Source organism: Neobacillus piezotolerans (assembly GCF_003362805.1).
Taxonomy (GTDB): domain Bacteria; phylum Bacillota; class Bacilli; order Bacillales; family Cytobacillaceae; genus Bacillus_D; species Bacillus_D piezotolerans.
Genome location: NZ_QNQT01000018.1, coordinates 1 through 54,357 on the forward strand (window position 1 = coordinate 1; position 54,357 = coordinate 54,357).

56 protein-coding genes, 1 tRNA gene and 1 pseudogene are annotated in these 54,357 nt (G+C 47.1%); 2 read left to right on the forward strand and 56 right to left on the reverse strand.

All coding sequences use genetic code 11. The annotated features are described in order from the left end of the window. Positions 1-438: 438 nt before the first annotated feature. The 19 genes from lysS to spoIIE form a co-directional block, all read right to left on the reverse strand. Positions 439-1,923, reverse strand: coding sequence for a lysine--tRNA ligase (gene lysS, locus DRW41_RS21445; protein ID WP_115454053.1), 1,485 nt, complete (start codon positions 1,921-1,923; stop codon positions 439-441). Between the two features lie 254 nt (positions 1,924-2,177). Further along, positions 2,178-3,176, reverse strand: a complete 999-nt coding sequence (gene dusB, locus DRW41_RS21450) for a tRNA dihydrouridine synthase DusB (protein WP_115454054.1) — start codon at positions 3,174-3,176, stop codon at positions 2,178-2,180. 32 nt (positions 3,177-3,208) lie between these two features. Beyond that, entirely contained in the window at positions 3,209-3,418 is a 210-nt protein-coding gene (locus DRW41_RS21455) for a helix-turn-helix domain-containing protein (protein ID WP_115454055.1), read from the reverse strand. After that, complete coding sequence (folK, locus tag DRW41_RS21460; RefSeq protein WP_115454056.1) at positions 3,370-3,897, reverse strand: 2-amino-4-hydroxy-6-hydroxymethyldihydropteridine diphosphokinase; 528 nt, start codon at positions 3,895-3,897, stop codon at positions 3,370-3,372. Before folK ends, DRW41_RS21455 begins: the two co-directional genes overlap by 49 nt. After that, positions 3,898-4,257, reverse strand: coding sequence for a dihydroneopterin aldolase (gene folB, locus DRW41_RS21465; RefSeq protein ID WP_115454057.1), 360 nt, complete (start codon positions 4,255-4,257; stop codon positions 3,898-3,900). It lies immediately after the preceding gene. After that, positions 4,250-5,092 (reverse strand): dihydropteroate synthase, encoded by an 843-nt coding sequence (gene folP / locus DRW41_RS21470; protein ID WP_115454058.1) that lies wholly within the window; start codon positions 5,090-5,092, stop codon positions 4,250-4,252. The genes folB and folP overlap by 8 nt, the downstream gene beginning before the upstream one ends. Next, positions 5,089-5,964 carry an aminodeoxychorismate lyase gene (gene pabC / locus DRW41_RS21475; protein WP_115454059.1) on the reverse strand — a complete coding sequence of 292 codons (876 nt, stop codon included), beginning with the start codon at positions 5,962-5,964 and terminating at the stop codon, positions 5,089-5,091. Before pabC ends, folP begins: the two co-directional genes overlap by 4 nt. Next, entirely contained in the window at positions 5,964-6,551 is a 588-nt protein-coding gene (gene pabA, locus DRW41_RS21480; protein WP_115454060.1) for an aminodeoxychorismate/anthranilate synthase component II, read from the reverse strand. Before pabA ends, pabC begins: the two co-directional genes overlap by 1 nt. Beyond that, positions 6,548-7,972 (reverse strand): anthranilate synthase component I family protein, encoded by a 1,425-nt coding sequence (locus DRW41_RS21485; RefSeq protein WP_115454061.1) that lies wholly within the window; start codon positions 7,970-7,972, stop codon positions 6,548-6,550. Before DRW41_RS21485 ends, pabA begins: the two co-directional genes overlap by 4 nt. An 89-nt stretch (positions 7,973-8,061) precedes the next feature. Next, positions 8,062-8,988, reverse strand: a complete 927-nt coding sequence (cysK, locus tag DRW41_RS21490; protein WP_115454062.1) for a cysteine synthase A — start codon at positions 8,986-8,988, stop codon at positions 8,062-8,064. Positions 8,989-9,195: 207 nt separating this feature from the next. Beyond that, positions 9,196-10,080, reverse strand: a complete 885-nt coding sequence (locus DRW41_RS21495) for a peptidyl-prolyl cis-trans isomerase (protein ID WP_115454063.1) — start codon at positions 10,078-10,080, stop codon at positions 9,196-9,198. Positions 10,081-10,103: 23 nt separating this feature from the next. Continuing rightward, on the reverse strand, positions 10,104-10,982 hold the full coding sequence (hslO, locus tag DRW41_RS21500) for an Hsp33 family molecular chaperone HslO (protein ID WP_115454064.1): 879 nt from the start codon (positions 10,980-10,982) through the stop codon (positions 10,104-10,106). A 101-nt stretch (positions 10,983-11,083) separates the two neighbouring features. Continuing rightward, positions 11,084-11,872 (reverse strand): type III pantothenate kinase, encoded by a 789-nt coding sequence (locus tag DRW41_RS21505; RefSeq protein ID WP_115454065.1) that lies wholly within the window; start codon positions 11,870-11,872, stop codon positions 11,084-11,086. Between the two features lie 222 nt (positions 11,873-12,094). After that, positions 12,095-14,077, reverse strand: coding sequence for an ATP-dependent zinc metalloprotease FtsH (gene ftsH, locus DRW41_RS21510; protein WP_115454066.1), 1,983 nt, complete (start codon positions 14,075-14,077; stop codon positions 12,095-12,097). Positions 14,078-14,185: 108 nt separating this feature from the next. Further along, positions 14,186-14,731 carry a hypoxanthine phosphoribosyltransferase gene (gene hpt, locus DRW41_RS21515; protein WP_115454067.1) on the reverse strand — a complete coding sequence of 182 codons (546 nt, stop codon included), beginning with the start codon at positions 14,729-14,731 and terminating at the stop codon, positions 14,186-14,188. Position 14,732: 1 nt separating this feature from the next. After that, positions 14,733-16,142 (reverse strand): tRNA lysidine(34) synthetase TilS, encoded by a 1,410-nt coding sequence (gene tilS, locus DRW41_RS21520; RefSeq protein ID WP_115454068.1) that lies wholly within the window; start codon positions 16,140-16,142, stop codon positions 14,733-14,735. 137 nt (positions 16,143-16,279) lie between these two features. Next, positions 16,280-17,248, reverse strand: a complete 969-nt coding sequence (gene prkT, locus DRW41_RS21525; RefSeq protein WP_439330895.1) for a serine/threonine protein kinase PrkT — start codon at positions 17,246-17,248, stop codon at positions 16,280-16,282. Then, entirely contained in the window at positions 17,220-17,957 is a 738-nt protein-coding gene (locus DRW41_RS21530) for a VWA domain-containing protein (protein ID WP_115454070.1), read from the reverse strand. Before DRW41_RS21530 ends, prkT begins: the two co-directional genes overlap by 29 nt. 67 nt (positions 17,958-18,024) lie before the next feature. Further along, positions 18,025-20,532: a stage II sporulation protein E gene (gene spoIIE / locus DRW41_RS21535; protein ID WP_245959522.1), complete on the reverse strand. Its 2,508-nt coding sequence runs from the start codon at positions 20,530-20,532 to the stop codon at positions 18,025-18,027. Between the two features lie 183 nt (positions 20,533-20,715). Between spoIIE and DRW41_RS21540 the strand changes: the two genes are divergently transcribed. Beyond that, positions 20,716-20,789: transfer RNA gene (locus tag DRW41_RS21540), tRNA-Met, on the forward strand. Positions 20,790-21,092: 303 nt separating this feature from the next. Here DRW41_RS21540 and DRW41_RS21545 read toward each other — a convergent pair. The 27 genes and pseudogenes from DRW41_RS21545 to metG form a co-directional block, all read right to left on the reverse strand. After that, positions 21,093-21,512: a S1 domain-containing RNA-binding protein gene (locus DRW41_RS21545; protein WP_053368687.1), complete on the reverse strand. Its 420-nt coding sequence runs from the start codon at positions 21,510-21,512 to the stop codon at positions 21,093-21,095. Positions 21,513-21,607: 95 nt separating this feature from the next. Further along, positions 21,608-21,997, reverse strand: a complete 390-nt coding sequence (locus DRW41_RS21550; RefSeq protein ID WP_115454071.1) for an FtsB family cell division protein — start codon at positions 21,995-21,997, stop codon at positions 21,608-21,610. A gap of 14 nt (positions 21,998-22,011) precedes the next feature. Continuing rightward, positions 22,012-22,644, reverse strand: a complete 633-nt coding sequence (yabQ, locus tag DRW41_RS21555; protein ID WP_115454072.1) for a spore cortex biosynthesis protein YabQ — start codon at positions 22,642-22,644, stop codon at positions 22,012-22,014. Further along, positions 22,641-22,946, reverse strand: a complete 306-nt coding sequence (yabP, locus tag DRW41_RS21560) for a sporulation protein YabP (RefSeq protein ID WP_115454073.1) — start codon at positions 22,944-22,946, stop codon at positions 22,641-22,643. Before yabP ends, yabQ begins: the two co-directional genes overlap by 4 nt. 76 nt (positions 22,947-23,022) lie before the next feature. Then, positions 23,023-23,289, reverse strand: coding sequence for an RNA-binding S4 domain-containing protein (locus DRW41_RS21565; protein ID WP_115454074.1), 267 nt, complete (start codon positions 23,287-23,289; stop codon positions 23,023-23,025). A 26-nt stretch (positions 23,290-23,315) separates the two neighbouring features. Further along, a complete protein-coding gene (gene yabN, locus DRW41_RS21570) occupies positions 23,316-24,785 on the reverse strand; it encodes a bifunctional methyltransferase/pyrophosphohydrolase YabN (RefSeq protein WP_115454075.1) in 1,470 nt (489 codons plus the stop codon). Between the two features lie 11 nt (positions 24,786-24,796). Next, positions 24,797-26,407: a putative polysaccharide biosynthesis protein gene (locus DRW41_RS21575; protein WP_245959523.1), complete on the reverse strand. Its 1,611-nt coding sequence runs from the start codon at positions 26,405-26,407 to the stop codon at positions 24,797-24,799. Positions 26,408-26,510: 103 nt separating this feature from the next. Next, complete coding sequence (gene spoVT / locus DRW41_RS21580; protein ID WP_115454077.1) at positions 26,511-27,047, reverse strand: stage V sporulation protein T; 537 nt, start codon at positions 27,045-27,047, stop codon at positions 26,511-26,513. A 256-nt stretch (positions 27,048-27,303) separates the two neighbouring features. Continuing rightward, positions 27,304-30,834, reverse strand: a complete 3,531-nt coding sequence (mfd, locus tag DRW41_RS21585) for a transcription-repair coupling factor (protein WP_115454104.1) — start codon at positions 30,832-30,834, stop codon at positions 27,304-27,306. Positions 30,835-30,951: 117 nt separating this feature from the next. Beyond that, on the reverse strand, positions 30,952-31,182 hold the full coding sequence (gene fin, locus DRW41_RS21590) for an anti-sigma-F factor Fin (protein WP_115454078.1): 231 nt from the start codon (positions 31,180-31,182) through the stop codon (positions 30,952-30,954). 102 nt (positions 31,183-31,284) lie between these two features. Continuing rightward, a complete protein-coding gene (pth, locus tag DRW41_RS21595) occupies positions 31,285-31,845 on the reverse strand; it encodes an aminoacyl-tRNA hydrolase (RefSeq protein ID WP_115454079.1) in 561 nt (186 codons plus the stop codon). Positions 31,846-31,911: 66 nt separating this feature from the next. Continuing rightward, positions 31,912-32,547: a 50S ribosomal protein L25/general stress protein Ctc gene (locus DRW41_RS21600; RefSeq protein WP_115454080.1), complete on the reverse strand. Its 636-nt coding sequence runs from the start codon at positions 32,545-32,547 to the stop codon at positions 31,912-31,914. A gap of 151 nt (positions 32,548-32,698) precedes the next feature. Then, positions 32,699-33,655, reverse strand: a complete 957-nt coding sequence (locus DRW41_RS21605; protein ID WP_115454081.1) for a ribose-phosphate diphosphokinase — start codon at positions 33,653-33,655, stop codon at positions 32,699-32,701. A 16-nt stretch (positions 33,656-33,671) separates the two neighbouring features. Continuing rightward, complete coding sequence (glmU, locus tag DRW41_RS21610; protein ID WP_115454082.1) at positions 33,672-35,045, reverse strand: bifunctional UDP-N-acetylglucosamine diphosphorylase/glucosamine-1-phosphate N-acetyltransferase GlmU; 1,374 nt, start codon at positions 35,043-35,045, stop codon at positions 33,672-33,674. A 361-nt stretch (positions 35,046-35,406) separates the two neighbouring features. Beyond that, positions 35,407-35,697, reverse strand: a complete 291-nt coding sequence (spoVG, locus tag DRW41_RS21615; RefSeq protein ID WP_042453823.1) for a septation regulator SpoVG — start codon at positions 35,695-35,697, stop codon at positions 35,407-35,409. Positions 35,698-35,858: 161 nt separating this feature from the next. Next, entirely contained in the window at positions 35,859-36,233 is a 375-nt protein-coding gene (locus DRW41_RS21620; protein ID WP_115454083.1) for a RidA family protein, read from the reverse strand. Between the two features lie 2 nt (positions 36,234-36,235). Further along, positions 36,236-37,069 (reverse strand): pur operon repressor, encoded by an 834-nt coding sequence (gene purR / locus DRW41_RS21625; protein WP_115454084.1) that lies wholly within the window; start codon positions 37,067-37,069, stop codon positions 36,236-36,238. A gap of 53 nt (positions 37,070-37,122) precedes the next feature. Beyond that, complete coding sequence (ispE, locus tag DRW41_RS21630; RefSeq protein ID WP_115454085.1) at positions 37,123-37,989, reverse strand: 4-(cytidine 5'-diphospho)-2-C-methyl-D-erythritol kinase; 867 nt, start codon at positions 37,987-37,989, stop codon at positions 37,123-37,125. Between the two features lie 243 nt (positions 37,990-38,232). After that, the gene (locus tag DRW41_RS21635) at positions 38,233-38,436 is read right to left on the reverse strand and encodes a hypothetical protein (protein WP_115454086.1); all 204 of its coding nucleotides are present in this window, start codon (positions 38,434-38,436) and stop codon (positions 38,233-38,235) included. After that, entirely contained in the window at positions 38,433-38,615 is a 183-nt protein-coding gene (locus tag DRW41_RS21640) for a small, acid-soluble spore protein, alpha/beta type (RefSeq protein ID WP_115454087.1), read from the reverse strand. Before DRW41_RS21640 ends, DRW41_RS21635 begins: the two co-directional genes overlap by 4 nt. Before the next feature lie 156 nt (positions 38,616-38,771). Further along, the gene (veg, locus tag DRW41_RS21645; RefSeq protein WP_115454088.1) at positions 38,772-39,035 is read right to left on the reverse strand and encodes a biofilm formation stimulator Veg; all 264 of its coding nucleotides are present in this window, start codon (positions 39,033-39,035) and stop codon (positions 38,772-38,774) included. A gap of 210 nt (positions 39,036-39,245) precedes the next feature. Beyond that, positions 39,246-40,133 (reverse strand): sporulation peptidase YabG, encoded by an 888-nt coding sequence (gene yabG, locus DRW41_RS21650; protein ID WP_115454089.1) that lies wholly within the window; start codon positions 40,131-40,133, stop codon positions 39,246-39,248. 89 nt (positions 40,134-40,222) lie between these two features. Further along, on the reverse strand, positions 40,223-41,101 hold the full coding sequence (gene rsmA, locus DRW41_RS21655) for a 16S rRNA (adenine(1518)-N(6)/adenine(1519)-N(6))-dimethyltransferase RsmA (protein WP_115454090.1): 879 nt from the start codon (positions 41,099-41,101) through the stop codon (positions 40,223-40,225). Continuing rightward, entirely contained in the window at positions 41,094-41,654 is a 561-nt protein-coding gene (gene rnmV, locus DRW41_RS21660; RefSeq protein ID WP_115454091.1) for a ribonuclease M5, read from the reverse strand. Before rnmV ends, rsmA begins: the two co-directional genes overlap by 8 nt. A gap of 175 nt (positions 41,655-41,829) precedes the next feature. After that, complete coding sequence (locus tag DRW41_RS21665; protein WP_115454092.1) at positions 41,830-43,017, reverse strand: G5 and 3D domain-containing protein; 1,188 nt, start codon at positions 43,015-43,017, stop codon at positions 41,830-41,832. 236 nt (positions 43,018-43,253) lie between these two features. Next, complete coding sequence (locus tag DRW41_RS21670; protein ID WP_115454093.1) at positions 43,254-44,021, reverse strand: TatD family hydrolase; 768 nt, start codon at positions 44,019-44,021, stop codon at positions 43,254-43,256. Positions 44,022-44,119: 98 nt separating this feature from the next. Beyond that, positions 44,120-46,031, reverse strand: a pseudogene (gene metG, locus DRW41_RS21675) (methionine--tRNA ligase). A 499-nt stretch (positions 46,032-46,530) separates the two neighbouring features. Between metG and abrB the strand changes: the two are divergent. Beyond that, positions 46,531-46,809 carry a transition state genes transcriptional regulator AbrB gene (abrB, locus tag DRW41_RS21680; RefSeq protein WP_115454094.1) on the forward strand — a complete coding sequence of 93 codons (279 nt, stop codon included), beginning with the start codon at positions 46,531-46,533 and terminating at the stop codon, positions 46,807-46,809. Positions 46,810-46,866: 57 nt separating this feature from the next. Here the strand turns inward: abrB and rsmI are convergent, their stop codons facing one another. The 10 genes from rsmI to DRW41_RS21730 form a co-directional block, all read right to left on the reverse strand. After that, positions 46,867-47,739, reverse strand: a complete 873-nt coding sequence (gene rsmI, locus DRW41_RS21685; RefSeq protein WP_115454095.1) for a 16S rRNA (cytidine(1402)-2'-O)-methyltransferase — start codon at positions 47,737-47,739, stop codon at positions 46,867-46,869. Next, positions 47,717-48,004 carry a GIY-YIG nuclease family protein gene (locus DRW41_RS21690; protein WP_115454096.1) on the reverse strand — a complete coding sequence of 96 codons (288 nt, stop codon included), beginning with the start codon at positions 48,002-48,004 and terminating at the stop codon, positions 47,717-47,719. The genes rsmI and DRW41_RS21690 overlap by 23 nt, the downstream gene beginning before the upstream one ends. Then, positions 47,991-48,734, reverse strand: a complete 744-nt coding sequence (locus DRW41_RS21695; protein WP_115454097.1) for a tRNA1(Val) (adenine(37)-N6)-methyltransferase — start codon at positions 48,732-48,734, stop codon at positions 47,991-47,993. The genes DRW41_RS21690 and DRW41_RS21695 overlap by 14 nt, the downstream gene beginning before the upstream one ends. 49 nt (positions 48,735-48,783) lie before the next feature. Beyond that, positions 48,784-49,146, reverse strand: a complete 363-nt coding sequence (gene yabA, locus DRW41_RS21700; RefSeq protein WP_115454098.1) for a DNA replication initiation control protein YabA — start codon at positions 49,144-49,146, stop codon at positions 48,784-48,786. 13 nt (positions 49,147-49,159) lie between these two features. Next, positions 49,160-49,987 (reverse strand): PSP1 domain-containing protein, encoded by an 828-nt coding sequence (locus tag DRW41_RS21705; protein ID WP_115454099.1) that lies wholly within the window; start codon positions 49,985-49,987, stop codon positions 49,160-49,162. After that, complete coding sequence (holB, locus tag DRW41_RS21710; protein WP_115454105.1) at positions 49,980-50,987, reverse strand: DNA polymerase III subunit delta'; 1,008 nt, start codon at positions 50,985-50,987, stop codon at positions 49,980-49,982. Before holB ends, DRW41_RS21705 begins: the two co-directional genes overlap by 8 nt. A gap of 142 nt (positions 50,988-51,129) precedes the next feature. Then, the gene (gene darA / locus DRW41_RS21715) at positions 51,130-51,459 is read right to left on the reverse strand and encodes a cyclic di-AMP receptor DarA (RefSeq protein WP_053368657.1); all 330 of its coding nucleotides are present in this window, start codon (positions 51,457-51,459) and stop codon (positions 51,130-51,132) included. A 113-nt stretch (positions 51,460-51,572) separates the two neighbouring features. Continuing rightward, positions 51,573-52,208, reverse strand: coding sequence for a dTMP kinase (gene tmk, locus DRW41_RS21720; protein WP_115454100.1), 636 nt, complete (start codon positions 52,206-52,208; stop codon positions 51,573-51,575). A 22-nt stretch (positions 52,209-52,230) separates the two neighbouring features. Continuing rightward, entirely contained in the window at positions 52,231-53,658 is a 1,428-nt protein-coding gene (locus DRW41_RS21725) for an aminotransferase class I/II-fold pyridoxal phosphate-dependent enzyme (RefSeq protein ID WP_115454101.1), read from the reverse strand. Positions 53,659-53,753: 95 nt separating this feature from the next. After that, positions 53,754-53,972 (reverse strand): sigma factor G inhibitor Gin, encoded by a 219-nt coding sequence (locus tag DRW41_RS21730; RefSeq protein WP_115454102.1) that lies wholly within the window; start codon positions 53,970-53,972, stop codon positions 53,754-53,756. Positions 53,973-54,357 lie beyond the last annotated feature (385 nt).

Below are 54,357 nucleotides of genomic sequence, written 5' to 3' on the forward strand. Positions count from 1 at the left end.
TGTTTGTTGACGCTTGTTTGTTTAGTTTTCAAAGAGCAATTATTAACGCCGCCTCTCAAAGGCGACTTTATTATTCTACCAGGTTGTTAACCTGAAGTCAACAAGTTTTTTTAATTTCTTTCTTGTTGGCTTGTTGCCGTCGCAGCAACATTTACAAATATAACACCTTTAATTATACCTTGCAACAGTTTTTTTCTTTATTCACTTAAGATTAATATCCCAAATTTGTATCTTTCCCCCACTCGGTTAAAATTCCTTTTGCCCGAAGCATGTATATATAAGCCTCGGTCCAGGCATACGGCAAAATAAAAACGCCAGCTCCGGTAAAGGCAGCTGGCGTTTCGGCTTTCTATCTTATTATAACCCCGCCACCGGAATAATAACATTCGGTTAGCACTACGAAGCGAGCGGCTGTGACTTTCAGCGGATTTGTCCGTATTATTTATGCCTCATTAGCGGGAACAGCAGAACGTCACGGATCGATGGGGAATTGGTCAGCAGCATGACAATCCTGTCAATCCCAATTCCGAGCCCACCTGTTGGCGGCATTCCATATTCAAGGGCCTCGATGAAATCCTCATCCATTTCATGCGCTTCATCATTCCCTTGTTCACGCTCTTTCAGCTGCGCTTCAAAGCGTTCCCTTTGGTCAATCGGGTCGTTCAGTTCCGTAAAGGCATTGGCATGCTCACGGGCTACGATGAATAATTCAAAACGGTCTGTAAACCGCGGATCTTCCTCGTTCTTTTTCGCAAGTGGGGAAATTTCCACAGGGTGCCCATAAATGAAAGTAGGCTGAATAAGCTTTTCTTCAACTTTTTGCTCAAAGAATTCATTGACGATATGCCCGTACAGCATATGCTCGGTAATTTCGACCCCGTGCTCCTTCGCGAGTGCCCGAGCTTCTTCTACACTCATTTCTTTCCAGAAGTCGGCCCCTGTGTGTTCTTTAATGGCGTCGACCATATGAAGCCTCTTCCATTCCGGTTCAAGATTGACCTCATAATCACCATACTTGACGAGGGTGGTTCCCAAAACTTCGCGGGCGACATGGGCAATCAGATTTTCAGTGAGTTTCATGATGTCTTTATAGTCCGCATATGCTTCATAAAGTTCAATCATTGTAAATTCCGGGTTATGCCTGGTTGAGACCCCTTCATTCCTGAAAACGCGGCCGATTTCATATACTTTTTCCAAACCTCCGACAATTAGCCGCTTCAAATGGAGCTCAATGGCTATCCGCATGAACAATTCCATATCAAGCGCGTTGTGGTGGGTGATGAACGGGCGGGCGGATGCTCCTCCGGCAATTGAATGCATCATTGGAGTTTCGACCTCTAGGTAGCCCTTTTCATCAAGATAACGGCGCATCGATTGGAGGATTAGGCTTCGCATCACAAAGGTAGCTTTGCTTTCATCACTCATGATCAGGTCAAGGTAACGCTGGCGATAGCGCTGCTCAACATCTTTTAGGCCATGGAACTTATCAGGCAGCGGACGCAGGGCCTTTGTCAGGAATGTATATTCAGTAACTTTTATGGATAGCTCGCCTACCTGTGTTTTGAAGAGCGTGCCTGTAACCCCGATGATGTCGCCCAGGTCAGTTGAATTGAACAGATCATACTGGCTGTCGCCGACTTCATCCTTCCGGACATAAATCTGGATTTGGCCGGTTAAATCTTTTAAATGCGCGAAACCGGCTTTTCCTTTTCCGCGTTTCGTCATAACACGGCCTGCAAGGGAAACGGAAACCTCTTTCGTTTCAAGCTCTTCCTTGTCGAGGCCGCCGTATTGTTCAATAAGCGACTTCGCTGTTGCATTGCGATCGAATTTTTTGCCGAATGGGTCTATCCCTTTCTGGCGCATTTCATTCATTTTTTCCCTTCTGACCAGCAGCTGGTCATTTAATTCCTCTTGGCTCATCTGTTTTCAGCTCCCTATTTATATAGTGCGGTATGTGCCCGCGCTAGTTTTTAACATTTAAGTACTTTTATGCAGTTTAGACAATTTCGCATAAAAAGAGACATTAGTACCATTGTACACAAACTTTCTGCAAGGGACATAATAAAAATAACAAAAATACAACAAAGACTGCCAGATTTTTTACTGGCAGCCTTTCCTTATTGGATGGACGGAGCGCTTTTGTCGGCTTTCCGGCATTAATCTTGCATTTCTAATTATCCGACGGTTGCCTGGCTTTCCATTTCCTCCGCTTCGGCAACGAGGCCGTTCAATACTACAACAAGGTCCTCCCTTGTATTGCATTCGTTGATGGCAGTGCGGGCCCTCGCATTTCCCTTGATCCCCTTTAAATACCATGCGGCGTGCTTACGCATTTCGCGGACAGCGACGTTTTCGTTCTTTAGGGCAATCAGGCGGTCAAGGTGCAGGATGCACACATCCATTTTTTCGCGAACGGATGGTTCTCCCATAAGTTCGCCTGTTTCAAGGTACTTAACGGTCCGATAAATCATCCAAGGATTCCCGAGAGCTGCGCGGCCAATCATCACGCCATCGACGCCGGTCTCTTCAAGCATCCTCTTGGCATCCTGAGGGGTCTCAACATCCCCATTGCCAATGATAGGGATGTTAACCGACTGCTTCACTTCACGGATGATATCCCAGTTCGCTTTGCCTTCGTACATTTGGACACGTGTGCGCCCATGGAGGGCAATGGCCTTGCCGCCGGCACGTTCGACCGCGCGGGCGTTCTTCACCGCAAAAATATGCTGGTCATCCCAACCTATCCTTATTTTGACGGTAACCGGCTTTTCCACGGCATCCACCACAGCGGAAACCATCTCATATATTTTGTCGGGATCCAGAAGCCATTTCGCCCCTGCGTCACATTTTGTGATTTTAGGGACCGGGCATCCCATATTTATATCGATAATATCGGCATTAGTATTTTTGTCAACGAATCTCGCGGCCTCGACCAGCGTGTCTTTTTCGCCTCCGAAAATCTGAAGGCTGAGCGGCTTTTCGCGCTCATCTATATAGAGCATGTTCATTGTCTTCTCGTTCTTGAAAAGAATGCCCTTGTCACTGACCATTTCAGCGCAGACAAGGCCCGCCCCAAATTCCTTTACAGTGAGCCGGAAAGCCGAGTTGCAAACACCGGCCATTGGCGCCAGTACAACTGGATTCTTCATAATAATATCGCCAATTTTCAACATTTTAACGGCCTCCCTTTCTAAAACATGTATGTTTACTCCTCAGGCGGAGCAATATCTTCTATGCTGACACGCAGCACTTGCGAGGCTTTCCTCAGAATATCGGCGGGCGGCATCCGGTTTCCTCTTTCGATTTCGCCAAGTACGGAGACTGACACTCCAAGCTCTTTCGAAAAGCTATCCTGGGTGTATCCTTTTAATTTTCTGAAAGCACGAATCCGTCTTCCCCATTTATCCGCTTCCATATCCGTACTCCTTTTTTATCAGGCAAACGATCCACCAAAACTCCAAGAGGTTCGCTTTTGCCTGGAAGATGAATATTTCCGGCAACTTCATACAAAGGCACAAGCACAAACGCACGTTCCGCCATCCGGGGATGGGGAATATAAAGCTTCTCTGTTTCAATATTTTCTTGGTTAAAGAGAAGAATGTCAAGGTCTATTGTCCGCGGCCCCCATCTCAGCTCCCTTTTTCTCCCAAGTGAATGTTCAGCCTTTTGGCATACATCAAGCAGTTCGTACGGGGACAAATCAGTTGTCAATTCGACCACCATATTTAAAAACATGTCCTGGTCTTCATAACCAACTGGATCCGTTTCGTACACGGAGGAACAATTTACCATATTTATGGATGGGTGGCTATCCAGTAAACGGACCGCGGCCAGAAGGTTCTGTAAGCGGTCGCCAATATTTGAACCCAGCGATAGGAATGCTTTGTGAACCATTTACCTTCTCCTTGTAATCTCCGCCGCTACCGACTCGTAATGGCCGGGAATCGGGGGATCGGGCTTAATGACCTTGACCGTTGCTTCCTCAATGAGCGAAAACTCCTGAAGAATCCTTGAGGCAATCCTTTCGGCAACCGCCTCTATTAATTTATACGGCTTGCCTTCGACGACCTCTTTGGAAACCCGGTAAAGGTCGGCATAGTTAACAGACGATTCAAGATTATCCGTTTCTCCCGCGTCCCTTAAATCGAGGGAAACCGCAAGATCTACGATAAATCGCTGGCCCAATTTTGTTTCCTCAGGGAATACGCCATGATACCCATAGAATTCCATTTTATTTACGTGAATTTTATCCATCCGCTCTCCCCCTTCCCATCAGAGCATCCATCATTTTCGCCATCCTTGCCATTTCCTTTACATCATGAATGCGAATTATTTGGCAGCCCTTTTGGATTCCATAGCAAACTGTCGCGCCCGTTCCTTCCATTCTTTCTTCAGGCGGCAAATCAAGTATAGTGCCAATGAATCTCTTGCGTGATGTCCCGAGTAAGACCGGGTAGCCCAAGGCGACGAGTGTATCGAGGTTTTGCATCATTTCGATATTTTCCTTGAGATCCTTGGCAAAACCAATCCCTGGATCAAGAATGATTTGTGAATCCTTTACTCCCGCCTCTTTTGCAATCCGTATGCTTTCGTAAAGGTCTGAAAACACATCCCGTGTGAAGATTTCATAATCGCGGTTGTCCCGGTTATGCATAAGGATGATTGGAGCGTTAAATTCTGCTGCGGCTTTTGCGATATCCGGCTCAGCCTTTGCCCCCCAAATATCGTTTACGATATGGGCGCCTGCCATCAACGACTGCCTTGCGACCTCTGCTTTGTATGTATCCACCGATATCGGCACATCAAGTTCCTTTCTCAACGCCTCAATAACCGGGATGACCCTTTCCAGTTCTTCCTCAAGGGAAACCGGTTCGTGGCCAGGTCGGGTTGATTCGCCTCCGATGTCAATGATGTCGGCCCCGTACTCTACCATTTCACGGGCATGAGCAACCGCGCGGTCGGCCGCATTGAATTTTCCCCCATCCGAGAATGAGTCCGGGGTCACATTCAATATCCCCATTACAATTGTCTTTTTGCCATAATCAAGTACATGGTTTCCGCAAATGATCTTTCCATTTCCATTACTCATTTTTCATCCTCCGTTCCGATTTCTCTCATGGTGTAAAATGATTCGCGGCAGGCGGCATACCTGCCGTGCAAATAACGGGCTAGATGCCCATTCATACCTTCAAATTTAGCATCCCCAATCCTTGGGCAGGCGACAATTTCCTGGATTGAGTTCGTAAAAAATACTTCATCCGCCAAAAGAAGCTCATCGAGAGGGTAAAACCCTTCGCGTACTTCGATTCCGGATTTCATGGCCAATTCCATGACAAACCCGCGGGTAACCCCGGACAGTATCCCCGTTTCCAACGAGGGAGTAAAGAGGATGCCTCCCTTGGCCCAGAATATATTGGAGACGATTCCTTCCGCAATATAGCCTTCCCTTGTCAGGAAAATCCCTTCCATCCCTGGTGAGTTGCGGATTTCCCGCCAAGCGAGTAGATTATTCAAATAATGATGCGATTTTAGCCGTTCGCGCCCCTCGGGTGTATTCCTGTTGAGTGACAGGATTTTTCCGCCCTTTTCCTGCAATCGGCCAGCCGGAGGGAGCGGCTTGGAAAAAACAAGCACTTCCGGTGATTCATAAGGTTCGGAGCGAAGGCCGATTTCGCCAATCCCGGCCGATACATTAAAACGGATATAGGCATCGGAATAGCCATTCGCCGATAGGAGTTCCTTTACCGCGCCTTCCGCTTCATCCCGGGTTACTTTTTTGCCGATCTCTAGCAATTCAAGCCCCGCATTCAACCTTTCAATATGGTCGTCCAGCAAAAAGCAATGGCCTCCGTAGACCCTGAAGGTTTCAAATAGTCCCACTCCATACAGAAAGCCATGGTCAAATGGGCTAATTACCGCTTCTTCTTTTTTGACAAGAATGCCGTTATGCCATATGTACATTACTGTTTCCCCGCCTTAATAGTATGGGCGGCGACGAAATTAGCGAGCAGCTGTTTCCCAGGGCCTGTCATAATGGACTCAGGATGGAATTGGACTCCTTCAATTGCCATCGTTTTATGGCGAAGAGCCATGATTTCCCCTTCTTCCGTCCAAGCCGAAATCTCGAGGCATCCGGGAAACGTTTCTCTTTTAACAATTAGGGAATGGTAGCGGGTTGCCTGAAACGGATTGGGAATTCCTTCAAAAATCGTCTTCCCATCATGGTGGATGGGCGATGTTTTTCCATGCATTAGCCGTTCCGCGCGGACAACGTCTCCGCCGAACACCTGGGCGATTGCCTGATGGCCAAGGCAAACGCCAAAGATGGGAATTTTGCCGGCAAAATAGGAAATTGCCTCAAGGCTTATCCCGGCTTCAGTCGGGCTGCAAGGCCCCGGTGAAATCATCAGGATTGACGGACTGGCCTTTTCGATATCTTCCAAGGTAACTTCATCATTCCGCTTTACTGACAATTCTTCTCCAAGCTCGCCCAAATACTGGACAAGATTAAAGGTAAAGGAATCATAGTTATCAATCATATAGATCATTTGCTGTCACCCGTTTCCGCAAGCTCTTTCGCTTTCCATAGCGCCCTTGCTTTTTTCAAAGACTCTTTATATTCATATTTCGGATTTGAGTCGATGACGATCCCGGCTCCCGCCTGGACATGGGCCTGTCCGTCTTTTACAAGCATCGTCCGGATCATGATGTTAAGCTCGAGGTCCCCGTTAAAGCCAATCCAACCAAGCGAACCGGTGTATGGGCCGCGCCGTGACGGTTCAAGCTCTTCGATAATCTCCATCGTCCTAACCTTTGGCGCCCCAGTAATTGTACCGCCAGGGAAAACCGCGTCAATTAAATCGAAGCCATCTTTATCACGGGTGATTTTCCCCCGGACATTCGAAACAATATGCATGACATGCGAGTATTTTTCAATGACCATGAATTCATTCACTTCCACCGATCCATAGGCACTGACCCTGCCGATGTCATTCCGTTCCAGGTCAACGAGCATCACATGCTCGGCGCGTTCCTTTTCACTTTCTATCAATTCATTGGCCAAACGCTGGTCCTCTTCTTCATTCTCTCCTCTGGATCTTGTACCGGCAATCGGGCGTGTGCTGATTTCGTCCCCCAGCTTTTTGACAAGAAGCTCAGGCGATCCGCTTACAAGCTGAAACTCGGGAGTATGGAAATATCCCATATACGGGGATGGATTCACTTCGCGAAGCTTTTCGTACACCTGCAGCGCAGGAATGCCGATTGGCTTCGTCTGTCTGACAGAAAGGTTTACCTGGAATACATCACCCGCCGAGATGTATTCCCTAACCCTTTCGACCGCCTCCATAAAATCCGTTTCTCCAATGGATACTTCCCTTTCCTCGACGGCACCGGTATCCGTCTGTTTCTCTCGACCGGCACCGGCCCCATTCCACCTTGCTTCCCATTCCTCAATTCGTTCCGCGAGCCCTTCAGTGTTTTCCTCGTCATAAAGGAAGTACATACTTAGAGTATTTTCATGCAAATCAAGGACAAACCATTCTTTATGAAGCAGGAAATAGACATCCGGGACGTTAAGCTCATCCTTTGCCAGATTCGGAAGTTTTTCAATGTACCTTGCATAATCATAGCTTATGTACCCGATTGCTCCGCCTGTGGCAAGGGGAGCCGTCGACTCCGCCTTAAGATTGAAACTAGCCATATAGGATTTCAGCCCATGAAGCGGGTTTCCTTCAACCACAGCAGCGGGTTTTCCTTCTTCAATGATCTCAAGGCTATTCCAGCCATTTGACTTGGCAATTGCGTAGGGATGAAAGGCCGCTATGCTGTAGCGCCCGCCCCGGCCGCTTTCCAAAAGGACATGATGGCTGGCTTCACTTGAAATTTGTTTATATTGCTGAAAAAACTTATCCGCGGACAAGTTGATTTTTTTGATATGGACGTCTTTCCCCAAATAACTCACTCCCATTTTCCCGTATCTTCTACATCATACAAGAAGTGAGCCAATGAAAAAAGCATGAGCCGCAAAGTTGCGCCCATGCTTAAAAATCGAATGTTCTACTCTTCAAATTGGAAAAGAGGAGTGCTTAAGTAACGTTCGCCGTTGCTTGGGATAATTGCCAGGACTTTTTTGCCTTTTCCAAGTTCTTTCGCAACCTTCAGCGCCGCGTAAATAGCCGCGCCGGATGAAATCCCTCCGAGAATGCCTTCTTCCTTCGCCGCGCGGCGGGCATAATCGAATGCCTGCTCGTTTTCAACCTTGATGATTTCATCATAAATGTTTGTGTCAAGGATATCCGGTACGAATCCCGCGCCGATTCCCTGGATTTTATGCGGGCCAGGTTTTCCGCCAGATAGGACAGGTGAATCGGATGGCTCTACCGCATAGATTTTAATGTCCGGGTAGGCCTCGCGAAGCACCTCGCCCGCGCCGGTAATCGTTCCGCCTGTTCCAATCCCCGAAATAAACCCATCAAGTTGGCCGCCCATTTGCTCGACGATTTCCTTTCCGGTTGTCCTTCTGTGGACTTCAGGGTTTGCTTCGTTTTTGAACTGCTGCGGCATGAAATAGCCATTTTCCTTTGCAAGCTCCTCGGCCTTGCGGATTGCTCCGCCCATTCCTTCAGGCCCTGGGGTCAAGACAAGTTCCGCTCCATAAGCGCGGAGCAAGTTGCGGCGCTCCATGCTCATTGTTTCGGGCATTACGAGGATGGCCTTATAACCTTTTGCGGCCGCAATCATCGCCAGGCCAATGCCTGTATTGCCGCTTGTTGGTTCGATTATAGTATCCCCTTGCTTTAAATCGCCTTTCTCTTCAGCGGCTTCAATCATCGCCAAAGCAATCCTGTCCTTTACGCTGCTTCCCGGATTCATGTATTCCAGCTTTAAATAAACTTCTGCGCTGTTCTCCTCCACAAGCCGGTTCAGCTTAACAATCGGTGTGTTGCCCACTAGTTCGGCAATCGAGTTTGCGACACTTGCCATTCGTCCCACTCCTTATTCCGAGTATTTTTATTGGTTTTATATAGAATGTAACAATTCGCCTGGAAACTGTCAATATTTTAGTTTCCCCAAATCCAAGGGCAAAAAACAGAAAAAAGGCTTCGCATAGCCAATGTATGCAAAGCCTTCCCAATTTTGAAGAATATTTTTAAAATAAGGCTCCTGGAATCGGGTCAATAGCACACACGCCTATTTTCCAAAAAACCAGTCCACTCCCGCTTCATCCCAAAGCGCCGCCGCGGAAGGAGGCGTTCCAAGCTGGGCAAGTGCTATCTGCCTCCGGATTTCATGCTTTACTTCTTTATACGAATATTTCTTTTCAGCTATTTTTTCATGAAGCTTTATAATCGCATAACCTTCGCCGATTTTAATCGGCTTGCTCCAATGGCCGATTTTAAGCTTTTGCGCAGTTTGGGTATATTCATCGGGATAGCGTTCATCCCCCGCCTGGATAAAGCCGATGTCTCCGCCTTCCCCGGCAGTGAATTCATCTTCGGACCTTTCCCTGGCAAGCGTTTCGAATCCCGAACCGCCTTCAAGTTCCTTAATGGCCTGGTCCGCTTCGTCTTTCGTTTTGATTACAATATGGGATAGGCGGTAAGCTGCAGGGACATCATAAAGAGTTTTGTTTTTTTCAAAATAGCTTTTCATCTCGGATTCGGATACAACCGCATCCTTTGTTAAAATTTCTTCAAGTAAAAGCGAGAGTTCGATTTGCTTTCTCCATCTCTCCAAATCTTCACCCTTGCTTGAAGACGACCCGCCATAAGCAGTCTGGAACATCCTAAGCTCCCTTTCCACATCTGCTTTTGGGACGGTAATTTTGTATTTCTTGGCCATTTGGCTGACGACTTCCCTGTCAACTAAATCCCTCAGCGTATCTTTGCCGTAGCGCGCTTCCAACTCATTCAGCCATTCTTCCCTCGAAATGGTGTCCTTCCCGACTTTCGCGACCGTTTCACTATCTTTATGGAAACCGGAAGCCGTTTCAGACCTGGACAAAAAATAGAAGAAAGTTAGGGCATTCAGGACAACTAAAGCAGCAATCACCAACCATAATTCCCTTGTTTTCATTTTCCCTCTCCCGATATAGAGCCTTACTTCGCTTCTCTCTTCAGCGCTTCAAGCTCTTCTTTTGAAAAATGATATTTTTCATTGCAAAAATGGCAATGGGCTTCCGCCATTCCATCCTCTTCGATCATGTCTGAAATTTCGGACTGCCCGAGCGATACGATAGCGTCCGAGAATCGTTCTTTGGAGCAAGTGCATTCAAAGCGGACTGGCATCTTTTCGAGGATCGAAAGCTCGTCCTTTCCAAACAACTCTATAAGAATTTCTTCCGGAGTCAATCCTTGCTGGATCATTTTTGAAATTGGTGTAATCGTTTTGAGGCGCTCCTCTATCCGGGAAATTGTTTCATCACTCGTTCCCGGCATAAGCTGAAAAATAAAACCGCCAGCTGCCAATATTGTGTTGTCCGGGTTGACAAGTACGCCTACCCCCACAGAGGAAGGAACCTGTTCAGATGAAGCAAAGTAATAGGTGAAATCCTCGCCTAACTCTCCCGATACAATAGGAACCGATCCGCTGAAAAAATCCCTCAACCCAAGGTCCTTCACGATCGTAAGGGTGCCGTCTGTACCAACCGCCCGCCTGACATCAAGCTTGCCCTGTTCATTTAGGTCAAAATGGGTTTGCGGGTTGCTCACATAGCCCCTAACCGTCCCTTTTGCATTGCTGTCGACAAGGATGTTCCCGATAGGGCCTCCACCCTGTATTTTAATCGTCAGTTTATCTTCGCCCTTCAGCATGGCGCCCATCATCAAACCTGCTGTCATCGCCCGGCCAAGCGCCGCTGACGCTGTCGGCCATGTATAATGCCTGCGTTGTGCTTCCGCCACCGTTTCTGTGCTTCTGACGGCGTATGCCCTGATTTGGCCGCCATAGGCCAGTGCTTTTACTAGATAGTCATTCATACTTTTGCTCCTTTCTCGCTGGTCGTTCTCGAAGCTGTCGGACAAAGCCCGCAAGCTCAAAAGGACTCGTCAGGCAACACTTCAGCCTGGTAAGCCCTCCTTTATGATTCATGCCTGTTTAGTGTATCCATATTACGCTTATAGATTAAATGCAGCCCTTTTAAGGTCAAAAATGGATCAACGATGTCAATGATTTTTGATTCCTCGGCAATCAAATTGGAGAGGCCTCCCGTTGCAATGACCGTCGGCATCTTGGAACTATTGGCCATCATCCGTTTCACTATGCCTTCAACCTGGCCGACATACCCATACACAATCCCAGCCTGCATGGCAGCAACGGTATTTTTGCCTATAATTCCTTCCGGCCTCGCTATTTCAATCCGCGGAAGTTTTGCGGCCCGTGAATAGAGTGCTTCAGTCGAAATGCCGACGCCGGGAGCAATCGCCCCGCCCATATACTGTTTATGCTCGTTTACGTAGCAATAGGTTGTAGCGGTGCCGAAATCGACAATGATTAGCGGGCTCCCATATTCATGGATGGCTGCGACCGCATTCACAATCCTGTCAGCCCCCACTTCCCTCGGATTTTCATATTTTATGTCAAGGCCCGTCTTTATGCCAGGGCCGACAATCAAAGGTTTAAGCCTGAAATACTTCGAGCACATTCTTTCAAGCGAAAACATAATTGGCGGAACGACAGAGGATATAATAATTCCTTCAATATCGCCAAAAGAAAGGTCCGAATGGTCAAATAGGGACTTAATCAGCATTCCGTATTCGTCTTCAGACCTATTCCGGTTTGTTTCAATCCGCCAATGGTGGAGAAGTTCCTCCCCCTTATATACCCCTAAAACGATATTTGTATTTCCCACATCAAATACGAAGATCAATTGACTCACCACTCCATGGAATTTAACCAGGACCGAAAAGCCCCTTTATCGTAAAGCGGCCTCACTGCCCAAGTTTGCAGGTTTACTGAAAACATCATATCACAAACCATTTCGGGATAGAAAAGGCCAAGCGCCCCATTTCGCATAAAAAATCCGGTTTTGTTTTTTGGTTAAACAAGAAGGGCGCCGCTGAAATGAGCGGCGCCCTGCAGGTGGCTTAAGTTATTTTTCCTCATCCCTATTTTCTTCAGGCTTGAGAATGGTTGTTTTTGGAGTCCCTGAATTGCCTTCGTCTTCCTTTTTGCCTGAAATGTTGATAATCACATCATCAAGTGTGTTCTTGATTTCGGCGGGAGTCGAGTTGGCGGGAACTTTTCCGTCCGGAAGCCTTCCGTGGTCAACCAAGTGCTTGATGCCTTCAGCATCGAGTGTTTCCACTTCAAGAAGCGTATTGGCAATCAAGTCGAGCTTGTCACGGTTTTCCGTCAGGATCGTCTTCGCGCGTTCATAGGACTGTTTAATGAAGTTCTGGATTTCCATATCAATCTCATAGGCGATCTTGTCGGAATAGTTTTGTTCATTGTGTAGATCGCGCCCAAGGAATACCTGTCCGCCCTGAGGCTGTCCGAACTGCAGCGGTCCGAGCTTGTCGCTCATGCCGTATTCGGTAACCATTTTCCTTGCGATTCCGGTTGCCCTTTGGAAGTCGTTATGCGCTCCGGTGCTCACTTCGCCAAACACGATTTCTTCGGCGACGCGTCCTCCGAGAAGGCCGGTAATTTTATCAAGAAGCTCCGGCTTTGTCATGAAATAGCGGTCTTCCTTAGGAAGCATGACTGCATATCCGCCAGCCTGGCCGCGCGGGACAATCGTTACCTTGTGGACCATTTCAGCTTCATCCAGCATGATGCCGATGACTGTGTGGCCAGCTTCGTGGAAAGCGACAATCCTGCGTTCTTTTTCGGATATGACACGGCTTTTCTTGGCCGGTCCCGCAATGACGCGGTCCGTTGCTTCGTCAATATCGATCATATCAATTTTCTTTTTATTTTGGCGGGCCGCGACTAGCGCCGCCTCATTCAGTAAGTTCTCAAGATCCGCGCCGGAGAATCCCGGAGTACGCATCGCAATGCTTTTTAGATTGACAGACTCATCAAGCGGTTTATTCCGCGCATGGACTTTAAGAACCGCTTCCCTGCCCCTTACATCCGGACGGTCAACTGTGATCTGGCGGTCAAAACGGCCAGGACGCAGAAGTGCTGGGTCGAGGATATCTGGGCGGTTGGTCGCCGCGATGATAATAATTCCTTCATTTGCCCCGAAGCCGTCCATTTCTACAAGGAGCTGGTTCAGGGTCTGCTCGCGCTCATCATGGCCGCCGCCAAGTCCGGCGCCGCGCTGGCGTCCGACCGCATCAATCTCATCGATAAAGATGATGCACGGAGCATTTTTCTTTGCAGTTTCAAACAAATCACGGACACGGGACGCACCCACGCCGACAAACATCTCAACGAAATCGGAACCGCTGATCGAGAAGAACGGCACGCCTGCTTCCCCGGCTACCGCACGGGCCAGCAGCGTTTTACCGGTTCCCGGAGGGCCGACAAGCAGGACGCCCTTTGGAATCCTCGCGCCAAGCTCGGAAAACTTGCGGGGATCCTTCAGGAATTCAACTACTTCAACCAATTCCTGCTTTTCTTCATCCGCTCCCGCTACGTCCTTGAAGCGGACTTTTTTCTTGTCATCGTTATAAAGCCTCGCCTTGCTTTTCCCAAAGTTCATGACACGGCTTCCGCCGCCCTGCGCTTGGTTTAGCAAGAAGAAGAAAAGAATGAAAATGATTACAAACGGGATAATGGATGTAAAGAAAGTGACCCAGCCGCTTGTTTCTTTCGCAGGCATCGCCTCGATCTTCATATTGGGAACCGCTTCGTCAATACGGCTCAGCATCCGTTCGCTGTTCGGGACATATGTCAGGAAGAATTTGTCCTTGTCTGCATTTTTAAGCTGGCCGCGAACCTCATAAACGCCACGCTCCGGCTGCAGGGTGACCGACTTTATTTCACCTTTTTCTAAATGGGAAATAAACTGGTCGTACGATATATGATCCGTTGGTTCATTGTTCCCGTTAAAAAAGCTAACGACGCCAATGATAACCAAAAATATCAATAAATAAAAGATGGTGTTGCGGAATATCCGATTCATCCCTTACCTCCTCCCACGGTGGAAAACAGTATATAAAATAGTAGCATATTCATGATGCCGCTTCAACCAAAGTGCTTGAAGCATGCACGATTCACTTAAAAGTTTTGCCTATTCCGCCTTATTGTACACTTCCGGCTTCAAAACCCCTATATATGGAAGGTTTCGGTACTTTTCCGCATAGTCCAGCCCATACCCGACAACAAAGGCATCCGGAACTTTGAACCCCACGTATTCAGCGTTAATATCAACCTTTCTTCCAGACGGCTTATCAAGCAGGGTGACAATTTTAATGGATTTCGCTTTCCTGTAGCGGAACAGTTCAACAAGATAGCTGAGTGTCAGGCCGCTGTCAATGATATCTTCGATGATCAACAGGTGCCTTCCCTCCACGGATGTATCCAGGTCCTTCAGGATTTTCACTTCACCGGAAGAAACCGTCGAATTCCCGTAGCTGGAAACATCCATAAAATCCATTTCAAGATAGCAATCCATCTTTTTAAGGAGATCGCCCATAAAAGGCATCGCCCCTTTTAAAACTCCGATTGCCAGCGGGAATTTATCCTGATAATCTTCCGTCAGACGGGCTCCCAGTTCCTTGACTTTCTCCTGGATATCGTCTTCAGAAATCAGGATTTTTTCAATATCGTTTCTCATTTTACATGTGCCCCCCAGATGTAGGTTTCTTATTATATAAAAGCTTCAGATAGCCATCCCGGGGGTTCCCCGCGGAATCCAGGGCGGATTTCTTCAGCCCGGGCAGCCAGACGATTCGGCCGGCGCTATCCATTATGACAGGCCATGTTTCCCGTTCGGAAACCGGTACCTTGTTATCAATGAAGATGTCCTTCAGCTTCCTTGTGCCTTCCATTCCCTTCAGCGTCATCCTGTCTCCATTTTCCTTTGTCCTTATGATAAGCGGGAATGATACTTCGGATACGGGCAAATATGAGCATCCCGGCCCGGCACCTTGTTCAGCGTCCAACGCCAGCTCAATTGAGACTACCGCGCCAGTGGGCAGCACCGCTTTCCCAGGATGGTCCATTTCAATCCTGAATGCCATCTTCTCAAGACGCCCAAAATGGATAATACACTCAGAGTAGGAACGGGTGACGTTTAATCCGCCGGGGAAATTCAGCTTTCCGGATGGATGAGGACGGTTCAGCAGGGAAATCACTTGATCAATATGTACGGCAGCCAGAGAATCATGCTTTCCTTCATAAAGATAGTTTAATATTAGTTGAATACCTCTTCTTTGTAAAGGCATTGGCATCCCAAGAAAAGCCAGTATATCCAGTACTACTTTCCCTCTTTCCCTGCTTTTAATTACTGTAACCATCCGGCTGGCAGCCAATTCCTCCAAATACGCTTCATCGCTCTCAATCTCCTCACTAAAACGCTGAAAATGTTCGTGCGCATGGGGATTTTCCTTTTTTAAAAAAGGAAGGAGTGTCTTCCGGAAGCGGTTCCTGCTATAAACATCTTTTTGATTGCTTGGGTCGATGCGGTACTCGATGCCTTTTCTGCGGCAATAATCGAGGATTTCTTCCCTGGACGATCCGAGAAACGGGCGGATGATCAATCCGTTTTGGAAGGGCCTCATAAACGGAATGCCAGCCCTCCCTCTCCCCGTAGTGCCCCGATTCAGGCGCATCAGGATTGTTTCCATCTGGTCATCGCCGTGGTGGGCCAGGGCAAGAAAGGTATATCGGCGCTTCTCCATCTGTTCCCGAAAGAAACCGTACCTTGCATCCCTGGCGGCTTCCTGGCTGTTTTTTCCGGTAAGGCTGATTAATTCAGGGACATTCACCCTTGCCATCTCAAAAGGTATTCCGCGCCCCTCGCAATAGTTTTTCACAAAAAGAGCGTCTCCAAGCGATTCATCCCCGCGGAACATATGATCGACATGGGCCGCGGCAAGTTCCATCCCCAAACTATTTTTTCTCTCCCATAAATAATGGAGTAAAGCCATCGAGTCGGGGCCGCCTGAAACGCCAACAAGGATGCTGGCGCCTTTCAAGGAAACCGATTTCCTCTTTAAAATTGCCTCAGTTTTTTCCTCAAGCATGTTAATTCTTCCTTAAAATGAATGATTAGGCCCGCCCTAAAGGCGGCAAGCTTTGTTTTATACGATTAAAACGAATAAAGGTTTCACTTATTACAACTTCGTCACAATTTTTGCTTGTGAAAATAGGAACAAAACAATCAAGACAATTGTACAACAATATAGACAAGATAAAGAAGTGCCATGAATGAAATTACATAAAACGTTTCTCTTTTCCCACTATTTTTTTTATTTTTACCAGGGGAATGGCGCTTTAACGGCTGAGTGGACGAAGGTGCCTTTGAAGCAGAAACCGTGCTTTCCGGCTTTGGGGGAGCGATACATCCGAGCAGTTCGTTTCTCATTTCCCTGGCGGAGGCATATTTGCCCAGGAGCGCGCTTGACAAGACATGCTCATAGGGTAGGAGTTCCTCCTTATTACGGACAGCCGTTAACAATTGCCCAATTCCCCCCTCCGCTTTCCGGAAATTCCCCTTATGTGCGGCAGCGACCATAACCATCGCAACAGCAAATAGGTCATAGGATGGTTCGGCTTTTCTTGATCCCAGGCCCCAATAACCCCGATCATAAAATTCGGTATATTCTTTGATGGCCCTGCCAATTTTTGTAGTCCCTCCTACGTCAATGCAGCGTATTCTCGGCGGGGGGCCTGTGACAATCAGGTTTTCCGGCTTCAAATCCCCGAACACCCATCCGCTTTTATGTAGAAGGTCCAAGTCATTTAATAGCTGGAGCAATAGGACATGCATCCATTCCCTTCCTTTATAAGAAAGGAATTGCTGAAGTCCCGGCCCTTTTATGTATTCCATTACATAAAAACTGAACCTGCCTTCCGGGGAAATCCAATCATCAACATCAAGCAGCAAAGGCCCAAGGGCATGGCCCCGGGCCTTGGCGAAAGACTGTAGGACATTGACCTCCGAAGTAATCGAGACCCCATTGCCGCTGATTTTCAAAGCGGCTTCCGTGTTGCCTTTTTTAACAAGATAAACGACTCCATTCGCGCCATTGCCCAATTCTTTCACAAGGACATATTCATTCCTGTGCCACTTCCCTGCTATGACTGCCCCGGGCCTGAATCTACATGGACTCTTCGAAGAAGGATTCATCATTTTCAGCCAAAAGTCTCCTTAACGCGCTTTTTTCATTGAACATACGGATTGCCTCCCGGATGGCAGGGCCTGTCGGGGTAATCCCACCGGCTGCCAGCATCGGGAAGATGGAGCTAATTGATTCCAGCCTTGGCGTCCAATTAAGGATAACGTCGGTTTCTCCTCGTTTCCCGGGAAATACTAACACGGAAAATTGATTTTTCCCTGAACGGGCATTCAAACTTAGCGAAAGGTCGAGCAAGGCTTCCTTGACTGTCGGTAACTTATGTTTCATGCTCGCGCTCACATCGACAAGAACCAGCACCTCTAAATCAACAGACTCTCCAAGCTCATCGACAACTTCAAGGACTTCTCCCCTTTGTTCCGGAGGGAGGTCTTCGAGTGTTTTCGAACTTCCGAAAATTTGCCTTAATTCCTGATTTACCACTCCCTGCAGGGTTTGCGTCATTGCTTTCCTCGTTACCATTTGGACCGTTTGCGACAATTGCTCGGAAAAGACCACCTGGCTCACACCGCCTCCGGACAGGGCAATCCCCTCGATTTCCTTCATCCCCTGTCCATCAATTGTATCCTTCTCAATCACGCCGATGACATTGACCGTGACGCCTTGTTCCTTTGCGAGGGCCGCCATTGCGATTGGATCTTCCCCCTGATTGGAACACCCATCGGTAATTACTAAAAGCTGCCTGATTGTCCCTGTATTCATCCCATCTCCTCCAATCGTTAAATGTTACCATTTTCGACGCAATAGGAGGTATTTATACCAACTCCCCTTAGGCCTGCTTCTTTTTGATTCCGTGAACAGGAATTGAGGCCCACTTGGGGGTGTTGTGCTTTATTTTTGCGACAGCCACAGTCATATCGTCCTCGATTTTGTTCGACCTGGAGCGGATGACTTCTTCCATTATCAAATCTGCCACTTCCTGCGGATCCTCAGTCTCAAGTTCATTGATTTTGCGTTTCATCCACATTTCATAATTCCCAACATGCTTTGGCCCTTCGAAAACGCCGTCACTCATCATGATTAATAAATCGCCTGCCTTAAGCTGCTCGCTCACGACATCGACATCGAAGTCCTGTACGATTCCCATCGGAAGATTGTTAGCCTGTATTTTCATTACCTTTCTCCCGCGTTTTATGAAACTTGGGGTTGAACCGATTTTCAGGAATTTTGCCGAAGCATTTTGCAAGTCAATGACAGCAAGGTCGAGTGTTGAAAATATTTCATCCGTTGTCCTTAAGGCGAGGACGGAGTTTACTGATTTAATGGCCACCTTTTCTTCAATGCCAGACTGGAGGATTTGCTGAAGGAGTTTGAGCGTTTCCCGGCTTTCGACCTGGGCTCGCTCGCCATTCCCCATTCCATCGCTGATAGCGACGGCGTATTTCCCGCTTCCAAGTTCCATTGTCGAAAAACTGTCCCCGGAAACCAATCCGCCACCTTTGGCGGCATATGCCACGCCTGTTTCCACGATGAATGTTTTCGCTGACCGAAAAGTAGCCTGGCAAGTACTATGTGGAAAGGCGCCGCATTCCTCCGAATTGACAATAATGGTTTCGCCGAGTATGTCGGACAGCATCGGGGCAATCAGTTTTTCACACTCACCATGCCCATTGCAATAGGGGATTGCCATATCGATATCCACATTCCCTGGTTCAAGGCTATAAATCTCCACATGTTCAATTTGCAGGCCGAAATCCTGGATCGCCTCCATAATCTGCTCCTCCTGTTTATGGAGGTTTTCACGTTCGCGCTGGATTTCCTTCGCGAAATCACCCATCACTTCCGAAACCCCGAGAAGCTGGTCAGCGACGAGGCGCCTGCTTTCCTTTACTTGTTTTTTCAGCTTTTGGTTTGCCTGGTAAACAGCGAGTTCCTGATGGATTGCTTCGGTTACCTTCTTCGGCCTGGAGCAGAGTTTTTCCCATTCACGGGCCAGCTTTGGCGGAATCGTTGCCTTTGACTGGTCCATTTGAAGCATAATTTCTTCCATATAGCCATATGTTGTAGTAAAGTTCCTTGTCCAGCAATGCTCCTTTTTAAAACAAGTCTGGCAAGTCTTTTCAGCAACATTGCTTAAAAAGAAATCCAATTCCTTTTCTTCTTCGCCCAAATCGTCTTCATGGTGGGAAAAGCTTTTCGAAAGCGCTTCAAACACATTTGAAAACTGTGCTACCCGTTTTGCGGTGACATCCCGCATTTTCCTCATATATTTTTGCTGTTCTGCTGTGTGTTCCGGGGTCCCCGGTATGTACTTTGCAATTCTTGCGGTTAAAGATGTGGGGGTCAGGAAAAAAAGCAGGATTGCGGCCGAGGTTTCCAGCATGGTGGACTCGAGGCTAATGCCGGTTTCGCCATACATCCCAATTAAAAGGGTTGCTACAAGAAGCCCAAGCGAAACGCCAGCCTTCTTCCCTTCTTTCAGCAAACCGCCGAGTACGCCTGAAAATGCCAAAAGGCTCATATGGGAAAAACTCGAAACATTCGCCAGGCTGAAAATAAGGCCTGTGACAACTCCGACGGTTGAGCCAACCGCCGCACCCGCGATAAGGGAAAACAGGAGGACCAAATATCTGGACATCACATGTTCAATCGACAAACCATAAACGATCCATCCGATTGTTCCGGTCATAATGGAGGCAAGGAGGATAATCAAAGAGACAATTTCTTCTGTTTTAAGAGGCTGTTTCCGTTTATTGGCTGTGACCAATGGCACGCTCTGCATAAAAATCAATGAAAGGACGAAGGCAAGGATTCCTTCTATACCGGCCATTACCAAATCGTAAACTGAAAGGGTCTCCGCTTGTATAAAGCGTTCAGCAATCCTTCCGGCAAACAGCAAACCGCCGATATAATAAGGGATTGCCCTGGCCTGGTTCCCCACCCATTTCCTGGTGGGCCTGTAGACCGCCAAAAACAGGAAAACCATGGCGAAAGTCGATGCCGCATGTCCCACCGAGATGGTTACAGCACCGGCGACAAGGCCAAAAAGCGCCAGCGGGGCCCGTTCCATTTTTATAAAATATACCGCGGCGAAAAAGGGGAGGCTAAAAGGCGCCAACTTTGCCAGTATCAAAGCGCGTCCTAGCAAAAAACCGACAAGGACAAGGAAATACCCCTTTTTCAAAATCAGCTTTTCCGCCTTGGACCGCAGTTTTCCAAACGCCTCCGCCAAACCCCATTTAGGACGGATGCCGGATCCTGTTACATGGTCCATTACTGTTTGTTCTGCCCTTTCCAATAAAACACACTCCCCCGTCGTCTGGTTATTGTGCTTCATTATAAAGGGACAAGCATCCAAACATTGTCAAAATCTAGATGGTCAACCATGGAATTCTTCGACGCATTTCACACCGGCCGCCACGGTTGGGCAAAAGCTGCCAGACAAATCCATCAGTCAATTTCAAAAAATGTATTGACACTCTATTTCAAACTATGTATCATATAATTTGTGCTTTAAAATGGCGGTGTAGCTCAGCTGGCTAGAGCGTACGGTTCATACCCGTAAGGTCGGGGGTTCGATCCCCTCCGCCGCTATACATCTTTTCCAAACAATAATTTGTTTGGCAGCAAAGGCCTTCCCTTTTGGGGAAGGCCTTTTTATTTTCGGGAATAGGATGATTCCCGCATTTCGATTCTACATCAGATAGTATGCTTTTTTCTTAATGTTGTTGTTCTCCGCTCCTCGACAACCTACAGAGTTTAAAGGAATAAACCAGCACTTATGATGAAAATCCCGCTTGATTTATAGAGGCACATGCAGGACCGGAGACAACAAAACAGGCAGAACCCATCGGGCCTGCCTGGTATAATAAATATCGGTTGATAAGCAGCAACAAGTCAGCCTCTTCTGGCCCCTCTACCACCACGTTTTGATTCGGTGTTCCGTTTCAGGGAAGATAAGCGGTCTTCGCTATCTTTGAGGAATTTGGCCATTTTCGATTCAAAATTCTCCGGCCTTGCATTCCGGTCATTTGCCCTTCCTTGGCGAGGACGAGGCGTGTAAGACCTTTGCGGTTCAGGACGGTCCTTGGCTTTTTTTATGGAGAGGCCAATCTTCCCATCCTTTTCAACATTGATGACTTTTACCTCAACCATATCGCCAACCTTCAAGTGATCATTGATATCCTTGACGTAATTATCAGCGACCTCACTGATATGGACTAATCCTGTTGAACCTTCCGGCAGCTCGACGAACGCTCCGAAATTAGTGATCCCTGTTACCTTTCCTTGTAACTTGCTGCCTACTTCGATTGACATAAAAAGAAACTTCCTCCTTAAAAATATAAAAAAAATCAGTCTTGCTATATATTATACCTAAGTTTTAAAATAAGTGTCAACAAGAGTGCCCTGCATCATTTTTCCTTCTTCTTGTTACCTTCCGGTATGTTGAAGATTATCTCACCCTTGTCGGAGAGAAAGTATTCCTTCCTTGCCAGCTTTGCGATATAGTCATCATCATTGAGCTTAATGATTTCCTCGTTCAGGATATCCCGTTCCCGTTCAAGCCCGGCAAGCTTCTGCTCAAGCTTTTCTTTTTCCGCCTTTTTCTCATCCAAAGCTGCCGCGCGCGAATAGATGGAAGAAACAGTAAAGTAAATTAAAAGGGCCGCCAATAAGGCAAATGCAGCGAGCCTCCTCGCCAATGCCTTACGTTTCCTGGAAGCCGCTTCTTCCGAATAATATTGAGATTCAGCATAGCTATTGCGAATCCTGGCCACGTTTCGATTCTTCGATGCTTCCAAAGGCTCTCTCCCCCTTAGTCCTCTTTTTTATTCCACCTGATTACCCGTTTATAAACATCCCGTGCTTTTAAAAGAATTCCTGTCCCACTATTATATAACTTCTTTGCTGGTATTTTAATCCCTTTCGGCAAAAGTTTCCACAAGAATGTAAATATTTTTTCCAGCGGGAGCAAAATTAACATCCGGATGAGAAAATAGACGATTCTTAACAGGAGGCGGAGCAGTGATAGGATTGCTTTCATGAGGATCAAAACCAAAGCGATTGCAAATTGGATAAGGCCGGTGACCGGCTTGAAAATAAGAAGCCGGACCGTTTTTGCTAAAAAGCGTCCGGCCGTTACCGCGGCGTTTATTACCCGGTCAAGAATCCACAAATAGGCCCCTTTCAACAAGGCTTGGTACGCGGCAAAACCACAGAGCAGGGCGAGAAAAATATAGAACCTGATTTCTCCCTTATTGACGTGGAAAAGGACATAAAAAACAATGAGCGCCTGGACAACCCAAAAAAGGATATCATTTACAAAGGTGATCCAGCTTTTTCGATTCTTGCGGTTCAAAAAACGGTGGTACGTATCCAGCATTGCCCCGAATGCCGCCCCGGCCGAAACCATCGCCGCCATTGTTAAAAACTGTACCGAGAGGGTCATCGGAATAACTTGCTAAAGAATCCTTTAGCTTTGTCTCCATGCTGTTCATCAAGATATACAAGTTCAAACACCTTTCCTTTAATGGAAACGACTCCTTTATCGACATCAAGGTTCTTCATCTGCAGATTCTGTCCTTTTATCGACAAAAAGCCCATCGCCGTTTCCAAAAGGAATTCCTCGTTGTCGAAGCTTTCCACCTGTTTGACTCCAGTAATATCAAGCAGCTTTCGCCCTCTCATGATGACATCATGATCAGGCGCCGCCCCTTTGTTTGTTGCGTTTTGATCATAATATTGATTCATTGTTCATCCCCCGAATCACATTGTACATGCTATTTTTGTACATACTATGATTTTTCGGGATTAAATAGAACAAGCCTCACCCTTCGGATTGCGCCTTTTCTTCCTTCAAGATCGTATACATTTCCGCCGCTTCATCCTTGCGGGATGTTTCCTGTATCCGGTCCACCCTTGCCGTTACAATTCGCTGGCCAAAACGGATTGTCAATTCATCCCCTACTTTAACAGTTGTGCTCGCCTTTGCCTGGGTGCCGTTCACCAGAATCCTACCCTGGTCAGATACTTCCTTGGCAAGCGTCCTTCTCTTAATAATTCGGGAAACTTTCAGGTATTTATCAAGCCTCATGATTCTTCCCCCTATCCATTCATGTTCTAAAGCCCGTTTTTCTTGGCGTCATCCCAATACCGGTCAAGCTCCTCAAGGGAGTGGTCTTCGATTGCCCGGCCGCTTTCCTTTACCATCTCTTCAATGAAACGGAAACGGCGGACGAATTTATCATTCGTTTCTGTAAGTGCTTCTTCCGGATGGATGCCGAGGAACCTTGCTACATTTACAAAAGCAAACAATAGATCGCCGAATTCCTTTTTTGCAAGCGCCAGTCCTGCTTCATTTTTTAATTCAGCCTCGAACTCCTGTAATTCTTCCTTAACCTTCTCGAAAGCAGGGCCGATTTCCTGCCAGTCAAATCCGGCTTTTGCCGCCTTTTTTTGCAATTCAAATGCCCTTATAAGAGCTGGGAATGATTTTGGTATCCCGTCCAGGAGGGAATCCTTCCTTACACCCTTCTTTTCCTGCGCCTTAATCTCCTGCCAGTTTGCGACAACCTCTTCCGCTGTATCCGCGGATCGGGATCCGAACACATGCGGATGCCTTCTGACCATTTTGCTTGAAATCGATTCGATAACATCATTGACAGTAAAATATCCGTCATCCTCGCCAATTTGCGCATGCAGCATAACCTGTAGAAGGACATCGCCAAGTTCCTCGATCAGATGGTCAATGTCCCCGCTGTCAATCGCTTCAATAACTTCATATGTTTCTTCAAGCAAATATTTTTTCAAAGACGCATGAGTTTGTTCCTTATCCCATGGGCAGCCGTTCGGGCCCCTTAAAACCGCGATAATCTCCCTCAGTTTGGAAAAATCCCGCATAAGGAGTTCCTCTTCCTTTACTGGTGGGACATACAAGGTAACTAGATTATGTATTTCTGTTTTATGGTCCAGTTCATAAAGAGGCAGTTTTTCTATTTTTTCTTCGGAACTTCCAGCCGCAGTTACGATATAAACCTCATATTCATCCGGCAGGCGCTCCATTAGGGTAAGCTTCACATCCGATGCGATCAACCGGTCATAAACCTGGCTGATGAACATATGCTGGCCCAACTGTAGTTGATTGGCCTTAAGGGCTGTGGCGTCAAGAAGCTGGAAGCCTTCCACAGGATCTATCCTTAAAGCAAGGAACAACGCATCGAGAAAGCTTTGCCCCCCTCCGAACGTAATCTCAATCCCCGCTTGCTTCTCCTGTTCTTCAAGAAGGAGCTGGACTGTCCGTTCCGCAACGAGCGGATGGCCTGGCACGGCGTATACAACCGGCCCTAGTGACGCCTGGGCTAGCAGTGTATCCCGAATTTCTTCGTAGACCGCTTCAAATGAATCATGTTTTTCATAGATGGAATCAAAGGAGGTATAGGAGAATCCCTCGTTCTCAAGCTCCCGTACGACAGGATGTTCCTTGGTCCTTAGGAAGACCCTTCCCCTCTGCTTTAATTTTTTGTAAACTCCAAGCGGCATGGCATCCAAGTCAGCTGAGCCGAGGCCAATGATTTCAATTTCTTTTTTCATACTTTCTGCTCCTATCTTTTATGCAGCATTAATAGTAGTTTGCTTCCGAACGGAAACAGCGCGAGATCTTCCGCCCGGAAAACCCCGCTCCTGACGATCGCCCATGCGTAAATGAATGCTCCAAATACACTGGACCCAACCGCCTGTATGGCCGCGGCAGACCGCTCGCCGCCCATCCCGTATAAAAAGTCAGTGCCAGCGAGGAAAAACTTTAAAAATATCAGCATTGCGGCGAGGGCAATGCCCGTTTTCTTAAAAAACCCCCAAATGAAAACCCTCCCGCCCATGCTGCTTTTTAACAGAAGGACAGCCGCAATGGCAATCCCACACAACGTAATCACCGTTGCCCATGCCGCCCCAAGTGTCCCGAATTTAGGAACCAAGGCTAGGTTTAGGAAGTACTTTAACGGAAAACCCAAAACGATTGCCGCTGCTGGCTTTAGCAAGACCCCACGGCCCTGCAGTATCGACGCCGCGGCTGAGATGAGGGAAGCAAAAAAGATGGCAAGGCTCAATACCGTTAGCACCGCGGTGCCTTTCGCATTTTCAAAAAGCATGATATTGGCGGGCCTTGCAATCATCCAAAGCCCTGCGGCCGCGCCTGCCCCCATCACGGCGGTTACCTGCATCGCAAGCCTTATCTTTTGGGCCAGGAAGGCTTTGTCACGCGTTAGCCTGCTGCTCGCGATAAGGGGAACAACAGATAACGAAATAGCCGAGGCCGCCGCGAGGCCAAGTTGAATAAGGGGCTGTCCGCGGTCGAAAACACCCTTCATTTCTTTCGCCGTTTCGGGGGCAGTGCCATTGCCGACAAGGAGGGAATACAAGTTTAATGCATCGCCCAGTTGAATGAAAACCATAAGCAGGCTTGTCGTGCAGATGGCGAGGCCCTGCAGTCCCAATATGTTGCCCGCATGTTTTATTTCTTTTAGGCGGGGCGTCTTAAGCCTGCCCGAAACCGCGCCTAGCAGATCCTGATTCCTTTTCCGGAAAAACAACGCCAGTAAACACAGTGAAAAAATTCCCCCTGTAATGGACCCAAGCATGGCTCCGGCCCCGACATAATACAAGGAGAAGCCCTGGCTGGTGAACAGGACTGCAACCGCAAGAATGGTCGCTACCCGGATCACCTGCTCGCCAATTTGGGAAGCAGCCGTAGGAACCATGTCTCCCTTACCTTGAAAATATCCCCTCAGAACAGAGATTGGCGGGAACAAGACAAATACAACCGAAATGACCTTGATTAGTAAAGACAGGCCGGGGTCTCCCATCAAATTTGCTATAAATTCCGAACCTAAATAAAGCACCCCGAAGCAAAACAACCCGAAGAGCTGGAGGATGATATACGATGCCGCAAGAAGCCGGCCGCCCCGCTCTCCCCGCTCAGCATAAAGCTTTGACAGGACGACCGGGAAACCAGTCGTGGCCAGGGCCATTGCAATTCCGTAAAACGGGTATACTTGCTGATAAATATAGAAGCCGATATCCCCGGCAATATTTTGGAATGGGATTCGGTAACCAGCACTTAATAATTTTGTTGCCATAGCGGCAGCCGCCAGGATGAAGGCTCCCTTGAAAAGATTTTTAGCCTGCTTTACCGGCTCCATCGCAGTCTCCTTCATAAAAGAATTCGACAACTATTATAGCATACGCCCTCCCCGTTGTTACGAAACACCAAATTAAAAAAGAAAGGCTGTGCCCGTATCGGGCCAGCCCTTTCCTACTTTATTGTTCCATTTGCCTTGCAAGGAAGCCAGCCGCCGTTTCAACCGCCTTTTGCTCCACTTCCCCAAGTGTACCTTCTTTAGCAAAAATGATGACTGCTCCAATTGGATCACCATTTGCGATAATTGGCCCAATTGTGTAGGAAGAAACCGATTCCTCATTGCCATCGACCAGTTCAATCGAACCTTGCTGGGTGACAAGGACTGAAGAACGGTCTTCCATTGTCTTTTCAACCAATTCCCCAATGTTCTTATTCAGGAAATCCTTTTTGGATCCGCCCGCCACCGCGATGTATGTGTCACGGTCACAAATTAATACTGGATTTCCAAGGCTGTCATAAAGCGCTTCACCATATTCCTTGGCAAAATCACTCAACTCGCTAATAGGTGAATACTTTTTCAGGATTACTTCTCCATCACGGTCGACGAAAATTTCCAATGGATCCCCTTCCCGAATGCGGAGGGTTCTGCGGATTTCCTTTGGAATTACAACACGACCCAAATCATCGATTCGACGAACTATACCTGTTGCTTTCATCCAATGTTGCCTCACTTTCATCTGATGATTGAAATTGGTGATACTTTTTTCCTATTGGTGATAGCATCACCAAGTTTGAACTTAGTATCCTTCATATGGAAAGTTCTATTCATTGGCGAATAGGATTTTATTAGTGTTAATAAAACTTCCAGAATAGGATAAAGATGCCAATAAATTTTTCCGGCTACATTATGAAATACCCAAGTTAATACGTGCTGAAACCTGAATTCCGATTAATTAAGCCTTATTTAAAGGGTTATTTCTTCCCTTTTTTATTCCTGGCGTCGTCCAAACCCCTGGCAATTTCATAGATGGCATGCAGCCACCTCGAAGTTTCCTCACCTCGTATATTCAGGGTAATCCAGAACTTCTTTCCATCCATTCCGAATCCTGCGCGCCTCCCGTAAGGAAACGTAACAGACACGATGGCATCCCCAGGTATTTCCGAGCTTCCTTTCTCATTTAAAAGGATGGTGATTGTATCCTTTACCTGCTTTATGGATTCCACCCCAGCATTCAAGGCATGGATTTTTATTTCAGCAACATTGAACAGGTAGCTAACCTCATCCGGATACTCGCCAAATCGGTCCTTCAATTCTTCTTCAAGCTCATTCAGATCTTCAATTCCATCGATTCCTCTGAACCGTTTGTACATTTCGATCTTCTGGTGGCCATCCCCTATATAGGCATCCGGTATATAGGCATCTATTTCCAGGTCAATTTCGACAGTCGGCCTTTCTACTTCGCTTTGCTTTCCTTGCCTCTCTTCAATTGCTTCCTTCAGCATTTGCGAATAAAGATCGAATCCCACGGAATCGATAAAGCCGTGCTGCTGCGCGCCCAGAAGGTTGCCAGCACCCCTGATTGAAAGATCGCGCATCGCAATTTTAAAACCTGACCCAAGTTCAGTAAACTCCTTAATCGCATGAAGCCGCTTTTCGGCTACTTCCGTAAGGACCTTGTCCTTCCGGTAGGTAAAATAAGCATACGCAATCCTGTTCGATCGGCCAACACGTCCCCTAAGCTGGTAAAGCTGCGACAGGCCCATCCTGTCGGCATCGTGGACAATCAAGGTATTGACGTTTGGAATATCGACGCCTGTTTCAATAATGGTCGTGCTGACAAGGACATCGAATTCGCCCGCAAGGAAGCTGATCATTACGGACTCCAGCTCGTTTTCCGTCATTTGGCCGTGGGCATACGTTACCCGGGCATCCGGTACAAGCATGGAAATTTCCTCGGCCTTCCGTTCAATATCTTCGACCCGGTTATACAGGAAGTAAACCTGCCCATCCCTCGCCAATTCACGTTCAATGGCTTCTTTTACAAGCATCCCATTGTATTCCATCACATAGGTTTGAATTGGGAACCTGTTTTCCGGCGGAGTTTCGATAACCGACAAATCACGGACGCCAAGCATAGACATATGGAGTGTCCTTGGAATCGGCGTTGCGGTCAATGTTAACACATCAACATTGGTTTTTAGCTGCTTGATTTTTTCTTTATGAGTGACACCGAACCGTTGTTCTTCATCAATAATCAATAAGCCAATGTCCCGGTAAACGACATCTTTTGATAAGAGTCTGTGCGTGCCGACGACTATGTCGACGGTCCCCGCTTTCAGCCCTTTAATCGTTTCCGTTTGTTGCTTCCTGGAGCGGAAACGGCTCAAAAGGCCAATATTAATCGGATAATCCTGGAACCTTTCCCTGATTGTTTCATAATGCTGCTGGGCGAGAATTGTCGTTGGGACAAGGAAAGCGACTTGTTTTCCATCGGCAATCGCCTTGAAGGCAGCCCGGATGGCAACCTCTGTCTTCCCATATCCCACATCACCGCAAAGCAGGCGATCCATCGGCCGCGGCTTTTCCATATCCCGCTTGATTTCATGGATGGAACGCAGCTGATCCTCTGTTTCCTGGTAAGGGAAGGTAGAATCGAATTCCCTCTGCATATCGCCGTCGGGGCTAAAGGCATAACCGACGGCCGCCTCCCTCTCGGCATAAAGCTTAATTAAATCATCCGCAATATCCTGGACAGATGATTGAACTTTTTTCTTTACGCGTTTCCAGTCGCTGCCCCCAAGCTTATAGATCTTTGGTTCTTTTCCTTCCGAGCCAACATACTTCTGGACAAGGTCAATCTGGTCAACGGGAACGTAGAGCTTGTCTGTCCCCTGATAGCGGATATGGAGATAGTCTTTATGGAGCCCGTTAATGACAAGCGTCTCGATGCCAAGGTATTTCCCAATACCGTGATTGACATGGACGACGTAGTCGCCGATTTTCAATTCAGAGTAACTTTTGATCCGCTCCGCGTTTGACAACTTTTGGCGCTGGCGGGATTTTCTCGGGCGCTTGCTGAAAAGCTCTTCTTCAGTAATCACCGCGATTTTCTGCAAAGGGAGCTCAAATCCCCCCTGAAGGCTTCCATGCATGATTAGGACGCTGCCAGGGATTAGATCGGCATCCCCGCTTGCCATTCCTGCTTCGATGCCATAGTCCTCGAGTACTCTCTGAAGCTTTCCAACCCGCTCGGAATCCGCGCCAAGGAATAAGACCGTGTAGCCCCCCTTCCTCCAACGCTCCATCTCCGACTTTAGGAGATGCATTTGGCCATGGAAATTTTGCATCTGCCTTGAGGAAATATTAATGATATTCTGCGGGCTTGTATTGGCGACATGGCGAAGAAACAGGGATAGGTAAAGGACCGGGAAAGCTTTTCTTTGGAAAAGGTCTTGAATATGGTGGGATAAGGATAGTCCTTGAATAATTTTCCCTTCGCTTAACAGCGATGTATACCACTCAGCCTCTTCCCTGTCGAGCGAATCGTTCATTTCCTGGACCCTGCTGATTTCATCGATTACAATCAATCCATTTTCAGGGAGGTAATCTAGTAAACTAGCTGGATGTTCATAGGCAATCGAGGCATACTTGAATAGCTGGTCAGGACGCTGGCCATTATTAAGCTGCTCCAATTCAAAGGAGATGTTCTGCGACATCTGAAGCTTGGCTTTATCATCCTTGACGGCCTTCAGGCTTTTTGCCAATCCTTCCTGTAGCTTCTGGGAAATCCGTAAAAAGTCCGCTTTATCAAGCGGCAATTCTGTCGCAGGGCCAATCAATGCTTCCGTCACTTTGTCCCTTGAACGCTGGTCTTCAAGAGAGAAGGTCCTAATTGATTCTACTTCTGTATCAAATAGCTCTATTCGGATTGGGTTGGTTTCCGTAAGCGGAAATATATCGATAATTCCGCCCCTCACACTGAATTCACCCGGCGTCGAAACCATATCGGATCTGACATAGCCCATTTTTACAAAGGCCTCGAGAGCATTGTCTATATCAAGTTCATGATCCCTGCTTACCCTGAACTGATATTCCGCCCACACTTCCTTAGGGGGAAGGATTTTCCTCAACCCGGCTGCCGGGACAATTAAAATGCCTTTACCGCCTCGGCTCCAGTCATTAAGCACTTCAATCCTTTGAGCCCTTAACTCGGGGCTTGCGATGCTCATTTCCGCGGCGATCAATTCATTGGCGGGGAATAAGTATACTTCCCGTTCCAATAAAAGGCTGGAAATGTCATCATAAAGCTTTTGGGCCTGAAGGAGGTTATGGGTGACGAGAAGGATTGGCCTTTCCGTCTGCCTGTAAATCGCCGCCGCGAGGACGGTCCGGGATGAGCCGGATAAACCTGCGACCAGCTGTTCCTTTAAGCCGCCATCCACTCCGCTAATAAGCGATTGTATGTCTTCCTGCTGAAGAAACAGCTCTTTTAATCCTTCCATTCCATTCCCTCCTTCCTTAGCTCCTCTGGATGCTTTTCCTTGTTCTCCAAAACTCATTTATTTTACTCCTATCATATAGAAACAGAAAAATGCTTTGGAACTTACTCCAAAGCCTGATTAATGAATCAAGTAATCATATTGATGTAGACTCGGGTCTTTTTCAAGTGATTCCTGGCAATCCTCACATATGGACTTTATTTGTATATCACCATTTTGCTGATATGAAACCATCGCGGCCCTTTCCCGCCCGTTAAGCGCATGAAGACCGAGCATCACAGAGTCCGCCGACGTCCGGTCAATCGAACCGAGCGCTGTGCCGCAATGGCGGCAAATATAATGGATCGACAATCAATTCCCTCCTAACATAAGCCGTATCCATAGTATGGACGGCGCGGGAAAAGATTATTCATTTCCTCCATTTTATTGCCTTTCCTCCATGGCAATGCCTGCCTACTGGTTATATTCGTTCATAACTTGCAAAAAGGGCTTTTCAAACCATGCTTCACAGGCGGCAGCGCTTTTCTCGACGGCTTCCGCCATCAGCGGTTCCTCTTCCTTCCTGAACCGTCCCAGGACATAGTCGGGCACAGCCATGCCGGCTGGCGGCCTGCTAATCCCAATCCTGATCCTGTTGAAGTCGGCCGTTCCAAGATGGGCGATCGTTGATTTGATGCCATTATGGCCGCCCGGGCTCCCTTTTTGGCGGAGGCGGATTTTTCCGGCAGGGAGGTCAAGATCATCATAAATCACAAGGACGTCCTCTGTGTCGATTTTATAAAAATCCATGGCCGCACGGATGGATTCGCCTGACAGATTCATATATGTAAGGGGCATCAGGAGCATTACCTTTTCACCTTTATAGTGGCCAATCCCGAAAATGCCTTTGTGTTTGAATTGGTCCAGTGGAATGCCCAGCCGGCCGGCAAGCCTCTCAATCACTTCAAAACCGATGTTATGCCTCGTGCCCTCATACTGCCTTCCGGGATTCCCCAAACCGACAATCAACTTCACAACTGATTCCCCCGTTCCAAAATCATAAAAGACGTAACCTTAATTGCTAAGGCTACGTCTGGCAACCTATTCTTCCGAAGCTTCGGTCTCCCGTCCTTCTTCATTTTCCGGTACTCCGCCATCCTGCTGTTCGCCGCTATCAATTTCCTCTTCAACTTTTGGCGGAAGGATGGAAGCGACAACTTCATCTTCTTCGTGGTTAATAAGGTACTTTCCATCAGTGTTCAAATCAGCGATTGTAATTGTCTCCCCAACCTGCAGATTTGTAATATCCACTTCGATTGATGGAGGGATATTCGCCGGAGTGCTTGTAATGGATACGGTAAACAATGGCTGCTGCAAAATGCCTCCATCCTTTACCCCCGGGGCGTCCCCGACAAGTGCGACGTTCACATCCACATTGATTTTGGATGACTTGTCAACCGCCAGGAAGTCGGCATGGGTAATTTCATTGTTGATGACATCCTTTTGGTATTCCGTCAGGACGACATCCTGCTTTTGTCCCTCTACATCCAGCGAAATGATTCCGTTCCTGCCAACCTGCTTGATGGTTTTGGCAAATTCAGCCGCGCTTACGTAAACTGGCACACTTTCAACCTTTGACCCGTAAACCACAGCCGGGATATTGCCCTCCCTCCGTAATTTCCTGACTGATACCTTTTTCTCTCCGCCGCGGTTCTTTGCCTGTAAAACTGTACTCATGAATTTATCCCCTTCCATTTCTCATTTGGTTCTCTCTAAAAAAGTGCCCCAAAAAAGGTCGGTCTAAACGCATTCAGTTCATCTAATAGGTGAAAACCTGCTAAAACGCGAGGAAAAGGCCCTGCCCGAAACGGGGGACCCTCTCAACAGATTAATCAAACAATGTGCTTACTGATTGCTCCTCATGCACCCTGATGATTGCTTCACCGATAAGCGGGGCTACTGACAGAGTTGTAATCTTAGGAATCTTCTTTTCGTCCTTAAGCTCAATTGTATTCGTAACAACCAATTCCTTGATTTTCGAATTTTGGATCCGTTCAATTGCCGGGCCGGAAAGGACCGGATGTGTGCAACACGCATATACATCCGCGGCGCCATTTTCAATGAGCGCGTTCGCGGCAAGGGTAATGGTGCCGGCCGTATCAATAATATCATCAATCAAAATCGCTACTTTGCCTTCAATATGTCCGACTATATTCATTACTTCGGCAACATTCGGGCGCGGGCGGCGCTTGTCAATAATCGCGATTGGCGCTTTTAGGCGTTCAGCCATCTTCCTGGCGCGGGTAACACCACCATGGTCAGGGGACACAATGACGATATCGCCATTCAGGTCCCTGTTCCTGAAATGCTCAGACAAGATTGGCACACCCATCAAATGATCGATCGGGATATCGAAAAATCCCTGGATTTGAGGCGCATGCAAATCAAATGTAATAACGCGGGTAGCGCCAGCCGTTTCAAGCAGGTTTGCTACAAGCTTTGCTGTAATCGGCTCACGGGCGCGCGCTTTCCTGTCCTGGCGCGCATAACCATAGTAAGGCATAACAATATTGATTGTCTTCGCAGACGCCCGTTTCAAAGCATCGATCATGATAAGCAATTCCATAATATTTTCATTCACTGGAGCGCTCGTCGATTGAATGACATACACATCGCAGCCGCGGATGCTCTCTTCGATATTAATCTGGATTTCGCCGTCACTGAAACGGGTAACGGAACATTTTCCGAGTTCGACACCGATTACTTTCGCAATCTCATCGGCCAGCGGGAAGTTTGAGTTTAGGCTGAACACCTTTAAATTCGGATCTAGGTATTGATTTGACATGATGGCCTCCAATTGATTATTTCCTTATATTAAGTTTTTGGACATAGTTTTCTTTGTTTACCTGCCGCGCCCTTGCCAGGGACAATGCATCCGGAGGCACATTTTCCGTAATGGTGGAACCCGCTGCGACATAGGCCCCTTTTCCGATTGTCACCGGGGCTACCAGGTTGGAATTGCAGCCGATAAATACCCCATCCTCTATTTTTGTCAAAAACTTGTTTTTGCCATCATAGTTGACGGTAATGGAGCCGCAGCCGATATTTACATCCCGGCCAACCTCCGCATCCCCGATATAGCTTAAGTGGGACGCCTTGCTGGAATCGCCGATCACGGCCTTCTTTATTTCTACGAAATTCCCAATTTTCACGTCATTGCCAAGAGCTGAATCCGGCCGGATATGGGCGAACGGACCGATATTGACATTTGAACCAATCGAACTTTTAAAGGCTGCCGACTGGCGGATAACCGTTTTGTTCCCAATTTCACATGAATCTATTTCAGTATTCGGCCCGATTATGCATTCCTCGCCGATAACCGTTGTTCCGCTAAGAATGGTTCCCGGGTAAATGAGGGTGTCCCGGCCGATTTCAATATCAACGCCGATGTAAGTATTGGCTGGATCAATGAGTGTGACCCCGTTCCTCATATGAATCTCATTAATGCGCTCCCTCATAAGCCGCTCAGCTTCGGAAAGGGCGACCCGATCGTTAACCCCAAGCGTTTCATCAGGATTTTCCGCCAGGTACGCGGTGACTGTTTCACCCTGCCCCTTGAGGATTTCAATGACGTCCGGCAAATAGTATTCTCCTTGAGAGTTTTCATTTGAAACGCTCTGGAGTGCTTCAAACAGGGCTTTATTGTCAAAGCAATACGTTCCGGTATTTATCTCCGTTATGGCGCGTTCTTCCTCGCTCGCATCTTTATGCTCAACAATTTTTTCGACATGCCCGCTCGTATTCCGAACAACACGGCCGTATCCAGCGGGATTATCCATATCGGCGGTCAGGACGGTAGCCTTGGCGGAATGTTCGGTGTGATGCCTGAACAATTCCTCCATCGTTTCTGCCCGGATGAGCGGCGTGTCACCGCACACAACCAGGGTTGTCCCTTCCCGGCCTTCCAATAGCGAAGCCGCCTGCATGACTGCGTGGGCTGTGCCTAACTGCTGGTCCTGAAGCGCATATTTACATTTTTCCCCGAGCATTTCTTTTACCTGCTCAGCCCCATGGCCGACAACAGCCACTATTTCTTCAACGGAAAGATTTGATATCTGGTCAACCACATGTTCTACCATTGGCTTACCGCATACAGGGTGAAGTACTTTATAAAGTTTCGATTTCATACGTGTCCCCTGGCCGGCAGCCAGAATGACAGCAAAACGGTTCGACATGGCCATGCCTCCAATATTCTTTTATATAAAACAGAATTACGTTTCGATCTTCCAGGCACCCGCCGCGCAACAACATGCTACTAGCCCGCGCGATTGCGCATTTTCTTTTTGAATAGAGGGGGATTTTCCAGGAAATCCTTTAGAAGGCATCCCCATCCCAGGCTAAGGCAGGATGAAAAAACACCCTGCCGGCGGCTGCACTTTATCCAATTTAAAATATTAACGTAAATGGGCGCCCATTTCAAGAATACTGGAGGAATGTATAAAATTGACACAAGATGTGGATTCCGGGGGACAACAGGGGCTTGGACAAAACGAAAAAAGAGCCTGACTTTCGAAGTAGGCCCTCGTTGCGGTATTCTTAGGAAGCTCCGGCTTCTTCAAATTCTACTTCTAATTCTCCAAGACGGTGGTACTCGGCCAGAACTGCTTCCTGAATCTTCCCGCGGGTTCCGGAATTGATCGGATGGGCAATATCACGGAATTCCCCGTCCGGAGTCCGCTTGCTTGGCATTGCCACGAACAAGCCATTGTTGCCATCGATCACACGGATATCATGGACGACAAATTCATTGTCGAGCGTTATTGATGCAATCGCTCTCATTCGCCCTTCTGTGTTTACCCGCCGCAATCTTACGTCTGTCACTTCCATTTGTTCACACCCTTTTCCCTTGAAAAATAAATTCCTACTACCATATTCGCCAGATGTTGTTCAATTCCTTCTTTATTTTAAGATTTTTTTGAAAAATAAGGGCAAATTAGTGAACTTTTGATAAAAGTGGGAATTTTTGTATATAAAGGTGCCTGGATTGTTTATTTTACAAGGGCGACAACTTCAATTTCAACAAGCGCGTCCTTTGGAAGCCTCGCTACCTCGACCGTTGACCTGGCTGGTTTATGTACAGGAAAATAATCCGCGTATACTTCATTCAAAGCCGCGAAATCATCCATGTTTTTTATAAAGACAGTTGTTTTCACGACAGTTTCAAAAGACGCCCCCGCGGCCGATAATACAGCCTCCAGATTTTGAAAAACCTGCCTTGCCTGGGCTACGATATCGCCTTCCACCATCGTCCCTTCAGGCGTTAGGGGAATTTGGCCAGAGCTGTAAAACATATTATTGACGATGATGCCTTGCGAATAAGGGCCAATTGCCGCGGGCGCTTTTTGTGTTTGGACACTTTCCATTTTTACTCCTCCATCCCATTTCTGTTAAAATAATTTCCTTCCTTTACTTTAATCCTTTTTTCCCTTACATCCACATCGGCGAGCTGGACAAGCGAAATATATTCATCGACGAGCCTTTCCTCGATTTTCTCCGATTCAACAAGCACCGCGATACCCGCAACCGACGCATTGAACTCTTCAAGTAGGCTGACCATCCCGACCACCGTTCCGCCGGCCTTCATGAAGTCATCGACAATCAGAACCTTTGATCCTTCCGCAAGACTGCGCTTTGAAAGGAGCATCGTTTGGATCCGTTTTGCCGATCCGGATACATAGTTGATACTGACTGTCGGGCCTTCCGTAACTTTGCTGTCGCGCCTTACAATGACAACTGGCACGTTCAGCTGGGTAGCGACCGCGTATGCAAGAGGAATGCCCTTCGTTGCAACCGTCATAACAACATCAATTTTAGCAGATGCATAGGCTGAAGCGATAATTTTCCCCGCGGTCTCGACAATCGACGGATTTCCAAGAATATCCGCCAAATACAAGTACCCGCCTGGAAGCAGGCGGTCAGGCGTGGCGATCAATTCACAAAGCTCTTTAATATAATGCTTCGCGTGGCTATCACTGATTTTAACCAGGAATTTAACTCCCCCGGCAGCCCCCGGCACTGTTTGGAGGGTTCCCACCCCCCTTTCTTCAAATGTTTCTTTAATAATGGCCAAATCCTCGCTTATCGATGATTTAGCCGAGGAATACCGTTCCGCGAAAAAGGTAAGCGGTACCAGTTCGCGGGGCCGTTCAAGCAGGTAATGAGTCATGTCTATTAGGCGTTCACTGCGGCGAAATTTCATGGAAACCTCCAAATACCGAATGTTTTACTTTAATGTAACATAAATGTACGGATTTATTCAAGGTGGCGCTCACCCAGCATCCTCACCGCGAAAACCTGTCCACAAAAGCCCCGCAGACCATTATAAATCCTGTTCAGCCGGGAGTCGTGCCTCACCAGGCCAAATACCGTTGGCCCACTCCCGCTCATTAGGACGGCATCCGCCCCGAATCGCTTCATTTGATCTTTGATTTGTGCAACATTCGGGTAATGCTTCAGCGTAACTTCTTCCAGGACATTGCCGACATTCCCGCAAACCCCCTCGTAATCCTTTTCCCGGATTGCCTGGATCATCGCTTTTGTATCGGGATGGACAATCCCTGAAAGGTCGAGTTTCTTATAAACATCCGCTGTCGAAACCCCTATATGCGGTTTAGCCAGAATCACCCAGCATGTCGGAGGGGCGGGAAGTTCTTCAATCCGTTCTCCCCTGCCGGTCGCAAGCGCAGTTCCCCCGTAAACACAAAATGAAACATCCGAGCCGATTTCCGCGCCCAGAACGGCCAGTTCATCGAGGGATAACCCAAGTCCCCATAATTTATTCAGACCTCTTAGGGCGGCCGCCGCATCACTGCTTCCGCCCGCAAGCCCGGCCGCGACGGGAATCACTTTTTCAATTGAAATTGTAACGCCTTCTTTTACATCAAAACGATCCTTTAAAAGCTTAGCTGCCTGATAGGCAAGATTCCGTTCATCATCCGGGACATACCGGCTTTGGGATTGAATCCGTATTTGGCCATCCTCCGATTGCGACAGTTCGAGACGGTCGGCAAGGTCGATAGTCGTCATAATCATTTCTACTTCATGATAGCCATCCGGCCGTTTGTGCAATACATCAAGCGACAGGTTAATCTTTGCTGGGGCTTTGACTAAAAGCTTCACTGAGGTCCACCTACTTTTAAATGTTCCAGCTGGCGCGCCACCCGGCCACTCCCCGGATAAATTGACGCATCTTTTTTCATTGCCGGGATGCACAAGCAATCCCTTTTAGGCCATGACTGGACAATTCCCATCTGTTTTTGTCCTATTTTACCACAAAAACAATCCGATAAGACCTCTGTTTCCCGAACTACAGGTAAAAATGTAATTAGGCCGGGATAATCCCGGCCTGCCGCGCTGCAAGTGTTATTTTATACGAATGGCCCGCTGGCCCGGTTTCACGCCGGCCGTTTTTGAATACCAGAGTGTTCCCGGCTCTTCCAGATGTTCTTCTTTTTTCAGCAAGCTGCCGGCTTCTTCCGTTCCCGAAGTGAGCCGGCCAAGCTTTTTATACATAAGCCCGCCTGCCATAAGCAGGTTTCCCAGCCTGTTAAGACGCAGAGGCTTCATCCTCGGCCGCCCTGGAGAAGCTGCTGCTCCGCCAGTTCGATTGCGCGCTTTACCATGTTGCCAGCGTCACGCGCCCTTATGCCGCCCCAGCCTTCTTTTTCAACGACATCATAGAAACCTAGGTCCTTTGCAAGTTCTTCTTTAAAACGGTCAGACATTACACCACGTCTTCTTGCCATTATAAAACCCCTTCCGGCAGCCGCGGCATTCTTAGTATGCTGGCTAACCAGCCATTTCATCATTCCTTATCTTGTCAGAAAAGCGCAAGCGCCCGTTTAGCGTATAAAAAGCAAAAACAGCGGCATGAATCGCCGCTGTCCTGCAAAAAATTGTATCTAGCTTAGTGCCGCCTGTCCTGCTGTTTCTTCATAAAAGGTGATTTCGACTGTTTCTGTCAGTACATCCGCATAGCTGTAAGAAACACGTTCAAATGCATTTTCTTCCTGATCCAGTTCAATAACAAATACTGATGGGTATGTCTCCGCCAGGACGCCAGACCGTTCAATCGTCTTTCTGCGGCCTCCGTTGGCTTTAAGCAAGAGCCTTTTACCCAAATTTGAATCCAGAGCCTTTTTAATATCGGCAAGTGTTTTTGGCATTCGGTCCACCTCACTGTGTAAAGTATAACACGCTGACATAAAATTGTCAAAGAAAAAACATAAATTATATCAGTCCCAGAAAAAGATTGTCAATATTTTTTGTTCTTCTTTTTTCTATAAATTTCAACAAGCGTTAGTTTTACCTATCGACAGCTTTTTATGTAATGGGAAGTTTTACAAACAAAAGAAAAATAAGCCTCTTATTAAGGCTTATTCCCCCTCCTGCGCGTATTCCGGACGGTAGGGCATTCCGGTCCTTAAAACGCCCTTTGTTTCTATTCCTCCCAGCCCCTTCTCACCCGTAAGCGTGTTCCTTAAAACATCCCATACGTGGATCCGCTCCATGAACGGGGTGAAGCTGATTTTCGCAACGATATAAACCGGATCAAGAGCATGGATATTAATCCGTGAAGGCGAGCTGGCAAAATTCGCCCCGGCGGTTATGAGCGATTCAAAATGTGACTGGCACGCCCCGGCAAATATTACGAGCTGGTCGAGGCTGGGAACCTTCCTCCTCGCCTCCTTGACAGTCTCGACAAATTGTTTGGAGTGGCGATATGCATTGAGGTCGCTCTTTTTCCCTTTTGCCTTCGAATAGGCGTCATGACCGGTTACGACCAGGATATCGGGCCGGTAATAATCAAGGAACCCGCTAATCCGTTCAGGCATCTCCTTCTCGCTGCAATGGATTCCAAATACGGGAATCCCAATCTTTTCATAAAGCGCCAGGCATTTTTTTAAATACGTTTGATCCCCGTCAAGATGCAGCACCTTGCCGGGAATTTGAAAATAGTTCGTTAGATTGGCATAACCGCCTGTCGCCTGATATTCCTGCCTTTGCTTCAGCAAGGTTACATCCTGGCGGAAAAGCTCGAGGGATTGTTCCTCCTTGGAACGGTATTCATTTGTTAGCTTTTGCATTTCGGCCATGCCCATGACTATTAAATCCTCGATGGGGGCGTCTGCCGCCAGCCGAATATATTCCCCATAAAGATAAGCAACCTGCCGGCCATCCTTCTCCACGATATCAATTACCCTGAAAAGGATGTCACAGTTATACGAACGCCTGCCGACGATATCCATTTTCTTTATAGCCACAGAATTCACCCCAATAGGTTTCTTCCATAAGCTATGCGGATACAAAACAACAGGTGACTATCGCCCTTTTCCGGCGCGGTGGGCGAGAATCAGCTGAAAGCAGGAAGAAGCGCTTCACTTAAGCGCGCAAACTCTTCAAGGGACAGTGTTTCCCCTCTCCTGGATGGCTCAATGCCCGCCTTCTCAAGCGCCGCCGTTATCGCATCCTTTTGCTCTTTCCCTCTTTCAAGCTGGCTCGTAAGGTTGTTCAGGATTGTTTTCCGCCGCTGTGCGAATGCGGCCCTTGTAATTTTAAAGAAAAACTCTTCATTGGTGACCGTTACGGCAGGTTTACTTCTTACGTTTAGGCGAATGACAGCAGAATCAACATTCGGCTGCGGGACAAAGACCGTTTTTGGGACGATCATGACTGTTTCAGCCTCTGTGTAATACTGGACGGCTATGGATAGCGACCCATAGTCCTTGGAGCCCGGTACTGCCGAAATCCTGTCCGCGACTTCCTTTTGGAGCATTACGACAATTGCCCGGACAGGAAGTTTGTCCTCCAGGATTTTCATGATGATTGGCGTCGTCACATAATAAGGCAAATTCGCCGCGACAACCAGATCCATTCCTGGGGTGAACTCTTCCCTGATAACCTCCGCCGCGTCAGCCTTCAAAAAATCACTGTGTATGACCTTTACATTCGGATACGGAGATAGGGTGTCCTCAAGGATCGGCAAAAGGCGCTGATCGATTTCAAACGCCAACGTCTTCCTGCTCGCCTTTGCAAGCTGCTCGGTAAGCGCCCCAATGCCCGGTCCAATTTCAATTGTTCCCGTCTCACTTGTTATGCCTGCCGCATCTACGATTTTCCGTAATATATTCGTATCGATCAAGAAGTTTTGCCCAAGGCTCTTCTTGAACGAAAAGCCGTATTTCTCAAGTATGGCCCTTGTCCTTAATGGGGTTGCTATATCTTTATCCATTTTTGTCCTCCTGCTGGATTGCTTTTAATGCCCCGGCAAATTGGCTGCCGCTGATTTGGAACATTTTTAGCCGTTTGTGGAGCTGTTTTCCATTCGTATACCCGATTTTAAGGATTTTTCCCAGCCTAGCCCTTTTCTCGCTTGCCCCGGGTCCGCCAATCAGCCCGGCATCCATCAAATCCTCCTGGGTTATTTCCTCGGCCGCCTCTTCATTTGTCAACTGCGCGTCCTTTAACGCGATCCGGATTGCTTCCGGTTCTGCGTGCTCAACTCCGATCCCCCGCCCTCGCCGCTCTCTCGCCTCTTCTTTAGGCAAAAATGCGTGCTTGCAGCCCGGAACCTTCCGTGCTATTTCATGGCGGATTTTTTCACCCGGAAAATCAGGGTCCGTAAATATGATTACTCCCCTTTTTTCTTTCGCGAGCCTTATTTTTTCTATTGTTTCCTCATTCAAGGCTGAACCGTTCGTTTCAATTGTATCCGCTTCTACAGCCCTCTTGATTGCCGTAGTGTCATCTTTGCCTTCTACGACGATGATTTCCTTTATTTTCATTGCGTCCTCCATCGTATATGGAAATAAAACTTAATCTTTTTGAAAAAATATTGAAACCAAACTGTAACCTTTTCCGTCTAAATAAGTAGTAAAGGATTTACGTCCTTAAGTATAAGTAATTTCGGGGACAAAAACAAAATGCAGAGGTTGGCCCCCTGCATTTATGTATGCGTTGCTAATTCAAAATTTTAATCTTCACTTTCCTTGTTCCCCAACGATAGGCATCGGATAAATCAGGGAAAAAGACGTCGATTTTATGTCCTTTTATCGCCGACCCTTTATCGGCCGCGATGGCGTATCCGTATCCTTCAACATATACTTTTGAACCTAACGGGATGACCCTCGGATCCACGGCAATTACTTTTACGTGCGGATTCGCGCGGAGATTGATTCCTGTCGCGGTCGTGCCGGAACAGCCATTGCAGCTAGCCGTATAAGCCGTCGAGGATACATATAGCTCTTGACCACCGGCAGGAGCGGCGCCCCTTGAAACCTGGGCGACAAGGACCTTTGTACCAACAGCCACAACTTTATCCTGTTTGGCCCGGACTGTTTTTTCACTTATAAGCTTACGGGTGACCTCTTTGCCATTTTCGCGGACAACTTCAAACTTCTTAGAGCGAAGCCCTTCTTTCCCTTCGTTGACAACCTTCTTTTTACCTTTTGCCAGTTTGGCATCCTTCTTTGTGACCACGGCAAACTGAATTGGTTCTTCCACTACATCGGTGACTTTTTCTACTCGAATGACCTTTATCACGGCATTTGGTTTTACCTTATCCTGCAAGGAAGGTTCAACTCGATCAAATTTATTTAGTGTAATGCCTTGCTGTTTTAAAAAGTCAGCGACCGTAGCCGAAGTGGACCACACTTTTTGTTCTTTCTTGGTGCCATCGATTAAGCTTAAATTAAGGGCTTTCTTGATTTCAATGCTCATTTTGTCGCTGATCGGCTCTTGCGGTTTTACTGAAATATGGTCTTGTGCTATCAACGCTATCTTCTGCTCGTTAAGGAGCTCCCCAACCGTGTCGGCTGTAGTCCATACCGTTTTCTTCTCGTTATCTTTGACAATTTCAACCTGCTTCGCTTTCTTCCAGACGATTTCAAGATTGTTTTTCACCTTGGTCCCGACTGGAGGAAACAAATAGTCATTTGAGTTGACCTTTATGTTCAACTCCCTGAATAGATCTTCCACGGTTCCGGCCCGGGTTTCAACCATCTTTTCCTTGCCGTTGATCGTCAAGGCGACAGTGCTTTTTGACCCTTCATAAAAAAGGAACCCGAGGGTAGTCATGAAAACTAGGAAACTGGCAAAAAATATCGCCACTTTTTTCCTACTCAATGACGTTGGAAACAGGCTTTTCATGTTTATGGATCCGATGAAAAACGCCTCCTTTTCTTGGAGTGATTATATAGAACCATATTGCCGGCTGTCAACTCTGGCACATTTCCGAAGGTAGTTCTAATTATGCACATCCCTCCTGAAAAAGCAAAGAATAACTTATCGACATGTTCATCCTATGCAGAAAAGGAGACTTGTAGAACTTTTTGTTTTTATTTAAAAAATGGACAAACTTTCTTTCAATTCGACACCATCTTCTATCAGCTTATGCCGAATAATCGCATAGCATTTTCGGTTGTGGCTTTTGCAACTTCTTCAAACGAAATTCCTTTAATCCTGGCAATTTCTTCAGCGACGAGCTTGACATAGCCTGGTTCATTGCGCTTTCCCCTGTGTGGGTGCGGAGTAAGGTAAGGGCAGTCAGTTTCAATCAGCAGCCTGTCGAGCGGCAGCTCAGCCGCTACTTCCTTCGGCTTAACCGCATTTTTAAACGTTACCGGCCCGCCAAGTGAAATATAAAAGTTCATATCCACGCATTGCCTGGCAATTTCCACGCTCCCGCTATAGCAGTGCATAATGCCCCCGACCTCTGACGCACCTTCCTCTTTAAGGATCTCCACAATATCGGCTGTCGCCTCCCTGTTATGGATGACAATCGGCAATTTCACTTTTTTGGCCAGCCTGATTTGTTTTCTGAACACTTCCTTCTGGATATCCCTGGGTGATTTGTCCCAGTGATAATCCAAGCCCATCTCACCAAGGGCGACAACCTTGGAATGCGCCGCGAGCTCCTCAATCCATGAGAGGTCCTCATCCGTCATGTCGATAGCATCAACCGGGTGCCAGCCGATACATGCATAAATGAAATCATGGGTTTCAGCTAGCCCGATGGCTTTCTCGATTGTTGGCCGATCAAATCCGACAACGACAATTTTGCCGACTCCATTCTCCTTCGCCCGGGTTATTACTTCTTCCACATCTTCCTCATACTGCTCAGCGTTCAAGTGCGCGTGGGTATCTATCAGCATGCCGCCACTTCCTTTCCTGTCATTACCTCTTGTTATATACGGAAAAGGGAATGCACCGGCTGCTGGTCGGCGGGCATTCCCCATCGTTTTTTTGTTGGTTACTTAATTTTTGTCCCGTTTGGCAGGTCCTGGTCAACCGATGCCAATGAAAGTGTTCCGTCTGTTTTTCCTGCGAGGATCATTCCCTGGGACAATTCGCCACGTAATTTAACAGGCTTGAGATTGGTTACGCAAATGACCTTTCTGCCTATTAATTCTTCGGGTTTGTAGTACTCGGCGATTCCGGATACAACCTGGCGCTTTTCATACCCGAGGTCGAGCTGCAGCTTCAAAAGCTTATCAGCCTTCTTCACCTGCTCCGCATGGAGTACTTCGGCGATCCTTAAATCGATTTTCATAAACTCATCGATTGAGATTTCTTCTGTTTCAGGCGCTTCTTCTTTCTTTTCTTCCCGTTTTTGTTCCGGTTCGGGAGCAGGCGCTGCCGGGCCCTGCATTTCCGCTTTTATAAATTCGACCTCTTCCGCAATTTCGAGACGCGGGAACAAAGGATTTCCTTTCGATACTTTTGTCCCGGCCGGAATAATACCGAATTCGGATAGGCTCTCCCATGACTTCAGGGAGTCGCCCGCAATCCCTAGCTGTTCAAAAATCTGCTGCGGGGAGCGTGTCAGGAATGGCTGTAATAGGACCGCGATCCTCCGTAGTGATTCGGCTAAGTGCGCCATTACGGAACCAAGTTCAGCTTTACGCTCCTCGTCCTTGGCTATTGCCCAAGGCTGGGTTTCGTCAATGTATTTATTGGAACGGCTTACTAACTGCCAAACCGATGAAAGGGCTACGGAAAACTCCATTTTTTCCATCGCTTCCTCATACTTCGAGACAGCCTCCCTATTGGCTGAGAGGAGGCTCTCGTCATACTCTGTGACAGAGCCCGCGTAAGCCGGTATCTCTCCATCAAAGTATTTGTCGATCATGGCTACTGTACGGTTAAGAAGGTTCCCCAGGTCATTAGCCAGGTCGAAATTGATCCGTTCAACAAAACCTTCCGGAGTGAAAACGCCGTCCGAGCCAAACGGAACCTCACGCAGGAGGTAATACCTTAAGGCGTCAAGCCCGTACCTGTCAATCAATGTGACAGGGTTTACGACATTCCCTNAGAGGGAGCCCCAAAGCCATAAGCATGATTGGCCAATAAATCGTATGGAAACGGACAATTTCCTTTCCGACCAAATGGACGTCGGCTGGCCAATATTTCCTGTATTTCGAATCATCTTCGCTTCCATAGCCCAACGCTGTAATATAGTTGGACAAGGCGTCTATCCAAACATAAATAACATGCTTCGGGTTGCCGGGCACCTTGATGCCCCAATCGAACGTAGTCCTTGAAACAGCAAGATCCTCGAGCCCTGGTTTAATGAAATTGTTGATCATTTCATTTTTTCGAGATTCAGGCTGGATAAAGTCTGGATTATCTTCGTAATATTTGAGAAGCCTATCTGCATATTTGCTCATCCGGAAAAAATACGATTCTTCCTTGACCTTCTCAACGGGGCGACCGCAATCAGGGCAATTCCCTTCAACAAGCTGCCTGTCCGTATAAAAGGACTCGCATGGCGTACAATACCAGCCTTCATATTCATCGAGATAAATATCACCCTGTTCGACAAGCTGGGCAAAAAGCTTGTCGACCGATTTTTTATGCCTGTCCTGCGTTGTTCTGATAAAATCATCATAGGAAATATCAAGTTTTTTCCAAAGCTCTTGGATGCCTGATACAATCCCATCCACATACTGCTGAGGTGTCAGCCCTTCTTCTTCAGCTTTTCGCTGAATCTTCTGGCCGTGTTCGTCCGTACCAGTCAAATACATCACATCATAGCCGCGAAGCCGCTTGTACCGGGCCATCGCATCCCCGGCAACCGTCGTATACGCATGCCCAATATGCAAATTACCGCTCGGGTAGTAAATGGGGGTTGTCAGATAAAACGTTTTATCTCTCTTTTCCATCGAGATCCCTCCTTCATATATACCTATCGCCCAAAGGCCGTTGAGGTCATTATTGCCTTTTCTTTTCAGCTTCTATCAACAAAATATACCGAAAATCCAATTTTTCTGCAATATAATTGACCCCTTGCCATTCAAGGCGGGAAAAACTTTTCTTTTCTATCCCTATAAAAAACTCAAGTGTGTCGAATAGTATGTTGTTTGCTTGCTGAGGATTAAAAAAAAGATTTTGTCGAAATTTGCGTTTTTCGTTTTTTTTATTATACTAGTAAAGTGTTACTTAATTTTTTCCTGTTTTTTCAATAAAAATATATATTTTCAGAAAACATTGATGCAGCAGGGTTTTTTTAATACCCAAAACTTGTTAATCCTTTTTTCACGATAAATTGATTGACGAATTTGGGAATCGCTGGTATTATAAAATTATTAAAAAAATTGTCGAATAATGACGAATGATGTATTATTAGAGAATCTTTTTTAAAAATGGGAGGAGAAGCATTACATGAAATCTACTGGTATTGTACGTAAAGTTGACGAACTCGGCCGGGTGGTCATTCCTATCGAACTAAGACGCACACTTGGCATCGCAGAAAAAGACGCTCTTGAAATCTATGTAGACGATGAGCGCATCATCCTGAAAAAATACAAGCCTAACATGACTTGCCAAGTCACAGGCGAGGTTTCCGATGACAACGTGTCACTGGCAGATGGCAAGCTAATCCTTAGCCGTGAAGGCGCAGAACAGCTATTGAAAGAAATCGAATCTGTATTCAGCAAATAATTTTCAAAAGGCTTCCCCAACAAAAGGGGAAGCCTTTTTTACACTAATCGATTCTGTCTACTCTACATGATATTCCCTGTAAATATCGCGCTTGCTTAGGCCCCGGTCTTTTGCTGCTTTTTTTATTGCATCCTTTGAGGCAAGGTTTTCAGCCGAAATATAGTAGTTGACATGTTCTTCGATGGACATGGCTTCCCACCATGGCGAATCTTCCGATACCGTTTCCTTCCCGCCCTCAAGAACAAGGCAAAATTCCCCCCGGACCTCCCCGCTCCCGCACCAGTCAATGGCTTCCTCAACGGTTCCACGGATAAATTCCTCGAATTTTTTCGTCAGTTCCCTGCAAAGGACTATTCTCCGGTTTCCCAATATCTCAAGGATGAGGCTGAGCGTTTCCTTCAGGCGGTGGGGTGATTCATAGAGGATGATGGTTGCCGATTGTTTTTTTAACTCTTCCAGTTCATTTTTCTTCTCCTTGCGCTGCCTGTTCAGGAAACCATAGAAATAAAACGGCTGCGGCGGCAGCCCGGATGCAATGAGTGAAGTGAGGGCCGCGTTTGCTCCCGGGAGCGAAACGACTGCGATATTTTCCTTTATTGCCATAACGATAATGTCGTATCCCGGGTCTGAAATCGCCGGCATGCCCGCATCGCTGACCAAAGCTATTTTCTCGCCTTTAATCAGCCTTTCCAGCAATTTTTCCCCGCTTGCTTCTTTGTTGTGTTCATGGTAACTGACGACTGGAGTTTCTATTTCAAAATAATTACACAGTTTCTTTGTATTTCGGGTATCCTCTGCCGCGATAACCGCCGCTTCCTTGAGGAGGCGGATTGCGCGAAAACTCATATCCTCCAAATTTCCGATTGGGGTTGGAACGAGGTAAAGGATTCCCTTATGATTTTCATTTTCAAAGCTCTTCTGCTGCTGCATCCGCACATTCCCCTTCCGTTGCCAAATACTCTTCCTTTTTTGCCCTTGAAAGCTGTTTGAAGCGGTATTCTGCCCGCATTGCTTCGGTCTTTGTTTGAAAGGCCCGGGCAAAAACAAGCTCAACCGGCCCGCGGCCCCTAGTATATTTGGCTCCTTTCCCCTCATTATGAAGCCTGACCCTTCGTTCGAGGTCAGTTGTATAGCCTCCATAATAACTTCCATCCCGGCATTGCAATACATAGAAATAATGTTCAGTTTCTTCCATATAAAATCTCTCGCACTTCAGGTGTGTATTCATTATTTCCATCATAAACAATAAGAGGCGGAAGGATTTTCAGGCCTGGCTGCCCATCCTTTATCGCTTCCACAAGCATGGTATTCGCCTCCTTGCCCTCCTTGGGGTAAACGAATTTCAGCCGTTTCGGCTCAAGCCGGTATTTCCTCATTAGCTCAATCATATCGTTCAGCCGTTCAGGCCGGTGAACAAAAGCAACCTTTCCACCCGCCTTGGCAAGTGCCGCGGATACACGGATTGTATCCTCAAGCGTGCATAGGATTTCATGCCGGGCAATCGCGAAATGTTCATTCTCATTGATTTCAGAGGCTGGCGGCGTTTTAAAGTAGGGCGGATTGCAGGTAACCACATCAAATTTTCCATAGCCAAGCCTTGAGGGCATATCCTTCAAATCGCCGTGAATCATCTCCAGGCGGCTTTCCAGGCCGTTATAGGCGATACTCCTTACAGCCATATCATAGAGCCGCTCCTGGATTTCCACGCCTGTAATCCGCCCCTTCGTCCTTTTGCTGAGGAAAAGAGGAATCACGCCATTGCCGCTGCATAAATCAATGAGGTTCCCTTTTTGAATCGGAACATAGACAAATCGTGACAGCAGGACCGCGTCGAGGGAAAAGGAAAATACCGTCGGGCTTTGAATGATCCTCAAATTTTCAGCAAGCAAATAATCGAGCCGCTCATCATCTTTTAAATCGGCCATTGTCTACCTCCCACGTCCACAAAAAGGCCTTCCCGCTAAAAGGAAGGCTTTATTTTTTATTCAAAAATGACAGGCAAAACAGGCAGTCGCCTTCTTTGCGCAGGCTTCCGAAATGCAAATTGCAAATATGGAACCCCTCCTGGTAAAGGCGGGCCAAATTGTCATAGCCTTCACCAATGTCCAAGGTCCTGGTTTCTGACGCTCCTGCTTTTTTCCCTTTTTTACCCGAATCTTCCGCCTGTTCCGGCGTATTTTCGAGGCGCTTGCGCAGGAGCTCATTTTCAAGTTTCAGCGAATGATTCTCTTCCAGTATTTCTGCCAGATGCTGCTTTAATTCACCCAGCTGCTGGTAAAGGTTGCCGATTTGAATTTCCATTGAACCAACTGATTCAAAAATTTCCTTCTTATCCACGTATTCCACCTCATCAGTCTGTGGATGGTATTGAAAAAGCACCTTCTTTTAGGATTTCGTCGAGGGTAAACTCAAGCACCCTTTCCTGCTCCTTTATTTCAACCTGGAGAATGCGCTCCAGAATATTCAACCCAACAACTTTCCCTCTTCCCAGCGGCGTCGTAATCACTTCACCAAGATCCGGAAGAAGGTCTTTCGCTGTTTCGTATTCATCATTTTCATATTTCAGGCAGCACATGAGGCGGCCGCATAGACCTGAAATTTTGGTGGGATTCAGTGAAAGATTCTGGTCCTTCGCCATCTTGATTGAAACCGGGTCAAAGTCTCCAAGGAAGGTCGAGCAGCAAAGCATCCTTCCGCAAGGGCCTATTCCCCCCAGCATTTTCGCTTCATCCCTTACACCGATTTGCCTTAATTCGATCCTTGTCCTGAAAATGGACGCAAGGTCTTTGACCAGTTCCCTGAAATCTACACGGCCATCGGCGGTAAAATAAAAAATAACCTTGTTTCTGTCAAATGTATATTCTACATCGACAAGCTTCATATCAAGCTGGTGACCGTCTACCTTTTCACAGCAAACGTCATAAGCTTCCTTCGCAGCCACCTTGTTTTCCTCAACAATAAGCTTATCCTTTTGATCCGCTATCCGCACAACCTTTTTCAAAGGAAGGACAACATCATGCTCGTCCACTTGTTTGCGGGCGATGACAACCTTGCCGAATTCAACACCGCGGACGGTTTCGACAATGACATAGTCATCCTTTTCTATAGGCAGATCTCCGGGATCGAAGTAATATATTTTTCCCGCTTTTTTAAAGCGGACTCCGACTACATCATACAAATGATGATCCCTCCTGCAATTTTAACACGAGCTGTTCCATCAGAAGCTGGGGGTTCATATTGGCATGAAGCCTGCGCTTGGCCTCAAGAACCGCCGCCATCTGATCAGGCAAGCTCCGTGTCCGGGTTTGAAGGGCAAATTGCTCAAGCCGACCAGATTCCTTCTTAAAAACAATTTGCTCCTGTTTACCCAACTGTATATATAATAAGTCCTTAAGTACGAGAAGTAGAAGATCCAGGCCGCGGTCAATCTGTTCTTTCTCTTTAAAATGCTGGAACCATTCCCCCTGGAGCGCGACCATTGCCTCCAGCGGATTCTTTTTAAGCATTTCATATAATTTTACCACTATTTTTTGGGCTTGTGCAAACCAATCCTGTGCATTTAGTTCCAACGCCTCATGAACATTATTTGTCAATTGGGCAAGAAGAGGAGCAGAGTCCGGGCCGATCCCGTTTTCAACAAGCTGTTTTATAAAAAATTCAGGCGAAAGAGGACGAAAAGTTATGATTTGGCAGCGTGACAGGATCGTCGGCAACATTTGCTGGGGATTCTCGGTAAGCAGGAGCGCCACGGTCTGGGCTCCTGGTTCTTCAAGGAACTTCAGCAGCGAATTGGATGCACCTGTTGACATTTTTTCCGCATCATCAATCACATACATTTTTCGGGAGGATTCCATCCCTTTTTTCGAGAACTCTTCCTGCAGTTCCTTAATTTGCTGTTTTTTAATCGAGAGGCCATCCGGTTCAACCCAGTGGACATCAGGATGGTTGCCGCTATTAATCCGCTTGCAGTTCAGGCAAGCTTCGCAAGGCTTGAAGCCATCAATTGGATTTTCACAGAAAAGCGCTTTTGATAAGAGCTTGGCCGCATCCTTTTTCCCCGTTCCCCGCATGCCCTCAAACAAATAGGCATGGGCGACCCGGCTTTTTTGTATACTGTTTTTCATCATTTTCAGTGCCGCGGGCTGAATTTGTTCAAGCCCGTCCCATGTCATTGCCATCGGCCTCACCTGCTTATGCTTCAATGTATCCCGCCACTTATGGGCTACCATCAGCGTATAACCACCGCTGATGGTAGTTTCATTTATTGAAAGGAGGAAGGCGCCTTTTTGAAAAAAGGGGCCTTCCTATAATAGCGGTATGTTAAAATTGCAAAAATTGCTCAATCGGTAGGACAAAGACGGTTGCTCCGCCAACCTCGACTTCAACCGGGTAAGGAACATAAGAATCCGCATTTCCTCCCATAGGCGAAACCGGCGCCACAAGCTGGTCCCTTGCTTTACAGTTGATCCTGATAATCTCCAACGCCTTTTCCACTCTGGCGTCATCCGTACCAATCATAAAGGTTGTATTTCCCGATTTTAGAAAGCCTCCCGTTGTAGCAAGCTTGGTCGCCCTGAAATTATGTTCAACGAGTGCGTTTGACAGCCTGTTGCTATCCTGGTCCTGCACCACCGCAATAATTAACTTCATTCTTTCAACCTCCTTTTTTTGATTGGTACCCTATACTTTCTTCATTATAACAGGATTTCCTGCTTCCCACATGATTTGTGAAGGCGGAATTTATTCGCAGCAAAAAAACCTCCCTATTTCAAAGGGAGGATTTCCTGTATTTTTGCCAATGCGGCTGTAAAGACTTCCTCCATTGGCAGAGAGGCGTCAATCATTGCAATCCTGTCCGGGAACCGTTCCAATAGAAGATGGTAACCTTCCCTTACTTTTTGATGGAAATCAAGTTCTTCCAAGTCCAGGCGGTTCACTTCGCGTCCTTTGTGCCTATCAATCCGCGCCAATCCTTCTTCAGGGGCGATATCAAAATAAATGGTCAAGTCAGGCATCATCGTTTCAATTGCAAATTCATTAATCTTGTAGACCTCATCGATACCCAATCCACGGGCATACCCTTGATATGCAAGCGAACTGTCGACAAAACGGTCGCAAAGGACGATTGCGCCTGCCTCCAATGCGGGCCTTACCTTTTCCACCAGATGCTGCCTTCTTGCCGCCGCATAAAGCAGCGCTTCTGTACGAGGATCCATGGCGGTATTTTCCGGCTCCAATATAACCCTTCTAATTTGTTCGGCGATGTCAATCCCGCCTGGCTCTCTGGTAATAAGTGTTTTAATTCCCATTTCTTTTAAATGTTCATCCAAAAGGTTCAGAACTGTTGTTTTACCCGCACCTTCTGGCCCTTCAGTTGTAATAAATAATCCTTTTCTCATTGCGACCTCCAATTTCCATGCTTTATCTATAGATGAGAATCTCTCCGTCCTTAAGCCGTTCCCCGCCTTGAAAGCGGGAACCTGATTGAATTAGCTGAGTGAGCCTCCGTAGTACCGGTTCACTGATCCGTTCCCCTTTCAGTAAAAGCGGAATCCCGGGCGGATAAGGAACAATCGTCTCTGCCATTATCATTCCCTTTGCATTTTCAAGTTTTACAGGTTGAATTTGAAGGCTGTCCATCATCCGATATGAAAGGGCGAGCTGTGAAAGATCCCCTCCCCTGGAAGATTCGTCAGTCTCTTTTTGGACCGGAGCGTAATCATAGAGTAACTCTTTAATTTTTTTCACTGTATTCAAAAACGGGTAGGGCATTCCCTCTTTCAAAAGGGGGAGGACAAACAAAACATTGCTGGGGTCGGCAAGCTCTGTAAAAATGCCCTCATGCTCAAGAAGCTGCTGTATTTCAAAGCCATTGAGGCGGCACGCACTCTGGATCACAACTTTCAGAGGATCGGTTTTCCCTTCTTCGGTCAACACCCGTATCTGCGGGATTTGGTCCAGTTCCTCCCTGAATTGCTGAATTTTCTTAAAAAGGATCGCGAAATCTCTTCGATTAAAAGTTCCGAGATAGGCTCGCGCCAAATCCAATGAAGCCAGAAGAGGATAGGATGGACTGCTAGACTGGAGCACTTGCAGATAGTCTTTTACCCGGCCGAGATTGACCAGCCCGCTATTGAAATGGAGGAATGACCCCATTGTCATTGCGGGAAGGGTTTTATGGGCTGAGTGGACAACAAGGTCCGCTCCCAGGGCAACCGCTGATACAGGGAACCCTTCCGCGGCAATGAAGTGTGCTCCGTGCGCCTCATCAACGAGGACCGGGATACCATTTTGGTGGGCAACTTCAATAATCTCAGCGATAGGGTCCGCAATCCCGTAATAATTAGGGTATGTAAGGACAATCGCTTTTAAATCGGGAAAACGTACTATAGCCCGTTTGGCAGCCTCAGTATCCAGCCCGCCGGCCACCTTCCAATCACCATTAAAAATGGGCTCTATGAAAACAGGGTCGGCTTTGGCGAGGCGCAGGGCATTTATAATCGACTTGTGGCAATTCCGCTGAACAAGGATTTTGTCCCCTTCGCCGCAAACAGATAAAATCATCGTAAGATTCCCAACAGTGGAACCATTCACGAGAAAAAAACTTTCTTGTACTCCGTACAGTTTTGCCAAAAGCAGTGCCCCATCCGCAATCACGCCCTCTGGTGAATGGAGATCATCCAGTCCTGATAGTTCTGTGGCATCGAGTTTTAGGATTTCCTCAAAAAAAGCCCCTCCAATTATATTTTGGACAGATCCGTATTTATGGCCCGGCACATGAAAGGATACCGGATTTTTCTTTGCATGTTCCATCAATGCATTATATATAGGTGAATTTTGCTGATTCATAATTTTCTCCCGGGTAAAGATAAGTCTCATCCATTTTATCAAACTAAATGGGTTTGGGGATATTGATCCAAAAAAATAAAGCCCTGACAGGACTTTTATGAGAGTATTTGTGGTTCGGCCGCTTTCCTAAGTTGTTTTAAATAATATCTATATTTAGGGTCGTTCGTTTCAGTTGAGATCATTTCCCTTTCGCATTCCGAGCAAATAAAAGATGTGTAAAGATGTATACCCTGCGCTTTGTTTTTCTCGCAAACTACACATAATTCCTTATAATAATTTCCCGCAGGCTGATGATTCACTTCTCCCACCTCCATACCCCTTATTGTTCCCACCAGCCGAGATTTGTATACACTTTTTCGAATTGTCGCGCTGACTACTGTTCCTAGTGTATGTGCAATTGCCCAATTCGGTGTATGTCTTACCGGACTTTTAAGGAATTTTTGTCTCGAGTAAACCTGGTTTTATTCATTTAAGGAATTTTTGACTCAGGTAATCCTGGTTTTATCCATTGAATGTAAGCTGAGCAGATGGTTTTAGCTATCTGGCGTCTCGTTTAAGTTGTTTTATATCAGATAAGCCTTATCTTTTTGATGGTTAACACTCGTGGATTCCAAGGTATGTAAGGTTTTGCGAACACCAAAAAAGGCAACCCAATTCAGGTTGCCTTCCATTTTGCCCGGCAGCGTCCTACTCTCACAG

Excerpts from the sequence above, each read along its gene's own strand:
- ftsH (WP_115454066.1), bottom strand. The coding sequence starts at position 14,077 with ATGAATCGGATATTCCGCAACACCATCTTTTATTTATTGATATTTTTG.
- tilS (WP_115454068.1), bottom strand. The coding sequence starts at position 16,142 with ATGCTTGAGGAAAAAACTGAGGCAATTTTAAAGAGGAAATCGGTTTCC.
- DRW41_RS21575 (WP_245959523.1), bottom strand. The coding sequence starts at position 26,407 with ATGAAGGAGACTGCGATGGAGCCGGTAAAGCAGGCTAAAAATCTTTTC.
- spoVG (WP_042453823.1), bottom strand. The coding sequence starts at position 35,697 with ATGGAAGTGACAGACGTAAGATTGCGGCGGGTAAACACAGAAGGGCGA.
- pabA (WP_115454060.1), bottom strand. The coding sequence starts at position 6,551 with ATGATCTATATGATTGATAACTATGATTCCTTTACCTTTAATCTTGTC.
- spoVT (WP_115454077.1), bottom strand. The coding sequence starts at position 27,047 with ATGAAAGCAACAGGTATAGTTCGTCGAATCGATGATTTGGGTCGTGTT.
- mfd (WP_115454104.1), bottom strand. The coding sequence starts at position 30,834 with ATGGAAGGATTAAAAGAGCTGTTTCTTCAGCAGGAAGACATACAATCG.
- DRW41_RS21635 (WP_115454086.1), bottom strand. The coding sequence starts at position 38,436 with ATGAAGCCTCTGCGTCTTAACAGGCTGGGAAACCTGCTTATGGCAGGC.
- folP (WP_115454058.1), bottom strand. The coding sequence starts at position 5,092 with ATGAGTAATGGAAATGGAAAGATCATTTGCGGAAACCATGTACTTGAT.
- pabC (WP_115454059.1), bottom strand. The coding sequence starts at position 5,964 with ATGTACATATGGCATAACGGCATTCTTGTCAAAAAAGAAGAAGCGGTA.
- DRW41_RS21545 (WP_053368687.1), bottom strand. The coding sequence starts at position 21,512 with ATGTCAATCGAAGTAGGCAGCAAGTTACAAGGAAAGGTAACAGGGATC.
- veg (WP_115454088.1), bottom strand. The coding sequence starts at position 39,035 with ATGCCAAAAACACTTGCCGATATTAAAAAGGCTCTGGATTCAAATTTG.
- cysK (WP_115454062.1), bottom strand. The coding sequence starts at position 8,988 with ATGGCAAGTGTCGCAAACTCGATTGCCGAACTAGTGGGCAACACACCG.
- DRW41_RS21730 (WP_115454102.1), bottom strand. The coding sequence starts at position 53,972 with ATGGAGGTGGGAGAAGTGAATCATCAGCCTGCGGGAAATTATTATAAG.
- yabQ (WP_115454072.1), bottom strand. The coding sequence starts at position 22,644 with ATGACCCTCTCGGTACAGTTTTTAACAATGGCGGCGATGGTTTCGGCC.
- folB (WP_115454057.1), bottom strand. The coding sequence starts at position 4,257 with ATGGATAAAATTCACGTAAATAAAATGGAATTCTATGGGTATCATGGC.
- rsmI (WP_115454095.1), bottom strand. The coding sequence starts at position 47,739 with ATGCAGCAGCAGAAGAGCTTTGAAAATGAAAATCATAAGGGAATCCTT.
- tmk (WP_115454100.1), bottom strand. The coding sequence starts at position 52,208 with ATGAGAAAAGGATTATTTATTACAACTGAAGGGCCAGAAGGTGCGGGT.
- DRW41_RS21725 (WP_115454101.1), bottom strand. The coding sequence starts at position 53,658 with ATGAATCAGCAAAATTCACCTATATATAATGCATTGATGGAACATGCA.
- lysS (WP_115454053.1), bottom strand. The coding sequence starts at position 1,923 with ATGAGCCAAGAGGAATTAAATGACCAGCTGCTGGTCAGAAGGGAAAAA.
- DRW41_RS21670 (WP_115454093.1), bottom strand. The coding sequence starts at position 44,021 with ATGCTGATAGATACCCACGCGCACTTGAACGCTGAGCAGTATGAGGAA.
- abrB (WP_115454094.1), top strand. The coding sequence starts at position 46,531 with ATGAAATCTACTGGTATTGTACGTAAAGTTGACGAACTCGGCCGGGTG.
- purR (WP_115454084.1), bottom strand. The coding sequence starts at position 37,069 with ATGAAATTTCGCCGCAGTGAACGCCTAATAGACATGACTCATTACCTG.
- DRW41_RS21665 (WP_115454092.1), bottom strand. The coding sequence starts at position 43,017 with ATGAAAAGCCTGTTTCCAACGTCATTGAGTAGGAAAAAAGTGGCGATA.
- rsmA (WP_115454090.1), bottom strand. The coding sequence starts at position 41,101 with ATGGATAAAGATATAGCAACCCCATTAAGGACAAGGGCCATACTTGAG.
- hslO (WP_115454064.1), bottom strand. The coding sequence starts at position 10,982 with ATGAATGACTATCTAGTAAAAGCACTGGCCTATGGCGGCCAAATCAGG.
- DRW41_RS21620 (WP_115454083.1), bottom strand. The coding sequence starts at position 36,233 with ATGGAAAGTGTCCAAACACAAAAAGCGCCCGCGGCAATTGGCCCTTAT.
- darA (WP_053368657.1), bottom strand. The coding sequence starts at position 51,459 with ATGAAGTTAATTATTGCGGTGGTGCAGGACCAGGATAGCAACAGGCTG.
- DRW41_RS21695 (WP_115454097.1), bottom strand. The coding sequence starts at position 48,734 with ATGGCCGATTTAAAAGATGATGAGCGGCTCGATTATTTGCTTGCTGAA.
- prkT (WP_439330895.1), bottom strand. The coding sequence starts at position 17,248 with ATGAATCCTTCTTCGAAGAGTCCATGTAGATTCAGGCCCGGGGCAGTC.
- holB (WP_115454105.1), bottom strand. The coding sequence starts at position 50,987 with ATGGCAATGACATGGGACGGGCTTGAACAAATTCAGCCCGCGGCACTG.
- rnmV (WP_115454091.1), bottom strand. The coding sequence starts at position 41,654 with ATGAAAATAAAGGAAATCATCGTCGTAGAAGGCAAAGATGACACTACG.
- DRW41_RS21690 (WP_115454096.1), bottom strand. The coding sequence starts at position 48,004 with ATGGAAGAAACTGAACATTATTTCTATGTATTGCAATGCCGGGATGGA.
- DRW41_RS21455 (WP_115454055.1), bottom strand. The coding sequence starts at position 3,418 with ATGGAAGCGGATAAATGGGGAAGACGGATTCGTGCTTTCAGAAAATTA.
- DRW41_RS21600 (WP_115454080.1), bottom strand. The coding sequence starts at position 32,547 with ATGAGTACAGTTTTACAGGCAAAGAACCGCGGCGGAGAGAAAAAGGTA.
- spoIIE (WP_245959522.1), bottom strand. The coding sequence starts at position 20,532 with ATGAAGCACAATAACCAGACGACGGGGGAGTGTGTTTTATTGGAAAGG.
- dusB (WP_115454054.1), bottom strand. The coding sequence starts at position 3,176 with ATGTTGAAAATTGGCGATATTATTATGAAGAATCCAGTTGTACTGGCG.
- DRW41_RS21530 (WP_115454070.1), bottom strand. The coding sequence starts at position 17,957 with ATGAATACAGGGACAATCAGGCAGCTTTTAGTAATTACCGATGGGTGT.
- DRW41_RS21495 (WP_115454063.1), bottom strand. The coding sequence starts at position 10,080 with ATGAAAACAAGGGAATTATGGTTGGTGATTGCTGCTTTAGTTGTCCTG.
- glmU (WP_115454082.1), bottom strand. The coding sequence starts at position 35,045 with ATGTCGAACCGTTTTGCTGTCATTCTGGCTGCCGGCCAGGGGACACGT.
- DRW41_RS21640 (WP_115454087.1), bottom strand. The coding sequence starts at position 38,615 with ATGGCAAGAAGACGTGGTGTAATGTCTGACCGTTTTAAAGAAGAACTT.
- folK (WP_115454056.1), bottom strand. The coding sequence starts at position 3,897 with ATGGTTCACAAAGCATTCCTATCGCTGGGTTCAAATATTGGCGACCGC.
- DRW41_RS21565 (WP_115454074.1), bottom strand. The coding sequence starts at position 23,289 with ATGAGGCTTGATAAATACCTGAAAGTTTCCCGAATTATTAAGAGAAGG.
- DRW41_RS21485 (WP_115454061.1), bottom strand. The coding sequence starts at position 7,972 with ATGGGAGTGAGTTATTTGGGGAAAGACGTCCATATCAAAAAAATCAAC.
- hpt (WP_115454067.1), bottom strand. The coding sequence starts at position 14,731 with ATGAGAAACGATATTGAAAAAATCCTGATTTCTGAAGACGATATCCAG.
- DRW41_RS21605 (WP_115454081.1), bottom strand. The coding sequence starts at position 33,655 with ATGTCAAATCAATACCTAGATCCGAATTTAAAGGTGTTCAGCCTAAAC.
- yabN (WP_115454075.1), bottom strand. The coding sequence starts at position 24,785 with ATGAAAAAAGAAATTGAAATCATTGGCCTCGGCTCAGCTGACTTGGAT.
- yabP (WP_115454073.1), bottom strand. The coding sequence starts at position 22,946 with ATGAATCAATATTATGATCAAAACGCAACAAACAAAGGGGCGGCGCCT.